The organism is Paractinoplanes ferrugineus (assembly GCF_016862195.1).
In the GTDB taxonomy this organism is placed as follows: Bacteria; Actinomycetota; Actinomycetes; order Mycobacteriales; family Micromonosporaceae; genus Actinoplanes; species Actinoplanes ferrugineus.
Map to the genome: position 1 here is coordinate 1 of NZ_BOMM01000055.1, position 55,477 is coordinate 55,477.

At 71.3% G+C, this 55,477-nt stretch carries 57 protein-coding genes and 2 pseudogenes (1 of these 59 cut by a window edge); 25 read left to right on the forward strand and 34 right to left on the reverse strand.

Features of this window, described 5'->3' with window-relative positions:
- The 5 genes and pseudogenes from Afe05nite_RS31005 to Afe05nite_RS31025 all read left to right on the forward strand — a co-directional run.
- Nucleotides 1-565, forward strand: a 565-nt coding sequence (locus Afe05nite_RS31005; RefSeq protein WP_203820805.1) for an HNH endonuclease signature motif containing protein, incomplete at its 5' end; no start/stop codon positions are given.
- A 162-nt stretch (nt 566-727) separates the two neighbouring features.
- A pseudogene (locus Afe05nite_RS31010) lies at nt 728-919 on the forward strand (MFS transporter); the annotation flags it as partial.
- A 55-nt stretch (nt 920-974) separates the two neighbouring features.
- Nucleotides 975-1,166 carry a hypothetical protein gene (locus Afe05nite_RS31015; protein ID WP_203820807.1) on the forward strand — a complete coding sequence of 64 codons (192 nt, stop codon included), beginning with the start codon at nt 975-977 and terminating at the stop codon, nt 1,164-1,166.
- Nucleotides 1,148-1,543, forward strand: coding sequence for a hypothetical protein (locus Afe05nite_RS31020; protein ID WP_203820808.1), 396 nt, complete (start codon nt 1,148-1,150; stop codon nt 1,541-1,543). The genes Afe05nite_RS31015 and Afe05nite_RS31020 overlap by 19 nt, the downstream gene beginning before the upstream one ends.
- A gap of 153 nt (nt 1,544-1,696) precedes the next feature.
- The gene (locus tag Afe05nite_RS31025) at nt 1,697-2,854 is read left to right on the forward strand and encodes a PP2C family protein-serine/threonine phosphatase (RefSeq protein ID WP_203820809.1); all 1,158 of its coding nucleotides are present in this window, start codon (nt 1,697-1,699) and stop codon (nt 2,852-2,854) included.
- Between the two features lie 31 nt (nt 2,855-2,885).
- Here Afe05nite_RS31025 and Afe05nite_RS31030 read toward each other — a convergent pair whose 3' ends face one another.
- The 4 genes from Afe05nite_RS31030 to Afe05nite_RS31045 form a co-directional block, all read right to left on the reverse strand.
- Complete coding sequence (locus Afe05nite_RS31030) at nt 2,886-3,863, reverse strand: sialidase family protein (protein ID WP_239118320.1); 978 nt, start codon at nt 3,861-3,863, stop codon at nt 2,886-2,888.
- 2 nt (nt 3,864-3,865) lie between these two features.
- On the reverse strand, nt 3,866-4,894 hold the full coding sequence (locus Afe05nite_RS31035) for a threonine aldolase family protein (protein WP_203820811.1): 1,029 nt from the start codon (nt 4,892-4,894) through the stop codon (nt 3,866-3,868).
- 10 nt (nt 4,895-4,904) lie between these two features.
- Nucleotides 4,905-6,311 (reverse strand): class II 3-deoxy-7-phosphoheptulonate synthase, encoded by a 1,407-nt coding sequence (locus Afe05nite_RS31040; RefSeq protein WP_203820812.1) that lies wholly within the window; start codon nt 6,309-6,311, stop codon nt 4,905-4,907.
- A gap of 97 nt (nt 6,312-6,408) precedes the next feature.
- Nucleotides 6,409-7,893, reverse strand: a complete 1,485-nt coding sequence (locus Afe05nite_RS31045; protein WP_203820813.1) for a glycosyl hydrolase family 18 protein — start codon at nt 7,891-7,893, stop codon at nt 6,409-6,411.
- A gap of 362 nt (nt 7,894-8,255) precedes the next feature.
- On the opposite strand from Afe05nite_RS31045, the gene Afe05nite_RS31050 reads away from it, so the two are divergent.
- On the forward strand, nt 8,256-8,933 hold the full coding sequence (locus tag Afe05nite_RS31050) for a DUF429 domain-containing protein (RefSeq protein ID WP_203820814.1): 678 nt from the start codon (nt 8,256-8,258) through the stop codon (nt 8,931-8,933).
- Between the two features lie 64 nt (nt 8,934-8,997).
- Here Afe05nite_RS31050 and proC read toward each other — a convergent pair whose 3' ends face one another.
- The 5 genes from proC to Afe05nite_RS31075 form a co-directional block, all read right to left on the reverse strand.
- Nucleotides 8,998-9,822 (reverse strand): pyrroline-5-carboxylate reductase, encoded by an 825-nt coding sequence (proC, locus tag Afe05nite_RS31055; RefSeq protein ID WP_203820815.1) that lies wholly within the window; start codon nt 9,820-9,822, stop codon nt 8,998-9,000.
- A 123-nt stretch (nt 9,823-9,945) separates the two neighbouring features.
- Complete coding sequence (locus tag Afe05nite_RS31060) at nt 9,946-10,974, reverse strand: 6-phosphofructokinase (RefSeq protein ID WP_203820816.1); 1,029 nt, start codon at nt 10,972-10,974, stop codon at nt 9,946-9,948.
- Nucleotides 10,975-11,119: 145 nt separating this feature from the next.
- The gene (locus Afe05nite_RS31065; RefSeq protein WP_203820817.1) at nt 11,120-11,632 is read right to left on the reverse strand and encodes a pyridoxamine 5'-phosphate oxidase family protein; all 513 of its coding nucleotides are present in this window, start codon (nt 11,630-11,632) and stop codon (nt 11,120-11,122) included.
- Between the two features lie 41 nt (nt 11,633-11,673).
- Nucleotides 11,674-12,162: a polyadenylate-specific 3'-exoribonuclease AS gene (locus Afe05nite_RS31070; RefSeq protein ID WP_203820879.1), complete on the reverse strand. Its 489-nt coding sequence runs from the start codon at nt 12,160-12,162 to the stop codon at nt 11,674-11,676.
- Nucleotides 12,163-12,258: 96 nt separating this feature from the next.
- Nucleotides 12,259-13,113 carry a phosphotransferase enzyme family protein gene (locus Afe05nite_RS31075; protein ID WP_203820818.1) on the reverse strand — a complete coding sequence of 285 codons (855 nt, stop codon included), beginning with the start codon at nt 13,111-13,113 and terminating at the stop codon, nt 12,259-12,261.
- Between the two features lie 254 nt (nt 13,114-13,367).
- Between Afe05nite_RS31075 and Afe05nite_RS31080 the strand changes: the two genes are divergently transcribed.
- The gene (locus Afe05nite_RS31080; RefSeq protein ID WP_203820819.1) at nt 13,368-14,060 is read left to right on the forward strand and encodes a Crp/Fnr family transcriptional regulator; all 693 of its coding nucleotides are present in this window, start codon (nt 13,368-13,370) and stop codon (nt 14,058-14,060) included.
- On the opposite strand, the gene Afe05nite_RS31085 is transcribed toward Afe05nite_RS31080, so the two are convergent.
- Complete coding sequence (locus tag Afe05nite_RS31085; RefSeq protein WP_203820820.1) at nt 14,011-14,790, reverse strand: lysophospholipid acyltransferase family protein; 780 nt, start codon at nt 14,788-14,790, stop codon at nt 14,011-14,013. The genes Afe05nite_RS31080 and Afe05nite_RS31085 overlap by 50 nt on opposite strands.
- Nucleotides 14,791-14,938: 148 nt before the next feature.
- Between Afe05nite_RS31085 and Afe05nite_RS31090 the strand changes: the two genes are divergently transcribed.
- Complete coding sequence (locus Afe05nite_RS31090) at nt 14,939-15,820, forward strand: DUF308 domain-containing protein (protein ID WP_203820821.1); 882 nt, start codon at nt 14,939-14,941, stop codon at nt 15,818-15,820.
- A 120-nt stretch (nt 15,821-15,940) separates the two neighbouring features.
- Nucleotides 15,941-17,380: an alpha,alpha-trehalose-phosphate synthase (UDP-forming) gene (locus Afe05nite_RS31095; RefSeq protein WP_203820822.1), complete on the forward strand. Its 1,440-nt coding sequence runs from the start codon at nt 15,941-15,943 to the stop codon at nt 17,378-17,380.
- Here Afe05nite_RS31095 and Afe05nite_RS31100 read toward each other — a convergent pair.
- The 6 genes from Afe05nite_RS31100 to Afe05nite_RS31125 are packed head-to-tail and all read right to left on the reverse strand — an operon-like array spanning nt 17,363 to nt 23,122.
- Nucleotides 17,363-18,124: an alpha/beta hydrolase gene (locus Afe05nite_RS31100; protein WP_203820823.1), complete on the reverse strand. Its 762-nt coding sequence runs from the start codon at nt 18,122-18,124 to the stop codon at nt 17,363-17,365. The two genes, Afe05nite_RS31095 and Afe05nite_RS31100, sit on opposite strands and share 18 nt — an antisense overlap.
- Entirely contained in the window at nt 18,121-19,470 is a 1,350-nt protein-coding gene (locus Afe05nite_RS31105) for a flavin-containing monooxygenase (RefSeq protein WP_203820824.1), read from the reverse strand. Before Afe05nite_RS31105 ends, Afe05nite_RS31100 begins: the two co-directional genes overlap by 4 nt.
- Nucleotides 19,471-19,495: 25 nt before the next feature.
- Complete coding sequence (locus Afe05nite_RS31110; RefSeq protein WP_203820825.1) at nt 19,496-20,167, reverse strand: endonuclease/exonuclease/phosphatase family protein; 672 nt, start codon at nt 20,165-20,167, stop codon at nt 19,496-19,498.
- Between the two features lie 3 nt (nt 20,168-20,170).
- A complete protein-coding gene (locus Afe05nite_RS31115; protein ID WP_203820826.1) occupies nt 20,171-21,118 on the reverse strand; it encodes an ROK family glucokinase in 948 nt (315 codons plus the stop codon).
- A gap of 14 nt (nt 21,119-21,132) precedes the next feature.
- Entirely contained in the window at nt 21,133-22,647 is a 1,515-nt protein-coding gene (locus tag Afe05nite_RS45160; protein ID WP_203820890.1) for a hypothetical protein, read from the reverse strand.
- Between the two features lie 22 nt (nt 22,648-22,669).
- Complete coding sequence (locus Afe05nite_RS31125; protein WP_203820827.1) at nt 22,670-23,122, reverse strand: SRPBCC family protein; 453 nt, start codon at nt 23,120-23,122, stop codon at nt 22,670-22,672.
- 81 nt (nt 23,123-23,203) lie between these two features.
- Here Afe05nite_RS31125 and Afe05nite_RS31130 point away from each other — a divergent pair, with 81 nt between their 5' ends.
- Nucleotides 23,204-24,901, forward strand: a complete 1,698-nt coding sequence (locus tag Afe05nite_RS31130) for a sensor histidine kinase (RefSeq protein WP_203820828.1) — start codon at nt 23,204-23,206, stop codon at nt 24,899-24,901.
- Nucleotides 24,902-24,908: 7 nt separating this feature from the next.
- Entirely contained in the window at nt 24,909-25,577 is a 669-nt protein-coding gene (locus tag Afe05nite_RS31135; RefSeq protein ID WP_020512124.1) for a response regulator transcription factor, read from the forward strand.
- On the opposite strand, the gene Afe05nite_RS31140 is transcribed toward Afe05nite_RS31135, so the two are convergent.
- Complete coding sequence (locus Afe05nite_RS31140) at nt 25,574-25,990, reverse strand: DUF4395 domain-containing protein (protein ID WP_203820829.1); 417 nt, start codon at nt 25,988-25,990, stop codon at nt 25,574-25,576. The genes Afe05nite_RS31135 and Afe05nite_RS31140 overlap by 4 nt on opposite strands.
- Nucleotides 25,991-26,044: 54 nt before the next feature.
- The gene (locus Afe05nite_RS31145) at nt 26,045-26,551 is read right to left on the reverse strand and encodes a MarR family winged helix-turn-helix transcriptional regulator (RefSeq protein ID WP_203820830.1); all 507 of its coding nucleotides are present in this window, start codon (nt 26,549-26,551) and stop codon (nt 26,045-26,047) included.
- 55 nt (nt 26,552-26,606) lie between these two features.
- Here Afe05nite_RS31145 and Afe05nite_RS31150 point away from each other — a divergent pair, with 55 nt between their 5' ends.
- On the forward strand, nt 26,607-27,839 hold the full coding sequence (locus Afe05nite_RS31150; RefSeq protein ID WP_203820831.1) for an MFS transporter: 1,233 nt from the start codon (nt 26,607-26,609) through the stop codon (nt 27,837-27,839).
- A gap of 23 nt (nt 27,840-27,862) precedes the next feature.
- Here Afe05nite_RS31150 and Afe05nite_RS44125 read toward each other — a convergent pair whose 3' ends face one another.
- From Afe05nite_RS44125 to Afe05nite_RS31175, 5 genes are all read right to left on the reverse strand, one after another.
- On the reverse strand, nt 27,863-28,876 hold the full coding sequence (locus Afe05nite_RS44125) for a thioredoxin family protein (protein ID WP_239118315.1): 1,014 nt from the start codon (nt 28,874-28,876) through the stop codon (nt 27,863-27,865).
- Nucleotides 28,877-29,132: 256 nt separating this feature from the next.
- On the reverse strand, nt 29,133-30,263 hold the full coding sequence (locus Afe05nite_RS31160; RefSeq protein ID WP_203820832.1) for a glycosyltransferase family 4 protein: 1,131 nt from the start codon (nt 30,261-30,263) through the stop codon (nt 29,133-29,135).
- Nucleotides 30,263-31,519, reverse strand: a complete 1,257-nt coding sequence (locus tag Afe05nite_RS31165; protein WP_203820833.1) for a M48 family metallopeptidase — start codon at nt 31,517-31,519, stop codon at nt 30,263-30,265. Before Afe05nite_RS31165 ends, Afe05nite_RS31160 begins: the two co-directional genes overlap by 1 nt.
- A 19-nt stretch (nt 31,520-31,538) precedes the next feature.
- Complete coding sequence (locus Afe05nite_RS31170; RefSeq protein WP_203820834.1) at nt 31,539-31,760, reverse strand: hypothetical protein; 222 nt, start codon at nt 31,758-31,760, stop codon at nt 31,539-31,541.
- 74 nt (nt 31,761-31,834) lie between these two features.
- Entirely contained in the window at nt 31,835-33,205 is a 1,371-nt protein-coding gene (locus Afe05nite_RS31175) for an NYN domain-containing protein (RefSeq protein ID WP_203820835.1), read from the reverse strand.
- 105 nt (nt 33,206-33,310) lie between these two features.
- On the opposite strand from Afe05nite_RS31175, the gene Afe05nite_RS31180 reads away from it, so the two are divergent.
- The 5 genes from Afe05nite_RS31180 (at nt 33,311) to Afe05nite_RS31200 (ending at nt 38,727) form a co-directional block, all read left to right on the forward strand.
- Nucleotides 33,311-35,095: a DEDD exonuclease domain-containing protein gene (locus Afe05nite_RS31180; protein WP_203820836.1), complete on the forward strand. Its 1,785-nt coding sequence runs from the start codon at nt 33,311-33,313 to the stop codon at nt 35,093-35,095.
- Nucleotides 35,096-35,203: 108 nt separating this feature from the next.
- A complete protein-coding gene (locus Afe05nite_RS31185; RefSeq protein ID WP_203820837.1) occupies nt 35,204-37,003 on the forward strand; it encodes a RelA/SpoT family protein in 1,800 nt (599 codons plus the stop codon).
- 94 nt (nt 37,004-37,097) lie between these two features.
- Nucleotides 37,098-37,541, forward strand: coding sequence for an NUDIX domain-containing protein (locus Afe05nite_RS31190; protein ID WP_203820881.1), 444 nt, complete (start codon nt 37,098-37,100; stop codon nt 37,539-37,541).
- Nucleotides 37,538-38,377, forward strand: a complete 840-nt coding sequence (locus Afe05nite_RS31195; RefSeq protein ID WP_203820838.1) for a nucleotidyltransferase family protein — start codon at nt 37,538-37,540, stop codon at nt 38,375-38,377. The genes Afe05nite_RS31190 and Afe05nite_RS31195 overlap by 4 nt, the downstream gene beginning before the upstream one ends.
- A gap of 62 nt (nt 38,378-38,439) precedes the next feature.
- The gene (locus Afe05nite_RS31200) at nt 38,440-38,727 is read left to right on the forward strand and encodes an Lrp/AsnC family transcriptional regulator (RefSeq protein ID WP_203820839.1); all 288 of its coding nucleotides are present in this window, start codon (nt 38,440-38,442) and stop codon (nt 38,725-38,727) included.
- A gap of 118 nt (nt 38,728-38,845) precedes the next feature.
- Here the strand turns inward: Afe05nite_RS31200 and Afe05nite_RS31205 are convergent, their stop codons facing one another.
- The 5 genes from Afe05nite_RS31205 to ctaE all read right to left on the reverse strand — a co-directional run bounded on the left by Afe05nite_RS31205 (nt 38,846) and on the right by ctaE (nt 43,889).
- Nucleotides 38,846-39,265, reverse strand: coding sequence for a hypothetical protein (locus Afe05nite_RS31205; RefSeq protein ID WP_203820840.1), 420 nt, complete (start codon nt 39,263-39,265; stop codon nt 38,846-38,848).
- Nucleotides 39,266-39,681: 416 nt separating this feature from the next.
- Nucleotides 39,682-41,292, reverse strand: coding sequence for a cytochrome bc1 complex cytochrome b subunit (gene qcrB / locus Afe05nite_RS31210; protein WP_203820841.1), 1,611 nt, complete (start codon nt 41,290-41,292; stop codon nt 39,682-39,684).
- Entirely contained in the window at nt 41,289-42,386 is a 1,098-nt protein-coding gene (gene qcrA / locus Afe05nite_RS31215) for a cytochrome bc1 complex Rieske iron-sulfur subunit (RefSeq protein WP_203820842.1), read from the reverse strand. Before qcrA ends, qcrB begins: the two co-directional genes overlap by 4 nt.
- The gene (qcrC, locus tag Afe05nite_RS31220; protein ID WP_203820843.1) at nt 42,383-43,240 is read right to left on the reverse strand and encodes a cytochrome bc1 complex diheme cytochrome c subunit; all 858 of its coding nucleotides are present in this window, start codon (nt 43,238-43,240) and stop codon (nt 42,383-42,385) included. The genes qcrA and qcrC overlap by 4 nt, the downstream gene beginning before the upstream one ends.
- A gap of 49 nt (nt 43,241-43,289) precedes the next feature.
- A complete protein-coding gene (gene ctaE, locus Afe05nite_RS31225; RefSeq protein WP_203820844.1) occupies nt 43,290-43,889 on the reverse strand; it encodes an aa3-type cytochrome oxidase subunit III in 600 nt (199 codons plus the stop codon).
- A gap of 110 nt (nt 43,890-43,999) precedes the next feature.
- Between ctaE and Afe05nite_RS31230 the strand changes: the two genes are divergently transcribed.
- From Afe05nite_RS31230 to Afe05nite_RS31245, 4 genes and pseudogenes are all read left to right on the forward strand, one after another.
- Nucleotides 44,000-44,971 carry a cytochrome c oxidase assembly protein gene (locus Afe05nite_RS31230; RefSeq protein WP_239118316.1) on the forward strand — a complete coding sequence of 324 codons (972 nt, stop codon included), beginning with the start codon at nt 44,000-44,002 and terminating at the stop codon, nt 44,969-44,971.
- A 116-nt stretch (nt 44,972-45,087) separates the two neighbouring features.
- On the forward strand, nt 45,088-45,513 hold the full coding sequence (locus Afe05nite_RS31235; RefSeq protein ID WP_203820845.1) for a hypothetical protein: 426 nt from the start codon (nt 45,088-45,090) through the stop codon (nt 45,511-45,513).
- Between the two features lie 38 nt (nt 45,514-45,551).
- Nucleotides 45,552-46,182, forward strand: a pseudogene (locus Afe05nite_RS31240) (hypothetical protein); the annotation flags it as partial.
- A gap of 161 nt (nt 46,183-46,343) precedes the next feature.
- Nucleotides 46,344-46,547, forward strand: a complete 204-nt coding sequence (locus tag Afe05nite_RS31245) for a hypothetical protein (RefSeq protein WP_203820846.1) — start codon at nt 46,344-46,346, stop codon at nt 46,545-46,547.
- A gap of 340 nt (nt 46,548-46,887) precedes the next feature.
- Here the strand turns inward: Afe05nite_RS31245 and Afe05nite_RS31250 are convergent, their stop codons facing one another.
- Complete coding sequence (locus Afe05nite_RS31250; RefSeq protein ID WP_203820847.1) at nt 46,888-47,313, reverse strand: cytochrome c oxidase subunit 4; 426 nt, start codon at nt 47,311-47,313, stop codon at nt 46,888-46,890.
- Between the two features lie 10 nt (nt 47,314-47,323).
- A complete protein-coding gene (ctaC, locus tag Afe05nite_RS31255; RefSeq protein WP_203820883.1) occupies nt 47,324-48,169 on the reverse strand; it encodes an aa3-type cytochrome oxidase subunit II in 846 nt (281 codons plus the stop codon).
- A gap of 261 nt (nt 48,170-48,430) precedes the next feature.
- On the opposite strand from ctaC, the gene Afe05nite_RS31260 reads away from it, so the two are divergent.
- Nucleotides 48,431-49,567, forward strand: coding sequence for a cysteine desulfurase family protein (locus Afe05nite_RS31260; RefSeq protein ID WP_203820884.1), 1,137 nt, complete (start codon nt 48,431-48,433; stop codon nt 49,565-49,567).
- A 37-nt stretch (nt 49,568-49,604) separates the two neighbouring features.
- A complete protein-coding gene (locus Afe05nite_RS31265; RefSeq protein WP_203820848.1) occupies nt 49,605-49,817 on the forward strand; it encodes a sulfurtransferase TusA family protein in 213 nt (70 codons plus the stop codon).
- On the opposite strand, the gene Afe05nite_RS31270 is transcribed toward Afe05nite_RS31265, so the two are convergent.
- The 4 genes from Afe05nite_RS31270 to Afe05nite_RS31285 all read right to left on the reverse strand — a co-directional run bounded on the left by Afe05nite_RS31270 (nt 49,810) and on the right by Afe05nite_RS31285 (nt 52,972).
- Nucleotides 49,810-50,307: a P-loop nucleotide/nucleoside kinase family protein gene (locus Afe05nite_RS31270; protein ID WP_203820849.1), complete on the reverse strand. Its 498-nt coding sequence runs from the start codon at nt 50,305-50,307 to the stop codon at nt 49,810-49,812. The genes Afe05nite_RS31265 and Afe05nite_RS31270 overlap by 8 nt on opposite strands.
- Nucleotides 50,308-50,309: 2 nt before the next feature.
- A complete protein-coding gene (locus Afe05nite_RS31275) occupies nt 50,310-51,284 on the reverse strand; it encodes a carbohydrate kinase family protein (RefSeq protein WP_203820850.1) in 975 nt (324 codons plus the stop codon).
- A gap of 115 nt (nt 51,285-51,399) precedes the next feature.
- On the reverse strand, nt 51,400-51,780 hold the full coding sequence (erpA, locus tag Afe05nite_RS31280) for an iron-sulfur cluster insertion protein ErpA (protein ID WP_203820851.1): 381 nt from the start codon (nt 51,778-51,780) through the stop codon (nt 51,400-51,402).
- 88 nt (nt 51,781-51,868) lie between these two features.
- Nucleotides 51,869-52,972, reverse strand: coding sequence for a glycerate kinase family protein (locus tag Afe05nite_RS31285; protein ID WP_203820852.1), 1,104 nt, complete (start codon nt 52,970-52,972; stop codon nt 51,869-51,871).
- A gap of 59 nt (nt 52,973-53,031) precedes the next feature.
- On the opposite strand from Afe05nite_RS31285, the gene nadA reads away from it, so the two are divergent.
- Both nadA and murA read left to right on the forward strand, forming a co-directional pair.
- Complete coding sequence (gene nadA / locus Afe05nite_RS31290) at nt 53,032-54,225, forward strand: quinolinate synthase NadA (RefSeq protein ID WP_203820853.1); 1,194 nt, start codon at nt 53,032-53,034, stop codon at nt 54,223-54,225.
- A gap of 209 nt (nt 54,226-54,434) precedes the next feature.
- Nucleotides 54,435-55,477 carry the 5' portion of a UDP-N-acetylglucosamine 1-carboxyvinyltransferase gene (gene murA, locus Afe05nite_RS31295; protein WP_203820854.1) on the forward strand. Its footprint extends 313 nt past the window's final position, so the window shows 1,043 of its 1,356 coding nt (coding positions 1-1,043); its start codon is at nt 54,435-54,437; its stop codon lies off the right edge, out of view.

Consider the following 55,477-nt stretch of genomic DNA (forward strand, 5'->3'; position numbering starts at 1 on the left):
CCCTGCCGACCCTGCCGACCGCGCCGACCCTGCCGACCGCGCCGACCCTGCTGGCCGTGCTGGCCGTGCTGGCCGTGCTGGCCGTGCCGACCCTGACGGACCCGTTGGCCTCGTCGGCGGCGAGCGGGGCCGGCTTTCGGGTGCCGGCCGGCTGGACACCGGCGCGCCGATCAGCGCCACCGAAGCACGGCTGCTCGCCTGCGACGCCCACGTCCTCCCCGCCGTTCTCGGCACCGACGGCCAGGTCCTCGACATCGGCCAGGCCCGCCGCCTGTTCACCGGTCCGCTCCGGCGCGCGATCATCCTGCGCGACGGTGGATGCTGCTTCCCCGGCTGCGACCGGCCGGCGGCCTGGTGCGACGGCCACCATCTGGTCCCGTGGGCCGAGGGCGGAGCGACCTCGCTGTCCAACGGGTGCCTGCTCTGCCGCCACCATCACGGCGTCATCCATCGCACCGGCTGGGAGGTGCGGCTGGCCGGCGACGGCCGCCCCGAGTTCCTCCCGCCGGCCTCGATCGACCCCCTGCGCCGGCCCCGGCGAAACACGTTCCACCGGCGCGAATAGGCCGGCCCGGCCGGCATCGACCTGACACCCAGCATGCAGTGCGTGCTGATCCACGCCATGGAGGAGGAACGCACCCAGATCCAGCTGGCCGCTCTGGCCGACCTAGACAAGCGCTGAACGGCCTCAACACCCGAGACGCGGGCCGCGTTCGTCCCGGAGCCGGCCGCCCAGGCCCGCGCGATGGGCGTCTACAGCTTCACCCAGGCCGGTGGCGCCGCCGCGGGCTTCGTCGCGGGCGGCATTCTGGTCGACGCGGTGGGCTGGCCCGCGATCTTCCTGATCAACGTGCCGATCGGCGCCGCCGCCCAGCTGGCCGGACGGCGCCCGCTGCCGCGCGAGGCGGCGCCGGCCTGACGGCCGGGCTGGACGTCGTGGGCACCCTGCTGATCATGGGGGTCTTTCCGCCGGGGTGTACGCGATCATCGACTCCGCCGTACTCATCGGGGTCCTCGCCGTTCTGTTGATCGCCGCATTCCTGCTGAGGCAGCGTCCCGCGCGCCGCCCGCTGATCGCCCTGCGAGTCCTGTCCCGTCCGTGGCGGCTGATCGCCAACCGCGCCGTGCTGCTCGTCTTCGCCACCGGGTGGGCTTCCAGTTCCTGAACGCCCTGTTCGTCCAGCCGGTCATGGGCTACGACGCCCTGGCCATCGGCTTGGCGTTCCTGCCCACCCCGCTGGTGATCGGCCCGGTGTCCCTGCTCCTGGCGCCGCGGCTGGTCGGCCGGTCCGGTCCGCGCCTGGTCCTGTTTGCCGGGCTGTCGCTGCTGCTGCGCTACCCACCTTCGGAGGACACGCAGCTCGACGGCGGGATGCACGACGACGAGCCCGGCGACCGCGAGCCCGGCGACCGCGAGCCCGGCGACCGCGAGCCAAGCGACCGCGAACCAAGCGAGAGCAAGCCACACGCAGGCGCGCCAGGCGAGGGCGACCCACGTAACGGCGGCGTCCCGGCGCGCGACCAGATCGACATCAATCGATGAAGATGATTTGTTCGGACACCGGCGGGCGGGACGGGCGACGGCAAGCGGCGAGGCTGGCGGCGAGGCTGGCGGCGAGGCTGGCGGTGACGTGGCCGGGAACACGTCACGGGTACAGCGGTGGCGGCTTGGTGTTCGGCGCTGAATGATGGGCCGATGGTCGCGATGGAGGCGGTACGGCGACTTCTGGCCCTGCGGCACCGTGGGCGCGCGGAAGATCTGCCGGCGGTGATGGCGCATGCCGCTCCGCTGCTCGACGCCGAGTCGGCGACCGTCCTGCTGATCGACTACGGCCAGTTGACGCTCTGCCCTCTGCAGGGAACGGTGCCCGGGGACGCCGCGCCGCAACCGGTGGACGGGACGGCGGCGGGGCGGTGTTTCACCACGGCGCGGGAGGCGTACGAGGAGGGGCACCTGTGGTTGCCGCTGCTGCACGGCGCGGAGCGGCTCGGCGTGCTGGGACTGGGGGTGAAGGAGCTCCCGCCGGAGGCCGCCCGGCACGACCTGGAGGTGATCTCGGCGCTGGTGGCGGAGCTGATCGCGAGCCGCCGATTCTACGGGGACGCGGTCGAGCACACCCGGCGGCGGTTGCCGATGCAGCTGGCCGCCGAGATCATCTGGAACCAGTTGCCGCCGCTGACGTGCGCGGTGGACGGCACGGTGGTGGCCGCGGTGCTGGAGCCGTGCTACGACGTGGGCGGGGACGCGTTCGACTACGCGGTCAACGGCGACGTGCTGCACGTCGGGTTGTTCGACACGGTCGGCCACGGCATCAGTGCGAGCGCGCTGACCACACTGACGCTGAACACGTACCGCAACGCGCGCCGGTCGGGTCTGTCGCTCACCGATACGTGCCGTTCGATCGACAAGTGGATCCGCGCGCAGTATCCGGGCAGTTTCGTGACCGCCCTGCTCGCCGAACTGGACACGACGACGGGCCGTTATCGCCGGATCAGCGCCGGTCACCCGGCCGAGTTGATGCTCCGGGACGGCGGGGAGCTGCCGGCGCTGCCGACTCCGACGGCGCTGCCGCTGGGTCTCGGGCACATGATCGAGCGCCCGCCGCGGGTCGTCGAGCAGCAGCTGGCGCCGGGCGACACGCTGGTGCTCTACACGGACGGCGTCACCGAGTCGCGGGATGCGGCGGGCAACCAGTTCGGCCCGGAACGTCTCGCGGACTTCATGCTGACGGCGCTGCACGCCGGCCTGACGCCGCCGGAGATCATGCGCCGGCTGATCCACACCATCGTCGCGTACGAGCAGGGCGAGCTCCGTGACGACGCCACCGCCGCGATGCTGCAGTGGCGCCACTAGACCCAGCGGCTGTCAGGACCAGCGGGGACGGCTAGAAGTCGGCCGCCGACGAGGTGAAGGCCACGACGGTACGGGCCGGGATGTCGAAGCCGAGGGTCAGGAACCGGCCCGGGGACAGTTCCACGCTCGACGGGTTGGCCTGGTCGTGGTGGCCCGAGTCGTACAGCTGGATGTCCCGGTAGCCGTCCCACGTCCCCAGCGGATCGCGGACGATGCGGCCGACCGTCTCGCGGTGTTCGGCGAACCGTTTCGACAGGTCACCGTAGGTGACCAGCACCTCGCCGCTGCTCAGGCGCAGTGCGTGGTGCGACGAGGCGGGCATGTCGGTGGGCACGGGGGCGGTCCAGGTGCGGCCGTCGTCGGTCGACCGCGAGAGGTACGCCGTTTCCGCGGTCGTCCGGATGAGCGACACGATCTGACCGTGGAGAACCGTCAGCGTGGGTTCCTGGAAGTGGAACGTGTCCCCCGCCGCCAGTGACACCTCGGACGCGGCCGGCCAGGTGTGCCCGCCGTCGGTGCTGCGGACGACGACGGCCCGGTGCCACCGTTCGCCGGGCGGCCGGTTGTAGACGGGCAGGAGCAGGTCACCGCCGGGCAACTCGACGGCCGCGCCGTGCGACGCCCACCAGCGGCTTCCGACCTGTACGGCCTCGCCCCAGCCGCGCCCGCCGTCGGTGCTGCGGCGCAGCTGGACGCCGTGGTTGCGGTGCTCCCGGTCGCTGGTCCACTCGAGCACGAAGTAGCTGAGCAGGATCGTCCCGTCGGAGAGCACCGCCAGTTTCGGGTCCCGGTCGTCGTACGGGCCGTCGACCACCACCCGCGGCGTGCTCCAGTTCCGGCCGTCGTCGTCGCTCGTCACGACCGCGATCCGGCCCTCGTGGCTGACGTGGCCGGCGCCTTCGCGGTACGCCACCACGAGCCGCCCGTCGGACAGCCGCACGATGTCGGGGAAGTGCGCCAGCAGGCCGTCCGCCGCGCGGGCCACCACTGTCGGCTGGGCTGGAAGCATGGTCACGCCTCCTCGGCGAGGATCCCCGTCAGCACCGCGATCGCCTGGTCGACGGCGTTGTCGTCGATGTCGAGGTGCACGACGACGCGGGCCAGGTGCGGCAGCATCGCGGCGATGTGCACGTCCTTGGCCGCGGCGCGGGCGACGAGACCGGCGGCGTCCAGTTTCGTGTCGCTCAGATCGAGCAGGATCAGGTTGGTTCGCACCTGGGCGGGGTCGACCACGCCGTACTTGGCCAGGGCGACCGCGACCCGCTGGGCGCGTTCGTGGTCCTCGGCGAGCCGGACGATGTTGTTGGTCAGCGCGTAGTCGGCGGCGGCGGCGAGGATGCCGACCTGGCGCATGCCACCGCCCATCCGCTTGCGGATGACCCGGGCCCGCGCGATGCGCTCGGCGCTGCCGATCACCAGCGAGCCGACCGGCGCGCCGAGGCCTTTGGAGAGACAGACCGAGAGCGTGTCGAAGAGACGGCCGTACGCGGCGAGCGGCACCCCGTCGGCGACGTGCGCGTGCCAGATGCGCGCGCCGTCGCAGTGCAGCGCGATGTCCGCCTCGTCGGCGACCGAGCGCAGGGCCTGCAGTGTCGGCAACGGGACCACGCTGCCGCCGCCCAGGTTGTGGGTCTGTTCGACCGCGACGGCCCGGGTCGCCACGGTGTAGCCGCCGGGCTTGCGGACCATCGAGGCGATCTGCGCCGGGTCGAGGTCGGCACCGACGGAGCCCCAGGTGCGCGACGAGATGCCGCCGATCACCGCGGCCGCGCCCATCTCGTACACCAGGACGTGGGCGTCGCCGCCGGCCAGCAGCTCGCCGCCGGGCGGGACGACGAGCTGGAGGGCGATCTGGTTGGCCATCGTGCCGGACGGCGCGAACAGTGCCGCCTCGTGCCCGAACATCTCGGCGACGCGGGCTTCGAGGGCGTTGACCGTGGGGTCGTCGCCGAAGACGTCGTCGCCGACGAGGGCGGCGGCCATGGCCTGCCGCATCGCGGTGGAGGGCCGGGTCACGGTGTCCGAACGGAGATCAACCACCGGTCCCACACTAGCCACGGAGCATCTCCGCGACCAGGAAGGCGAGTTCGAGGCTCTGCTGGGTGTTCAGCCGCGGGTCGCAGGCGGTCTCGTACCGGTCGGGCAGGTCGAGGTCCTCGATGCCCTGGGCGCCGCCGAGGCACTCGGTGACGTCCTCGCCGGTCAGCTCGATGTGGATGCCGCCCGGGTGGGTGCCGAGCGAGCGGTGCACCTCGAAGTAGCCGAGCACCTCGTCGACGATCCGGTCGAAGTGCCGGGTCTTGTAGCCGTTGGACGACTCGTGGGTGTTGCCGTGCATCGGGTCGCACTGCCAGACGACCTTGGCGCCGGTGGCGGTGACCTTCTCCACGATCGGCGGCAGCGCGTCGCGGACCTTGCCGTTGCCCATCCGGCTGATCAGGGTGAGCCGGCCCGGGATGTTGTCCGGGTTGAGCTTCTCGCACAGCTCGATCGCGGTCTCCGGGGAGGTGCCGGGGCCGAGTTTGACGCCGATCGGGTTGGCGATGCGGCTGATGAAGTCGATGTGCGCGTGGTCCAGCTGCCGGGTGCGTTCACCCACCCAGAGGAAGTGCCCGCTCAGGCCGTACGCCTTGCCGTCGCTGACCCGGGTGAGCGACCGGTCGTACTCCAGCGCGAGGGCCTCGTGCGAGCAGTACAGGCTGACGGTGCGCAGCGCCTCGCTTTCGGTCATGCCGCAGGCGCGGATGAAGTCGAGGGCACGGTCGATCTCGCGGGCGATCGCCTCGTAGCGTTCACCCGCGGGTGAGGCGCGCACGAAGTCCTTGTTCCAGTCGTGCAGGCCGTGCAGGTCGGCGAGCCCGCCGGAGAGGTAGGCGCGGAGCATGTTCATGGCGGCGGCCGAGTTGGCGTACGCCCGGATCATGCGTTGCGGGTCGGCGACCCGGGCGGCCTCGTCCGGTTCGAGCGAGTTGATCAGGTCACCGCGGTAGGCGGGCAGGCCGAGCGAGTCGGTCGGCGCCGAGCGGGGTTTCGTGTACTGCCCGGCGACCCGGGCGACCTTGACCACCGGCATCGACGCGCCGTAGGTGAGCACGACCGCCATCTGCAGCAGGGTGCGGGCGTTGGCGATCAGGTGGCTCTCGGTGTTGTGGTCGAACGTCTCGGCGCAGTCGCCGCCCTGGAGCAGGAACGCGCGGCCCTCGCACACCTCGGCGAGTTTGACCCGCAACTGGTCGACCTCGTAGGGCGCCACGATCGAGGGAACGGTGTCCAGCACCTTGCAGACCGAGGCGACCTCGTCCATGTCGGCCCACGGCGGCATCTGCACGCGGGGCAGGTCACGCCATCGGTCGAGGCCGAGGGCGGTGTCCTCGGCCGAGTCGGTGGACGGGCGGGAGGTCTGGACGGCCGGGTTACCGACCCCTGGGTAGCTCAGCTGGTGCCACTCTCGGCGCATGCCGCCAAGACTACGAAAGCGGGGCACCGGGCCTGCGCCCGGTGCCCCGCTTCTCACCTGAGGAGATGAGTTCTGTGGTGGTCGATCGAGGACGTACTCAGAGGTTGTTCTTGATGGCGCTGATCAGCTCGCCGTTGCTGGTGTCGCCGGAGAACTCCCAGAAGAACGCGCCGCCGAGACCCTGCTGCTTCACGTAGGTCATCTTTCCGGCGATGGTCGACGGGGTGTCGTAGCCCCACCAGTTGCTGCCGCACTTGGCGTACGCGGTGCCGCCGGCCGTGCCCGTCGCCGGGCAACTGTTCTTGAGCACCTTGTAGTCCTCGATGCCGGCCTCGTAGGTGCCGGGCGCCGCGCCGGTGGCCGAGCCGCCGGGTGCCGCCTGGGTGACGCCGGTCCAGCCGCGGCCGTAGAAGCCGATGCCGAGGAGCATCTTGCTGGCCGGGACGCCCTTGCTCTTCAGCTTCTGGATGGCGGCGTCCGACCAGAAGCCCTGGGTCGGGATGCCCGAGTAGGAGGTGAGCGGCGAGTGCGGGGCGGTCGGGCCCTGCGCGGCGAAGGCGCCGTAGTAGTCGTACGTCATCGGGAAGACCAGGTTCAGCTTCGAGATGCCGGACGCGTAGTCGGCGACGTCGAGCTTGCCGCCGTTCGAGCCGTCCGCCGAGATCGCCGAGGTGACCAGGAAGGACGAGCCGAACTTGGTGCGCAGCGCGGTGATGACGTTGTTGTAGGCGGCCGGACCGGACGCGTCACAGCTCAGGCCGCAGGCGTTCGGGTATTCCCAGTCGACGTCGATGCCGTCGAAGACGTCCGCCCAGCGGGAGTCCTTGACGAGGTTGTAGCAGCTGTTGGCGAAGCCGGTCGGGTTGGCCGCGGCCTGGGTGAAGCCGCCGGACCAGGTCCAGCCGCCGAACGACCAGATCACCTTGATGTTCGGGTACTGCTTCTTGAGCTTGCGCAGCTGGTTGAACGAGCCGCGCAGGGCGCCGGTGTCCCAGGTGTCGGCGACGCCGTCGACGCTCTCGGCCGCGGAGTAGGCGCGGTCGTAGTCGGCGTAGGAGTCACCGATGGAGCAGGTGCCGCCGGTGGTGTTGCCGAACGCGTACAGGATGTGCGTCAGCTTGGCCGCGGAGCCCGACGTCACCAGGTTCTTGACGTGGTAGTTGCGACCGTAGACGCCCCACTCGGCGAAGTAGCCGACGACGTTCTTCCCGCTGGTTCCGGGCGGCGCGGTGGTCGGTGCCGTGGTGGGAGCGGTGGTCGGCGGCGTGGTGGGCGACGTCGTCGGAGCCGTGGTGGGGGTGGTGGTCGGCGGCGTGGTGGGGGTGGTTCCGCCGCAGGTGCCGTTGTCGATCCAGACGTCCCACTGGCCGCTGTGCGTGGCCGGCGACTCGTTCTGAGTCCACCACTTGGCGGTGTAGTTGTGGCCGCTCTGGGAGGCGGTGTTGTCCTTGACGTAAACGGCGCCGGCGGACCATGCGGGGGCACAGGCCGCAGCGGCTGAGGCCTGGACGACGGGGATGGTGGCGGTCGTCGCCGCCACGACCACACCGGCCAGGAGAGCGCGGCGGAGGGATTTCTGCACTTCGTCTCCTCGTGTTGCTGCGTGAAGGAGGGGGATGACAAACAGTTAGGAAAGTTTCCGAAAAGTTTGTGAGGGAGACGGTAGTCACAGGCATTCACAATCGTCAAGACGCCGGACCTGGATTAATCATGGTCTTAACTTCCCGACGGCAAGATGTACGGGGTGCACACGAACGGGCACAGCGCGTAGTCTGCCGTCATGACCATCTTCGACGTCGACATCGACGCCCATGCGGGTGGCCCAGCGTCAAACCGGCAGGCGTCACACCCCCCGGCGTCCGACGGCCCGATGTCGAGCAGCCCGATGTCAAGCAGCCCGATGTCAAGCAGCCCGATGTCAAGCAGCCCGGCGTCGAGCGGCCGATGAGCATTCACGTCATCGGCGTCGACGCGTACGCGCTCGGATGGGTGGGCGTCGAGCTGCGCGACGGTGTCTTCGGCCGGGCCGTCCTCGCCGCCTCGCTCTACGAGATCGTCGCCAACAGCTCGGGCGCGGCCGTCATCGGCGTCGACATCCCCCTCGGCATGCTCCCCGACAAGTGGCGCTCGGCCGACACGCTCGCCGCCGACCAGCTCGGACCGCGCCGCGGCAGCATCTTCCGGGTGCCGCCCCGGCAGGTGTGGATGGAGGCCGACTTCACCGCGGCCAACCGGCTCTGCCGCGAGCTCACCGGGGCCGGCCTCAGCCGGCAGAGCTGGGCCTTGCGGCCCAAGCTCCTCGAGGCCAACGCGATCTGGGAACGGCATCCGGGGCTGCTCTTCGAGGCGCACCCGGAGGTCTCGTTCCGCACGATGGCCGGCGAGCCGCTGCCGCACGCCAAGAAGACGTGGGCCGGGCAGGCGCGCCGCCGCGATCTGCTCGCCCGCAACGGCATCGTGCTGCCCGACCAGATCGGACCGGCCGGCCAGGCCCCGCCGGACGACATCCTGGACGCGGCCGCGGTGGCCTGGTCGGCGCACCGGATGGCGACGGGCACGGCGCTGAGCCACCCGTCACCGCCGGAGGAGAACAACGGCTCCAAGATCGCCATCTGGTACTGAGACTGCCCAGCACCGGACCGCCCAACACTGGACCGCCCAGCACCGGCGCTTTCGGGTGCCGGGGCTATCTGGTGGGCGCGGCCATCTGCGTGGCGATCTCGGCGGCGCGGTTGCGGGCCGCTTCCAGGGCGTCGAGGAAAGCGGCGCGTACGCCGTGCTTCTCGAGCTCCCGGATGGCCGACGCGGTCGTGCCCGCCGGGGAGGTGACCGCCTCGCGCAGCTTCACCGGGTGCTCGCCGGAGTCGCGCAGCATCATCGCCGAGCCGACGACGGTCTGCACCATGAGATCCTGCGCGACGTGGCGCGGCAGGCCGAGCAGGATGCCGGCGTCGATCATGGCCTCGACCAGCAGGTAGAAGTAGGCCGGGCCGGAACCGGACAGCGCGGTCACGGCGTCCTGCTGCGATTCGGGTACGCGCATCGTGCGCCCGACCGGCCGGAAGATCTCCTCGGTGAGGGCGAGGTGTTCCTCGGTCGCGTACGGCCCCGGGGAGATCGCCGTCATCGCCTCGTCGACCAGCGCCGGGGTGTTCGTCATGACCCGGACCACCGGGATGCCGCCGGGCAGCCGCTCGGCGAAGAAGCTGGTCGGCAGGCCGGCGCAGAGCGACACGACCAGTTTGCCCGGGGGCACCTTCATCCCGAAGTCGTCGAGCAGCTTCGCCGCATCCTGCGGCTTGACCGCGATCAGCAGCACGTCGGCCTGGGTGACGGCGGTCAGGTTGAGCACGGGACGGATGCCGTAGCGCTCGGCCAGCTCGGCGGCACGCTCGGGGCGGCGCGTGGTGGCCAGCAGCCGGGCGGCCGGCCAGCCGGAGCGCAGCAGTCCGGACAGGACCACCTCACCGAGTTTGCCCGCGCCGATCACGGCGACACTGTGCTCTGTCATTTCGCCCTTTCCGGAGAACGATGCGCCGGTGCCAGGAGAGCTGCGCCGGGCCAAGAGAGCTGCGCCGGTGCCAAGAGAACAGGGAGCGGCCGTCGGCCGCTCCCTCGTCCCCAAAACGCCGGCTCAGCTACCGAAGAAGACCTCGGCCTCTTCGTAGCGGGAGAGCGGGACGGTCTTGAGCTCGCCGGTGCCTTCGATGAGCGGCACGCGGACGATGTCGGTGCCCCGCAGCGCCATCATCTTACCGAAGTCGCCCTCGTGGACGGCGTCAATCGCCTGCAGGCCGAACCGGGTCGCGAGGACGCGGTCGAAGGCGGTCGGGGTGCCACCGCGCTGGATGTGACCGAGGACGACCGTACGGGCCTCCTTGCCGGTCTTCTCCTCCAGCTGCTCGGCGAGCCACTGGCCGATGCCGCCGAGGCGCACGTGGCCGAACGAGTCGAGCTCCTGGTTGTGCAGCACCATCTGGCCCTCGAGCGGCTGGGCGCCCTCGGCGACCACGACGATCGGCGCGTACTCGACCTGGAAGCGCTTGGTCACGTAGGTGGCGACCTGCTCCACGTCGAAGTTGCGCTCGGGCAGCAGGATCACGTTGGCGCCACCGGCGAGGCCGGCGTGCAGCGCGATCCAGCCGGCGTGCCGGCCCATGACCTCGACGACGAGGGTGCGGTGGTGCGACTCGGCGGTGGTGTGCAGCCGGTCGATCGCCTCCATGGCGATGTTCACCGCGGTGTCGAAGCCGAAGGTGTAGTCGGTGGCGTTGAGGTCGTTGTCGATCGTCTTGGGTACGCCGACCACGTTGACGCCGAGGTCGTTGAGCTTGGTGGCGACGCCGAGGGTGTCCTCGCCGCCGATCGCCACGAGGGCGTCGACGCCCTGCTCGGCCAGGTTGGCCTTGATCCGGTCGACACCACCGTCGATCTTGAACGGGTTGGTGCGCGAGGAGCCCAGGATGGTGCCGCCGCGCGGCAGGATGCCACGCACCTCAGCGATGCCGAGCGGCTTCGTCAGACCCTCCAGGGGGCCCTTCCAGCCGTCGCGGAATCCGACGAACTCGTGACCGTACGCGGCGACGCCCTTGCGGACCACCGCCCGGATCACCGCGTTGAGACCGGGGCAGTCGCCGCCGCCGGTGAGCACGCCGATACGCATGATTTGCTCGTCCTCCCTGTTCAGGTACGAGAAGCAGATAGCCCGTCGAGCCCCAGGGAGCGAGTAGTCGGCAGCGTTGCCGGGCCCGGGGCGGGCCGCAAACCGAACTTTAGCGGCCCGGCTCGCAGCGCCCCGAAGCGCCCCGCTACAGCCGGACTGTTTCGTTCTCGCCCGCGTCCGGAGTCTTTCCGGTCACGGCCGCCTTGGCGTAGCCCAGCATCGTGACGACCTTGGAGCTGTGCGCCGCCGCCCAGTACTCGGCGGTGTCCGCCTCCACCTTGACCAGCGTAAGCCCCGGGGTCTCGAGCCCGTCCGGGAACCACGCTTTCAGCGGCGCGCTCCAGAGTTCCCGGGCCTTCGCCGGGTCGTCGGTGCGCACGGCCGCACCCGAGATGGAGATCCAGTTGTTCTGCTTCTGGTCGCTGAAGGCCACGTTCACCTGCGGGTTCAACCCGATCTCGGTGACCAGGTCGGCGTCGGCGTAGGTGAAGAACCACAGGTCGCCGTCGAACTCGACGTCCTGCAGGGCCATCGGGCGGCTCACGTGCTTGCCGTCGGCCGTCATCGTGGTGAGCATGCAGATGCGCGCGTCGGCGATCATCTGCTTGACCTTCTCGCGCCGGTCCTGCTCGGTGCTGTCCTGCCTGGTGTCAGTCATGACGTCGCTTTTCCCCGGGAGACGCAGCTCAACCCCCGGACCTAGGCACCCATGGCGTTCCAGCGGGCGAGGTTGTGCCGGGCGTCGACCAGGGCGTCGTGCCGGCCGGCCATGCTCGGCAGGTGCGGGCGGCCCTTGTCGTCCCACAGCTGGCGCAGGTCCTTGGTGAAACGCGGGATCTCCCGGGGCAGGGCCGGCATGGCCCCCCACAGCTGGGCGAGGGCGACATGGTCGTACGCGGCGAACCACGCCCACAGCTCCATCTGCTCGCCGCGGTCGCGGACCGGCTCCATCAGGAACTCGAAGAGGTCGTCGCGGATGCGCTCGCGGGAGCGCCACGCCTTGTCGGAGGGGGAGGGCAGCTTGTCGAGGACGTTGCGGCGCACCCACGGGATCGCCCGGGTGTCGTCGAACTCGGTGCTGACCGCGTAGAACTCGCGGCCGAACTCGTCGACGACGCCGATCGACACCAGGTCGACCAGGCGGCCGTCCTCGATGAACTCGCAGTCGTAGAAATAGCGGTAAACCATCGTGTCCATCCTCGCCCATGGTCATCCGGCCGCTGACTCCAGGGCCGGACCTGCTCGCCCAGGATCCTCCGGCATCACGGTCGGCCGGCATCACGGTCAGCCGGCCGCCGCTTCCAGAGCCTTCCGCGCGCAGCGGAGCATCTTGCGGTTGCCGCGGCGGGCGGCGCGGTCGGCGCAGACCGCCCACCTCAGGCGTACCAGCACGGGCAGGGCGGCGTCGAGTTCGTCCCGGCGCACCGGGCCGGCCGCGAGGTAACCGTCGATCAGGTCGGCGGCGTGGTCCGGTCCCCCGGCGTAGCCGACGGCGGCGGCCACGTCGTACACCAGCGGGCCGACGGCACTGGCTCCGCAGTTGAGCAGTCCGGCCCGGCCGGTGCTCGGGTCGACCACGAAACTGGCGGGTGCGGGGTCGCCGTGCAGCACCCCGTACGTCAATCGGTCGGTGACGGTGAGGCGGGTGGCCGCGCCGACCGCGCCGGCGACGGCGCCGCGGAGCCAGGGCTCCGCGGACAGATGTTCGGCGGCGGGGTCGAGCGGCTGCCACGGGCGCAGGCCGGGGTGGTGGAAATGCTGCAGCGCCTTGTGTACGACGCCGAGCCGGTCCCCCCACCACTGCTGGTCGATCGGGTCGCCGCCGTCCAGGGGCCGGCCCGGCACCCGGCGCAAAAGGGACAATGCCCCGGCGTCGGTCCGCGCGGTGAGGCCGCCGCCCAGGGTGCGCACCGGCTCGCCGGCCGCGATGTCCCGCAGGCGCAGGTGTTCGGCGGCGATCAGGCCGGCCTCCACCGGCTGGCGGTCGCCCGGTTCGGCGAGCCGGCAGACGTAGCGTTCCGGGCCGGCTGTCACCTCCCATCCGCGGGAGATCAGCTCGGTGGGCAACGCGCTGATCGCGCTGGGCAGCAGATGCCACTGATCGCGCAAAGTGGATAGAACAAGTTTGTCGTCCGGCACGGCGGGAGTATCCCGGCGATCGACCGCGATCAGACGGACAAGGAGGGCGACAATCACGCTTGGCTATAGGGAGGTTTACAGATAGCGACCGGCGCGACATGATCGTACGAGGCATTCACGGGTCGCCCGCACCTTTCCTGATCGGAGATGGCGCTCGAGGACTTGTTCGTGCTATTAGTGATCGTTCGCGTCGAGGGGCCGACGCCGGCCGGGGGGGCCTACGGCGCGGTCCCCACCGGGGGAGGGATAGCGCCGTGGACCATCGGTTGCCGGATTCCGGCGACGCGCTCGCCGGCGTGGAGATGTTCGCCGGCCTGGAGCCGGAAGTGCGGCAACGGGTGATCGCCACCGCCGTCCCGCGCACGTACCGCAAAGGACAGATCCTTTTCGTCGAACACGATCCCGGCGAGTCCCTGATCATCCTGAAGCGCGGCGCCGTCGCGATCTTCCGCACCGCCCCGACCGGGGAGCGCGCGGTCCTCACCGTGGTCCGCCCGCCCGACGTGCTCGGCGAGGTGTCCCTTCTGGACGCGTCGACCCGCAGCACCTCGGCCGAGGCGATCGAGGACTGTCAGGCGCTGACCATCTCGCGGGCGGCGTTCATGGACCTGGTGCATTCCAACCCGCGCATCCTGGACGCGGTGATGCGCTCGGTGGGCGCGTTGATAAGGCGTCTCACCGAGCAGAACACCGACCACGTGTTCCTCGACCTGCCCGGCCGGGTGGCCAAGACGCTGGTGCGGCTGGCCGGCGAGAGCCAGGCTCCGATGATCACGATCGAGCTCAACCAGAGTCAGCTGGCCGAGATGGCGGGCGGTTCCCGGCAGAGCGTCAACCAGGCGATCGGGTCGTTCGCGAGCCGCGGCTGGTTGCGCACCGAGGGCCGCCGCATCGTGGTCACCGACCTTCAGGCGTTGCGGCGTCGAGCGGGGATGACGGTGTCCTGACCGCGCCGACGGGAGCGGCGGGAGCGGGCGGAGTGGCCGGGGCCGGCCTCGGCGCCTCGATCGAGGTCTTCAGCTTGCCGGCGTAGACGTCCACGTACTCCCGGCCGGACAGCGCCATCAGCTCGTACATGATCTCGTCGGTGATCGCCCGTTCGACGAAGCGGTCACCGCGCGAGTCGGCGTACCGCGAGAAGTCGAGGGCGGGCCCGAACCTCATCCGGACCCGCCGGATCTTGGGGATGAGGGTGCCGGTCGGCTGGATCTCGTCGGTGTTGAGCAGCGCCACCGGCACCACCTTGGCCCCGCTCTCCAGGGCCAGCCGCGCCACCCCGGTCTTGCCGCGGTAGAGGCGGCCGTCGGGTGAGCGGGTGCCCTCCGGATAGATGCCGGCGACGCCGCCCGCACGCAGCACCCGCAGCAGCGTGTCCAGGGCCGCCTGGGCCGCCCTGCCCCCCGAACGGTCGACCGGGATGGTGCCGGTGGCGAGGAAGAACTGCCGCATCAGGCGGCCTTTGACGCCCCGGCCGGTGAAGTATTCGGCTTTCGCGACGAACGTCACCCGGCGGCCGACCATCAGGGGTGTGAAGATCGAGTCGGAGAAGGAAAGGTGATTGCAGGCCAGGATCACCGGTCCGGAATCGGGCACGTTCTCCCGGCCGCGCACGTCGGGGCGAAACAGGACGCGCAGGAGCGGCCCGAGAACCACGTACTTGAGCAGCCAGTAGAACACGGGTGTCCTTTACCGGATAGATCGGACATCTGAAACATCGGGTCGCAGAGGAAGCGTACGAAGCGGGACGGCGCGCCACAACGCACTCCCGCAACTGGTACTTCGCGTGTCACCATTCAAGGCACGGTCGGCGAGGGAGTGTGCAGGGGTGACAGCGGGTGGCGCCCGCCGAGGGCGGCGGGACAACGGGATCGACGCGGCCGACTTCGCTGTGGCCGGCGACGTCGACCCGCGCATTGGTGAGCATCTGCTCGACGTGCTCCAGGCCGTCGGCATCGGGGCATATCTGCAGCCCACCGCCGACCTCAATCCGATTCTGCGGGCCACCACGCTGCCCGCCCGGCCGACCGACCGGCTCTACGTCGACCGCGCCCACCTCGACGTCGCCCGCGAGCACCTGCACAAGGTGACCGGCGGGGCACCGCCCACCCCGCCGCCCGACCCGACCGCCGCGCCCGCGCGGGAGCCGGACATCGAGGCCGAGTGGGCCAAGATCGTGGCGGGCTTCCACGCGCCCGTCGACCCGACCGCGGCGCCGTGGCCCGCGTCCGAGGGGCTCCCGGCCGAGCCGGCGCCACCCCCGCCGCCCACCGGGACCGATCCGGTCAACCAGGGCCGCCGCCGCACCGACCCCGCCCCGGCCGACCCCAACCGGGCCGACCCCAACCGGGCCGACCTGACCCCGGCCGACCTGACCCCGGCCGGCCCGACCCCGGGCGAGCCGACGCTCATCGACGGCCTCGACACGTTCGGTGCCGACCTCGAGGACGACGACGAGGACGAGGACGAGCGGTACGTTCCGCCGCCTCCCCCGCCGCTGCCGCGCATCTCGAAGTACGCGGTGATGGGACTGCTCGGCGTGACGGTCGGGTTCGTGCTGTTCCTGTTCCCGACCCTGCTGCCGATCGCGCAGGACTACGCGACGGTGCTCGGGTTCGCCGCGATCGTCTCCGGGGCGGCCATGCTGGTCTGGCGGCTGCGGTCGGGTGACGACGAGGACGACGACTACGACGACGGCGCGGTCGTCTGATTCGGCCCGGCCAGTGATTCGGCCCGGCCAGTGATTCGGCCCGGCCAGTGATTCGGCCCGGCCAGTTGAATTGACCACTGTCTGTATAGCTCAGCGCTGAGGCTCTAGTAACCTTCGGTGATGCGCCAGAGCTCGTTGGTCGTGGTCGCCAACCGTCTCCCGCTCGACGACAACGTCGCCCCCGACGGGGCGTGTGAATGGCGCCGCAGCCCGGGCGGGCTGGCCAGCGCGCTGCACGCGATCCTGGAGGGAACCACCGCGACCTGGGTGGGCTGGGGTGGCGGGATCGGCGCGGCACCGCCCCTGCCCGACATCGGCACGCTGCGGCTGCGCCCGGTCGCGCTCTCCGAGGACGAGTTGCGGGGCTACTACGAGGGCTTCGCCAACACGACACTGTGGCCGCTCTACCACGACGCCGTCGAGCAGCCGGTGTTCGACCGCGGCTGGTGGGAGACCTACCGCACGGTCAACCGCCGCTTCGCCGAGGCCGCCGCCGAGGTCGCCGAGCCCGGGGCCGCGGTGTGGGTGCAGGACTACCACCTCCAGCTGGTCCCGCAGATGATCCGCGAGCTGCGCCCGGACGTACTGATCGGCTTCTTCATGCACGTGCCGTTCCCGCCGCCGGAGCTGTTCATGCAGCTGCCGCGGCGCCTCGAACTGCTCGGCGGGATGCTCGGCGCCGACCTGGTCGGCTTCCAGCGGGAGCAGGCGGCGCACAACGTGGCCCAGCTCGCCGGCAAGATGCTCGGCGCGCGGGGCGCCGACGACGCGATCATCTACGACGGGCGGGTGGTGCGCACCGGTGCGTTCCCGGTGTCGATCGACGTCACCGAGATGGAGGCGCTGTCCGCCCGGCCGTACGTGCTGAACCAGGCCCGGCAGCTCAAACACGACCTGGGCCAGCACAAGAAGGTGCTGCTCAGCGTCGACCGGCTCGACTACACCAAGGGCATCGAGCACCGGCTGACCGCCTACAGCGAGTTGCTGCGCGACGGGCGGATCAAGGTGCGCGACACCGTGATGGTGCAGGTGGCGGTGCCGAGCCGGGAACGGGTGGAGAGCTACCGCGGGCTCAAGGACCGCATCGAGCGCGAGGTGGGTCGGATCAACGGCGAGTACGGGCGGGTCGGCGAGCCGGCCATCCACTACCTGAACCAGCCGTTCGACCGGGCCGACCTGGCCGCGCTGTACCGGACCGCGGACGTCATGGTGGTGACCCCGCTGCGCGACGGCATGAACCTGGTGGCGAAGGAATACGTGGCGGCCCGCGCCGACGACACCGGCGCGCTGGTGCTCAGCGAGTTCGCCGGCGCGGCCGCCGAGCTGCAGGACGCGTTCCAGGTCAACCCGCACGACCTGGACGGGTTGAAGAAGACGCTGCTGGACGCGCTCGACGCCACCCCGGCCGACCTGCGCCGGCGGATGCAAGCCATGCGCGCGCACATCACCGAGAACGACATCCACGCGTGGGCCCGCGCCTACCTCTCGGCGCTGGACCACACCGGTCAGCTGGCCCGGCGCCTGCCGCGGCAGCGGGCGGTCCTAGCCGACCGCGCTTAGCTGTTTGGTCAGCCAGTCCAGAACCGCGTCGATCGGTTCGGCCCAGCCGGTGTCGAGCATCAGGGCGTGCGCCATGCCGGGGAACAGCAGCGGGGCGCCGGCGTAGTGCGTGGCCACCCGGTCGAGGGATTTGCGCGGCACCACCCGGTCGTCGGGCGAACCGACGACCAGGACCGGCGGGCTTGCGACCGGGCGCGGCACCGGTCCGCGGGCGGCCAGGCGGCGCGGGAAGGTCATCCGCGACAGGTACGCGTCCGCGTCGGTCCCGGCGCTGAACAACTGCTTGTGGTTGAGCCGGGGGCGGCGGCGGAGCGTACCCAGCGGATTGGCCTTGACGGCCGCGCCGAGCGTCGCCCACCGGTCGGTCACCGAGGCGGCCAGCACCGGGGCGGCCAGCACGGCGGCGCGGGCCGGATAGCGGCCGAGGGCCCGCGACACGACGAGCGCGCCGGTGCCGTGCCCGATCAGCACCGCCTGCCGGGGCAGTGCCGCCGCCACCTGCACCACGTCGTGCACGTGGGCGCGCAGGTCGCCGTTCTCGCGCGGGGTCAGCGCGTACGCCGGGAAGCCGCGGCCCGCCGCGTGCGTGAGCCAATGCTCGGCGAACACCCACGCACCCATCCCGGGGCCGGGCACGAACAACAGCGGCGGCTGCAGGTCCTCCCCCTCGACCAGGCGGGACAGGACCTCGCGCTCGACCGGCGGGACCGGCGACGTCCAGTCGTCGAATCGCAGGAGCGTCATGCCCTCGGCTCCATCTCGTGCAGCAACTCCTCGACCGCCTTCAGGTAGGCGATGTGGTCGACCTCGAACCAGTGCCGCCGCGACGGCACGACCTGCCGGCGCGACCAGCTCTGCAGCGGGCGCGCCGACTCCTTCTGCTGCACCGCCGCGGCCCGCGCCGGGTCCTGTCGGCGCAGCCGCAGCCAGCGGGCGACGGCGACGGCCTGCCAGTGGGCGAGCGGGAGCACCCCCGAGTCGGGTTGCAGCAACCCCACCACGGCGAGCGTCGGATGTTTCCGGGCGAACGCGTGCAGGTGCAGGTCGGGGCGGCCGTCGTCGCCGGCGTCGATCAGCTCCGGGGCCAGGAAGTCGAAACGCGGCGTGTAACCGGTCGCGGTGATGACCAGGTCGGCGTCGACCCGGCGCCCGTCGGCCAGTTCCACCTGCCCGCCGACGAACCGGGTCACGTCCGGAACGGGCTTGATCCGGCCGTGGCCCAGGTAGTACGCCAGCTGACTGTTGACGATCGGGTGGCTCTCGTACGGGCGGTGGTCGGGCGCGGGCAGGCCGTACCGGGTGAGGTCGCCGGTGGTCAGGGCCAGGGTGCGGCGGTAGAGCCACTGGCGCAGTCGCAGCGGCAGCCGCCACTTCAGCAGGCGGTCGTTGACCTGGTCGGCGGGGCGGCCCAGCACGTATTTCGGGGCGTACCAGTAGCCGCGCCGGGTCGAGTGCCAGACGGTGGTGGCCTGCTGGGCGGCCTCGACCGCGATGTCGCAGCCGGTGTTGCCGGCGCCGATCACCAGGACCTTGCGGTTGCGCAGCTGCGCCGGGTCCTTGTACTGCGCCGAGTGGATCACCTGGCCGCGGAAGTCCTCGGCCCCGTCGATCTCCGGTTTCGCCGGCGCCCAGTTGTGGCCGTTCGCGACGACCACGGCGGCGTAGCGCTGCACCCGCGACGAGCCGCCACCGGTGGACCGGGTCGTCACGTCCCAGCGCCCGTCCCCGACCGGCTCCGCCGACACCACCTCGGTGCCGAACCAGATGTGCTCGCCCAGCCCGAAGTGCTTCGCGTAACGCTCCAGGTAGGACAGGACCTGACTGTGGTGCGGGAAGTCGGGCCAGCTGTCCGGCATCGGGAAGTCGGGGAACTCGGTGAGCGGCCGCGACGAGATCAGGTGGGTGTTCGCGTAGACCGGACTGCGGTCGTGCCGCCAGTTCCACGCGCCGCCCACCGACGTCTCACGCTCGTAGCAGTCGACCGCGAATCCGTGCTCGCGGAGGTTCTTGACGGTCGTGAGTCCGCTGGCCCCGGCCCCGATGACGCAGACCGCGTCCCGGCGGTCGGCGATGTCCGGAGTGTCTTGCACGCGGCGATCCTGCCAGATGTCCGCCCTACGAGGAAGGGAGCATCAGGTCCGCCAGGACGGGAAGGTGATCACTGGCTTTGCGGGCCAGGTCGGACTCCACCACCTCGTACCGTTCGATGGTGATGTCGGGGGTGACGAACAGTCCGTCGATGAGCCGCGCCGGCAGCGTCGCCGGGTAGGTGAACGTGCCCGCCGCCGACGACACCAGCCCGTCCTCGACGGTCCGCCACGCCCCGCCGCCCGGCCCCTCGTTCAGGTCGGCGGCGGCGATCACCGGGCCTTCGACCCGGTCCAGCGCTTGTTTCCACAGGGCCGCCTGCACCGGCCGTTCCGCCGGGTCGGTGGCCAGATGCGACCCGGACACGGTGAATTCGGCACCGCGCACCGAGCCGCGCAGGAACGCCGCCCCGCGCAGGTGCCGCCCCGGGGTCAGCGGATAGCGCATGCACCACGACTCGTGCACCCGGACCCGCAGGCTGACCAGCAGCAGGTTGCCGAGTGCCGGCAGGCCGCCGGCCCCGACCACCATGCCGGCGTCGTCGGCCAGCGCCGCGCACTTGTTGCGCCACAGGAAGCGGCGCGGTGCCTCCTGCACGACGAGCACGTCCGGCGCCAGGTCCCGGATCAGCGAGATCAGGGCGCCCCGGTCGTCCTTGAGGCCGTGCACGTTGTAGCTGAGGACCCTCAGGCCCGGCATCGGCTAGATGCTCCGCGCCAGGTCGGCGGCGCCGACCACCCCGGCGGTGTTGCCGGTCTCGGCCGCCACCACCTCGGCCACCGGGAACCGCCCACGCTGCTCGAGCTGGTCCCGGTAGGTGTTCCGGGTCGGGGTCATGAGCAGCTCACCGGCGTCGACCACGCCCCCGCCGACCACCAGGATCTGCGGGTCGAGGCTCTGCGCCAGGTCGGCCATCGCCACCCCGAGCCAGTAGCCGATCTGCGCGAACGCGTCCCGGGCCACCCCGTCGCCGGCCCGCGCCGCCTCGGTGATCTGCCGGCCGCTGATCGCCAGCGGATCGCCGCCGGCCAGTTCCAGCAGCACCGCGGCCCGTTCCGGTTCCTGCCGCGCCCCCGCGCGGGCGAACCGCACCAGGGCGTTGCCGCTCGCGTACTGCTCCAGGCAGCCGAGCCGCCCGCACCCGCACGGATGTCCGTCCGGCACCGACTGGATGTGGCCGAGTTCCCCGGCGATCCCGTTCGCGCCCCGCCACAGCCGCCCGCCGAGCACGATGCCGCCGCCGATCCCGGTCCCCACCGTGATCATCACCATCGAGTCGGCGTGCTGGGCGACCCCGAACCGGAACTCCGCCCAGGCCGCCACGTTGGCGTCGTTCTCCAGCACGGTGGGCAGCCCGACCGCCTTGGTCACGTAGTCCCGCAACGGCTCGTCCCGCCACGCCAGGTTCGGCGCGAACAGCACGGTCGAGGCCGCCGCGTCGATCCAGGCGGCCGCCCCGATCCCGACAGCGGTCGCCTCCGGGTACTGCGCGGCCAGCTCGGCGGCCACCTCGACGATCGTGTCCCGGGTGCCGGCCGGGTCCTCGGCCGGTGTCTCGCGGCGGTTCGACGTCAGCACCGTGCCGTGCTCGTCGACCACACCACCGGCCACCTTCGTGCCGCCGACGTCGACTCCGATGGTCAGCGTCACGCTGTCTCCTTCTGCTACCCGCTTGGCTGAGCGCCGTCACCGGGGGCTTCGTCGCCCGCCTCGGCTCCCGCAACATCATGATCCACCGACCCGGCTCCCGCCACGTCGGCAACACCCGCATCAGCGGTGGCCGCAGCCCACACATCAAACCTTTGCGGTGTACGCCCCGTGCCCCGCACCCCACCCCGCGCGCCCCCGGCCTGCCCCGCCGCACCGCCGGCAGCGCCGCCGGCCTCCCCAGCCGCGCCGCCATGAGTCCCAGCCACGCCGCCGGCCTCCCCAGCAGCACCGCCGGCCGTCCCAGCGGTGCCCCCGGCAGTCCCAGCGGTGCCGCCGGCAGTCCCAGCGGTGCCGCCGGCAGTCCCAGCGGTGCCGCCGGCCTCGCCGGCCGCGCCCCCGGTCCGTGCCGCCGTCTCAGTCTTCGCGGCCTCAGTCTTCGCGGCCTCAGTCTTCGCGGCCTCAGTCCTTGCCGCCTCCGCCTTCGCCGCGTCGGCCAGTGCGGCTGCTTCCGCCACCCGCCGGGCCGCCTCGGCTGCCGCCTCCCGGGCCGCCTCGGCCGCCTCGCGCCGCGCCGCGTCGGCCTTCTCGCGGGCGCGCAGCCGCTCCGCCTCCGCTTCCGCCGCGCTCGCCGCCGAGGCCGCGGCCCACGGATCACCGGCGAACCGGGGATCCCCCGGACCGCCCGTGGAGGCGGACCCGCCGGCGGCCGTACTTCCCGCCGGCCCGGCGTCGTCCCCGGTCGCGGAAGCCTTCCCCGGCACTTCGCCGGCGGTGCCCGCGACTCCCGGTGAGGCGGCGGGGGCCGCCCTGCGGGTGGCCGCCGACCACGTCTCGGCGGGGTCCGGCGCGGGCGCCGGCCGGGCCGCACGCGACGGCGGCGGCTTCGCCCGGTCGCCGGCCAGCGACGACAGCCCGCGCATCAGGCCGGCCACGCCGGTGGCCAGGTCGCCGGCGCCGATCGCGATCTTCGCGGCCGCCTCCGGGCTGGGGTCACGCATCGCGGCGATGACCCGGCAGACCGGGCAGACACAGCATTCCGCGCTGCCGGTGGCCCATCCGGTGTGACCCGCGGCAGGCTTCGGCTCGCCCCACCGCCCGGCCGGTCCGCCGGCCGCCCAGCCCGGCACACGCCCGGCCGCCGCCGCACCACCCGAGCCGGCCGACACCGAGCCGTGCGAGCCCGAGGAGTCCGGGGAGCCGGGTGAGCCCGAGGAGTCCGGGGAGCCGAAGGAATCCGGAGAGCCGGGAGCGGCCGGCGAGGCCGAGGAGCCAGGAGAGACCGAGGAGCCGGAAGAACTCGAGGAGCCGGAAGAGGCCGGCTCGGCGTGGGGCTCCTGGACGGCGGCGGCCAGGCGGCCGACGAGGCCGGTCACCGAGTCGGCCAGGGCGCTCAGGCCGGCGGCGAGGGTGTCGCGGGTGCCGGGCGGGCCGTCCGGGTCGGGTGCGGCGGCGCTGCGGCTGCCGTCGGTGGCCATCGCGATGACTGTCGCGACGAGCCGTTCGGCCTCCTCGCGTGCCGACGCCGTCATAACGTGCCTCCCGAAACGTTGCTCAGCTCGCCGGCAGGCTCTCGACGCGACGTTTGAGCTGCTTCAACGCCGTATCCATGATCATCTTCTCGGCTTTGCGGCGGAACATGCCGAGCATGCCGATGGAGAGCTCCACCTCGAGTGTGTAAGTCACGGTAGTCGTACCGTCGCCGTTGTCGGTCAGGTCGTAGGACCCGTCTTGCGTCTTCTGCGTCTTGGACGGCTCGACCAGCTGCCACTCGACCCGGGTCAGGTCGTCGGCGTAGGCGTACTCGAGGGTGTATTCGTCGGCCATCACCCCGGCGTCGATCACCCAGTGGACCCGGGCGGCGTACCCGTCCTCGTACTCCTCCAGGACGTCAATCTGCTTCAACGCGTCGACCCACTCGGGGTAGCGCGGGAAGTCGCAGATCACCGCGGCCACGCGGTCGACGGGCGCATGGACCTGGATCGACTGCGTCGAGGTGTCCGCCATGCACGGAGGCTACCGCGTCGGTACGACAATCCTGATGACCGGGCCGAGCCACCGGGGAGCATTGCGGCTACCATCCGTCAGGTGCCGGTGCTCGCCAGTGTCTCCGCGCGCGTCCAGCCGCTCGCGGTGGCCGCACGCATCATCATGCTCGCGCTGGTCGCGGCCCTGACGCTGATCGCCACGAAGGAGCCGGCGCAGCTGCGCTGGATCGCCCTTCTGGTCGTCGCCGCGCTGCCCGCGTTCCTCGCTCCCGACCACCGCGTCCTGGGGCCGCTGGGCCGGTTCTCCGAGGTCGTGATCACCGGGCTCGCGGCCGGCTCGATCGCCGCCGCCGCCGACCTGACCGGCACTGTGGACGTCGGATTCGGCGCCGAGGCGGTCCTGCCCTATCTCGCCGTCCCGCTGCTCACCGCCGCGCTGCGGCGGCGGCCCACCGAGGGTGCGGCGCTGCTCGGCGTCGCCGCGGTCGCGCTGGTCGCGGGCGGCACGCTGATCGGCCGCGCCGGCACCGACAGCCCGATCACCCAGCCCGGCTTCCTCGCCGCCGGCGGGCAGTGGCTCGTGCTCGGCGCCATCATCACGTTCGCCGCCGATACGATGCGTCAACTGATGCAGCCCGCCGAACCCACACCCCAGCCGTACGCGGAGGCGACCCGCCTCCTGACTCAGCTGCGCAGTGTGGCCCGCTCGCTGCCGGGCGCCACCCTGGATCCGGGTGGCATCTCCGAGCACCTGCTCGAGGAGTTGCGCCTGGTCGCCCCGGGTGACCGGGCGGCGGTGCTGTCGACCAGCGGCGGCGGCCGGCTGGTGGTGCTCGCCCAGACCGGCGCGGAGCGGGTCGACTGGGAGACGACGCTCGACTCCGACTCGGCCATCGCCGAGGCGTGGGCGACCCAGCAGCCGCAGGTGGCGAGCCGTTCGCAGGCCCGGTCGCACCGCCGCGGCGAGGTCTCGGCACTGGTCGTGCCCCTGGTCGCGGGGGTCCGTACGATCGGGTTGGTCATCCTCGAGGCGGACGTCTCCAGCGCGTACCCGTCATCGGTGGTTTTCGATGTGACAGGGGTGACCGAACCGGCCGCGATCCGGCTCGAGGCCGCCCTGCTCTTCGACGACGTGCGCTCGCTCGCCACCAATGAGGAGCGTCAGCGGCTCGCCCGCGAGATCCACGACGGGGTCGCGCAGGAGCTCGTCATGGTCGGCTACGGCATCGACAACGCCCTGGCCACCCTGCCGGAGGACAGCGAGGAGACCGCCGAGGAGCTGCGCACCCTGCGCAACGAGGTCACCCGGGTCATCACCGAGCTGCGGCTGAGCCTGTTCGAGCTGCGTTCCGAGGTGGACCGCAACGGCGGCCTGGCGGCCGCGATCGCCGAGTACGCGCGCACCCTCGGCACCTCGGCCGGCCTGCGGGTGCACTTCACGTTCGACGAATCGACGGCCCGGCTGCCCGCCGCGACCGAAGCCGAGCTGTTGCGGATCGCCCAGGAGGCGATCACGAACGCGCGGAAACACGCAGGAGCCTCTAATCTGTGGGTTACCTGTACGGTGGACCCGCCGTACGCGGAGATCGAAGTCTCCGACGACGGCAAGGGGTTTGCCGACGACCGCCCGGACGGTCGTTACGGCCTGACCATCATGGCCGAGCGGGCGGAACGGATCCGGGGCCGTTTGAAGATCACGCCGCGACACCCCAGCGGGACAACCGTAGCCGTAGTGCTCGGATCGCCAGGGCGGCGCGATAGCGTGCGGGATAGCGTTTCCGCTCCAGAAGGGGAGTAACCCGAGCATGTCGACCAGTCCTGCGCCTACCACGCGCACCAAGGTCCTCCTTGTCGACGATCACGACCTGATTCGTAAGGGGCTGCGACACGCATTCGAGCGCGACCGGCAGTTCGAGGTCGTCGGGGAAGCGGCCACCGCGGCCGAGGCCGTCCGCCAGGCGGGCGCGCTCCAGCCGGACGTCGTGATCATGGACCTTCGCCTGCCGGACGGCAGCGGGCTCGAGGCCACCAAGGCGCTGCGGAAGAACAACGCCAACATGGGCATCGTGGTGCTGACCATGTACGCGGGCGACGACCAGCTGTTCGGTGCGCTCGAGGCGGGCGCCAGCGCGTTCGTGCCGAAGACCGCCCCCGCCGACGAGGTCGTGGCGGCCGCCCGGCACGCCGCCTCGGCGCCGAGCGCGTTCACCGCCGCCGATCTGGCCGAGGCCATGAAGCGCCGCCTCGCCCCGTCCGGCCCGCAGCTGTCCCCGCGCGAGGGCCAGGTGTTGCGCCTGCTCGCCGACGGCATGAGCGTGGCCGGCATCGCCAAGCAGCTGTTCGTCTCGGAGTCGACGGCCAAGACCCACATCTCGAAGCTCTACGAGAAGCTGGGCGCGGCCAACCGGGCCCAGGCCCTGATGACCGCGCTGCGGCTGGGCCTGCTCGAGGCTCCCGACGCGCCGAAGTTCTAAGCCCGGCCGGCCGCCGACAGGCGCCGGAAGGCCAGATAGGCCTCGCAGCCGAGGCACAGCCCGAAGGCCGCGTTCAGGAATGCCGCGAGCAGGCCGAACGCGGCCGCCACCACGCCCAGCGCGGTCAGCCCGGTGAGATAGCCGAGTGCGCTCACCGTCAGGAACACCAGGCCCACGGTCTGCGCGAAACGCACGGGGGCGGCCGGCTCACGCTCGGCCGGCGGGCCGAGGCGAGGCAGGATCAAGGTCCGATAGAGGTACGCGTACGGGCCTTTGCGCGGGTCGAGGGCCGTGACCGCGAAGACGACGGCCTGGGCCAGCGCGAGCCGGCCCGAACCGGTCGCCAGCACCGCGATGATGACCGCGCTGGTGATTACCGCGGCGAGGCGTTGTCCGCGGGGGTCGAGTTCCATGACTCGAAGCCTCGCTGTTTTCGCTGGTGAGCGCCTCGTGAGCCTGATCACTACCTACTCGATGGATTTAGTTACCTTTCGCAGCAGCGCGTTGAGCCGCACCAGTTCCGCCCTCGACAGGGCGCCGAGCATCTTCTGATCGCGGGCCATCCCCTCGAAGATGTGCGTGTTCCACGCCGCGCGCCCGGCCGCCGTCGGGCGGATCAGCACCCGGCGCCGGTCGGTCGGATCGACCTCGCGGGTCACCAGGCCGGCCCCGGCGAGCCGGTCGAGGCGACTGGTCATCGCGGCCCGGGTGACGTGGGTGGCGTCGGCCAGGTGCGCCGGGGTGGCCTCCATCGGATGCGGCTGCACCATCAGCGCGTGCAGCGTCTTGTAGTCCTCCATCGTGAAGTCCTCGTTGCCCGCGAACGCGGCCGCGTCGGCCCGCCGCGCCCACTTCGCGATGTCGTTCATCCGCACCACGGCGCCCTCGATCTCGGGATCGAACCGGGGATCGTCCTTCCAGAACGCCGCCCAGCGCGCCACGTGCTGATCCACGCCGTCCATCTCGTCCGCCATCCCCGCAGTGTAATTCGATTGCGAATAGTTTGACGTCGAACTAATGTCTTGATCCATGCTCTCCGACTTCCGCCTGCTCGCCACCGGCCAGACACTCTCCTGGATCGGCAACGGCTTCCAGACCGTCGCCCTGGCCGTCGCCGTCGTCCGGGCCGGCGGTGGTGCCGGCGACCTGGGCCTGGTCATGGCCTGCTCGGTCACGGCCATCCTGGCCTGCTCCCTGTTCGGCGGCGTCTGGGCCGACCGGCTGCAGCCCCAGCGCGTGATGGTGGCCTCCGACCTGGTCCGGCTGGCGGCCGCCGCGCTCATGGCCGCGCTGTTCTTCGGGGACGCGTACCATTTGCCGCTTCTATGCCTCTTGGCGGCGGTCTCGTCGGGCGCCGGCAGCTTCTTCAACCCGGCGATGACCGCGCTGCGCCCGCTGATCATCCCGGTCGGCCGGCGCCAGCAGGCCAACGCGACGCTGAGCATGCTGCAGACCGGCAGCTCGGTGATCGGCCCCGCGCTGGGCGGCGTCACCGTGGCGGCGTTCGGCGCACCGGCCGGCTTCACCGTCAACGCCGCCAGCTTCCTCGCCTCGATGGCCGCCTGCCTGCTCCTGCGGGCCCGGGCGACGCGCGGCCCGCGCTCGTCGATGCTCAGCGAACTGGGCGCCGGCTGGCGCGAGGTGAGCAGCCGTGACTGGCTGCTCGGCGGCATGGCCGGCGCGACGCTCTACCACGTGGCCAACGGCGTGATCCTCGTCCTGGTCCAGGTGATCGCCATCGAACGCCTCGGCGGCGCGTCCTCGGCCGGCTTCATCGCCGCCGCCGAGGGCCTGGGCGGCACGATCGGCGCGGCGGCCGCGTTGCGCTTCAAACCGCGGCACCTGCTCCGGGCGGGTTGGCTCACGCTCCTGCTCATGCCGCTCTGGGCGCTTGCGTACGTATGGCCCGCCGAGCTGCTGGCCGTGCTCCTGGGCGCGGTCGTCGGCTACGCCGGCCTGATCTTCTTCGACGTGGCCTGGGAGACGGCCCTGCAGGACCAGATCCCCCAGTCGTCGCTGGGCCGGGTCTCGTCGTGGGATCAACTGACGTCCTACCTGGCCATGCCGCTCGGGAACGCCCTGGCCGGCCCGCTGTCCGCCCGCTACGGCACCAGCCCCGTCCTGACCGCCGCCGCCGCCGTCCTGTTCGTGGCCGCCCTGTCCCAGCTGCTGATCCCGGGATCGCGCAGGCTCACCCGAGCCACCTCCACCACCGCGGCCCCCACACCCCCTCCGGAACTCGTCGAGGCCACCGGGAACTAGGTCCGCCCGCTCCCCGCCGCAGATCAGGCGTCGGGGAGCAACCCGGCCACCGCGGCGATCAGCTGCGGCTTGCTCGGCACGCCGGTCGCCCGCTTCACGACGGTGCCGGCGGCGTCGACGATCAGCAGGGTCGGCGTACGCCAGATGTCGAGCGCCCGCACCTCGTCCAGGTGGCTCTCGGCGTCCACCTCCACATGCTGAACCCCCGGCAGCAGCGCCGCCACCTCCCCGCTCACCCGGCGCACCGCCCGGCAGGGCGCGCAGAACGCCGACGAGAACTGCAACAACGTCACCGGGGCCGGCCCCACCCCGAGCCGCTCGAGCAGCCCCCGCTCAAGCCGCTCCCCCGCCCCACCGGCGCCTTCGACAACTCCGGGCTCTTCCCGCACATCCGGCACCACATTCGCTCCCGAGCTCGTCCCATCCCGCGATTCCACGCCCAGCCCAGCGCTCGTGCCAGCGGCCACCCCAGCGGTCGGCCGCTTGACCGGCTCAGCGGTCGGCTCGGCCGGGGGCGCCGTGGTCGGCCCCGCTGTCGGCTCGGCGATCGGGCCGGCCGCCGGCTCGGTCACCGGTTCCGCATCCGGGTCGGCGGAGGCCGGCCCGGCGGACAGCGCGAGCCGCGGCGGTGGCGGCTGTTCCGGCGCCCCGCTCATCCGAGGCCCGCTTCGCGACGACGCTGCGGGGTCGGCGGGCAGCTGCGGCCGGCCCGGGGCGGCCGGTACCGACGCCGCGGTGCCGTCCGCGAGTCTGGGGTGCGCCGGCGGGTGGGCGGTGCCGCCGGGTGGCTTCGGGGTGCTGTGAACGGCGGCCGCGGCGGCTGCCTTGGCGGCAGTGGCGGCGTTCTCGGTCTTGGACCTCGGCGAACGGTCCGGCAGCTCGACGACCTCGATGCCGGCGGCGGCCAGGAGGTCGGCCCGATGCTTCTTGTCCGCGGTCTCGTCGCGGATCATGCCGTCGGTGCGGCGGTGCCACAGCCCGATAGCCGTGGCCACCGCCAACACCGCGACGACGACGCCGATCCCCAGCCCGTCCATGCGGCAACTGTGCCACGCCCCGGTTGCCGTGCAGCTGCGATGCGGGTCACCCACCCCCGGCCGCCCACCCCGGCGCCACGCGCGCCCGGAAGCGGCCCACCGCACCCACCCGCCCCACCAGCCGGGCAGCAGGCAGCCGGGCAACCAGGCCGCCGGGCGACGTAGCCCTCGCTGCCGTAGAGCGCCGAGGCCGAGGGCGCCGAACCGCACCCCGCCGTCCGAGGTCGCGGCAGACGCCGGACCGGCGGGCGGGCGGTCAGTCGGTGGAGTCGAGCAAGTGGGTCAGGCGGGCGGCCTGGGTTTCCCAGCGCCACTCCCGTTCGACCCAGGCGCGGCCGGCCGCGCCCATCGCCTTGGCCTTGGCCGGGTCGGACAGCAGGTCGATCAGGCGGGACTCGAGGGCGGGCAGGTCGCGGCCGCCCACCACGTGGCCGGTCTCGCCCTCGCGGACGGCGTCGGGGGCGCCACCCGAATCGCCGCCGATCACCGGCAGGCCGGTGGCGGAGGCTTCCAGGTAGACGATGCCCAGGCCTTCGACGTCTAGGCCGGCGGCGCGGGTGCGGCACGGCATCGCGTAGACGTCGCCGGCCGCGTAGTGCTCGGGCAACTCCGGCCACGGGACCGAGCCGGTGAACACCACGTCGGACTCGACGCCCTGGTCGCGGGCCAGGCGCTCGAGCTTGGCCCGGTAGGGGCCGCCGCTGACCAGCAGCAGCGCGGCGCCGGGGACCCGGCGGCGGACCTCGGGCAGGGCGCGGATCAGCATGTCCTGGCCCTTGCGGGGGACCAGACGGGAGACGCAGACGATCACCGGACGATCGGACAGGTGGTGGCGCGCGCGGACCGCCGAGCCGTCGACGCCGGGGTGGAACGTGTCGACGTCGACGCCGGGGGCCAGCCGTTCCAGGTCGGTCAGGCCGTGCAGGGCGCGGTCGAGGCGCACCCGCTGGTAGTCGGTCAGATAGGTGACCACGTCGTTGCCGCGGGCGATGCGGCGCAGCAACCGGCGGGCGCCGGGCAGGGCCGCCCAGCCGATCTCGTGGCCGTGGGTGATGGCGACCGCCCGCTGGATGCCGGCGTTGCGGGTCAGGCCGTCGGCGAGCAGGCCGAGCGGGGCGGCGGCACCGAACCAGACGCGGTCGCAGCCGTGCGAGCGGGCCAGTTCGGCGGCCCGGCGGGCGACCGCGGGGGTGGGCAGGAGCACGCCGGTCTTCTCGCGCACCACTTCGAACGGCTGCTCGGCGTCGAACTTCTCGGCGCCCTTCCACGTCGAGGCGTAGACGACCACGTCGCCGGCGGGCTGGCGGACCGCGAGGTTGTGCACGAACTGCTGGATGCCGCCGGGGCGGGGCGGGAAGTCGTTGGTGACGAGCAGGGTGCGGGCCATCAGCGGTCCCCCCGGGCGTACGCGCGGGCGGCGGCCATCCGTTCCACCGTGGACGGGTGGGAGGCCGAGTAGAGGTATTCCCAAGTGGGCGGGTCGGGGTCGGACAGGTTGACGGTGCCGAGGCGGCGCTGCATGGCCTCGAACGTGGCCGGGTCACCGGTCAGGCCGAGGGCGTGCTCGTCGGCCCGGGCCTCGATGCGCCGGGACACGAACGACTGGGCCGGGCCGGCCACGATGCCGACCAGGGAGACGACCGCGAGCATGAGGGCGAGGGCCCGGGGTTCGCCGATCGAGTCGACGCCGGCCCGCCGCAGCAGGCCCGCCCACGAGCCCAGCAGGTAGAGGGCGATGACCGCGGCGGCGGTGCCGAGCGCGCCGAGGACGGTGCCGGTCAGCACGTCGTCGTCCTTGGCGTGGCCCAGCTCGTGGGCCACCACCGAGACGACCTCGCCCGGGGTGGCCTCGGTGAGCATGGTGTCGTAGACGACGATTCGCCTCGTCGGGCCGATGCCCGACACATAGGCGTTCACCGCTTTCGTACGGCGGGAGGCGTCGGCCACCAGCACGTCGCGCACCGGGACACCGTCGCGGTCGGCCAACTCCAGGAGCGAGGTCCGCAACGGGCCGTCGGGCATCGGGGTGAACTTGTTGAACACCGGCTCGACGAGCACCGGGAGGATGAACGACAGCAGCACGACCAGGCCGGCCGCGCCGAACCCGCCGAACGCCCACCACCAGCGCGGCGCGAAGTGGGTGATCGTGTAGAAGCCGAGCAGCGCCACCGCCCCGATCACCGCGCCGACCGCCCAGGACTTGAGCAGGTCGGCCGTCCAGGCGGCCCAGCTCTGGGTGGAGATGTCGTAGCGGACCACGACGACGTGCCGCCAGGCGGCGAACGGCAGGGTGACGACCTCGCCGGCGAGCGTGACGAGCAGCCCGCCGAGCAGGGCCTGGGCGACCCAGTTGCCACCGAACGGCCGGCCGGCCTGGGTGACCAGCCAGGCGCCGAGCGGGGTCAGGCCGAGCACCAGCGTCACGAGCAGGCCGACCGCCAGCGCGCCGTAGGAGCCGGGCCGCAGTGCCGAGTGGAACTCGCGGGCCCGGCTCACCTGCTCGCGCGGCAGTTGACCGAGCGCGGCCAGCTGGTCGGCACGCGGCGCGGGTGGCCGGTGCCAGGGGATGGTCACGGCGGCGTAGACGGCGAGCAGCACGAGCAGCACAACGAGTGTGCCCGCCGCCCAGGCCCGGGGAGTCATCGCGCCATCTTAGGATCGATCACGCAACGTCGCGGTGCCGAGGGAACATGGGCACCACCACCGGGGGCTCGGGGGTCTCCAGCAGCTCCACCTCGAAGCCTGCCGCCTCGAACATCTCGATCGCGCGCAGCTCGGCGGGCATCAGGTCGGCAATGCCGTCGGGGGTGTCGATCAGCGCGCTGACCAGGCAACCCCGGCACGCGCCGGGCTGCCCGGCGCAGCGACCGCAGTCGATGATCATCACTCCTCCTCACCCGGGTGGCGGAACCACCACCATCGGTGACCGTCACGCTAGGCGAGGGGTACGACAAGAATTCACGAGCGGGCGAGCCGGCGCAGGAGCGAGTCGGCGCCCATCGGGTAGGCACCGTGCCGGCGGACCCCGTCGGCGACCTCCCGGTCGGAGGAGATGACCACGATCGGCCGGCCCGCCGGCTCGGCCCGCACCAGCTGGCGGATCAGCTCGTCGGCGGTGTCGCCCTTGCGCGAGAACAGCACCCGGACGCCACGCGGCGCGGGCGGCAGGCCGTGCACCCGCTCGGCGCCGTCGAAGACCACCGTGACCTCGTCGCCGGTCTGCGCCGCGATGCCGCCCAGCCCGGTGATGAGGCGTTTGCGCTGCTGCTCCAGGGACATCTCGGCGAAGCCGCGCTTGGTCACGTTGTAGCCGTCGACGATCAGGTGCGCCCGGGGCAGGGCGAGCAGCTGGTCGAGGCGGCCGGGGTCGTCGGTGTCCTGGGCCCGGGCGCGGGACCGCTCGGGCGTGCCGGGCCGCTCGGCGGCGGTGTCGGCGACGTAGTCGGCGGGCATCTTCTCAGCCGGGCCGAGGGCCAGCTCCCGGCGCAGACCGGAGGCGGCCTGCCCGATCGTCTCGATGAGCAGCCAGAGCCGGGCGTCGTCGGCGGCCCGGGCCTCCTTGGCGGCCTGCTTGCCGCTCGCGGCCAGGGTCTCCGCCTCGGCCAGGCGGGTCTTCAGACGGCGTACCTCGGCATCGTGATCGGCCGTGATGCGCGACGCGCGCCCCTTCTCCGTGGCCAGCAGGTCGCTCGCGCGTTTCTGGGCGGCCTGCGCCTCGCGCAGGGCCTTGGCCGTCGACCGGGCCTCCTCGCGCAGCTGGCCCAGCTCCTCACGCACCCGGGCAAGCTCGTCCCGGAGCTTGTCGGCCTCCACCTTGGCGACCGCGCGGTCGTGCTCGGCGCGGGCGGCCCGGTGCTCGGCGTCGCGGATCTGGCCGACCACGGCGGCGCTGTCGGCCTCGGCCCGCACCGCGTCGCCGGCGCCCTCGACCAGGTCGCGCCAGCCCTCGGGGCGCACCAGGTAGGCCAGGGCGGCGACCTCGATCGGGTCGGCGGCGGCCGGGGCCAGGCCGGCCGCGACGGCGGCGCCCAGGTCACCGGCGTCGGTGACGACCCGGCCGCTGATGCGCTGCCGGAAGAGCGGGTCGGAGGTCAGCTGGGCGGCGATCTCGCGGCCGCCGAGCCGGGCCCGGCGGTTCGGGGCGAACCGAGCGACCCGCCGCAACGCGACCGGGATCTCCTCACCCGGCAGGCCGGGCAGCGCGGCCGCGGCCAGCGTGGTGATCCGCTGGCGGACCGGCTCGGGGAGCACCGGTTCCGGGACGAACTCCGCGTCCTGGACGGCCGCCTCCTCCACGGGGCGGTCGTCAGGACGCGAAGGCTCGGACATCTCCCTATTCTCCCACCGTGGGCAGCCGAAAAGCTTGTCGAAGCAAGTGATCTTTTCAGCCCACCCGGTCCGTTTCTGTCGTACCCCCTCTCTAATCTCCCCGGCGTGGCCCAACCCGCATACGTCCAGGGCACTCTGGACACGCTCATGTCCGATCCGGCGGCGCACTCGCTGGCCGACACCACATTCGTGGTCCTCGACCTGGAGACCACCGGCGGAGCGGCCGACGGCGGCGGCGTCACCGAGATCGGCGCGGTCAAGGTGCGCGGCGGCGAGGAGCTCGGCATCTTCGCGACGCTGGTCAACCCGGGTGAGCGGATCCCGGCGTTCATCACCGTGCTGACCGGCATCACCGACGCGATGCTGGCCCCGGCCCCGCCGATCGAGTCGGTGCTGCCCAGCCTGCTCGAGTTCCTGCGCGGGGCGGTGCTGGTCGCCCACAACGCGCCCTACGACGTGGGCTTCCTCAAGGCGGCGTGTGCCAGGCACGGCTATCAGTGGCCCAACCCCAAGGTGCTCGACACCGCCGCGGTGGCCCGCCGGGCGCTGACCCGCGACGAGGTGCCCAACCGCAAGTTGTCCACGCTCGCTCAGTTCTTCCGCTCGCCGGTCACGCCCAACCACCGGGCCCTCGACGACGCGCGGGCCACGGTCGACGTGCTGCACGGCCTGTTCGAGCGGCTGGGCAGTTTCAAGATCCACACGCTCGGCGACGCCATCGAGTTCGCCAAGGCGGTCACCCCCACCCAGCGCCGGCAGCGCCACCTCGCCGACGGGTTGCCGCACGTGCCCGGGGTCTACGTGTTCCGAAGTGCCGACGACCGCGCGCTCTACGTCGGCACTTCGAAGGACATCGCCACCCGGGTACGCAGTTATTTCACCGCCAGCGAGAAGCGGGCCCGCATCTCCGAGATGCTCGGTGCCGCCACCCGGGTCGAGGCCGTCGAGTGCGCCCACCCGCTCGAGGCCGAGGTGCGCGAGCTGCGGCTGATCGCGGCCCACTCCCCGCCGTACAACCGCCGGTCGAAACATCCGGATCGGGTGGTCTGGCTCAAACTGACCACCGAGGCCTGGCCGCGGCTGTCGGTGGTGCGCAAGCTGGCCGACGACGGCGCGGCCTACCTCGGCCCGTTCTCCTCGCGGCGCACCGCCGAGCTGGCCGCCGCCGGGGTCTACGACGCGCTGCCGCTGCGCCAGTGCGCCCACACCCTGAGCGTGCGCACCCCGATGCCCGCCTGCGCCCTGGCCGAGCTGGGCCGCTGCCCGGCCCCGTGCGAGCACCGCATCTCGGTGGAGGACTACGCCGCCACCGCCGCCCTGCCGTTCCGCACCGCCATCCACGGTGATCCCGAGATCGTGGTGGCGTCGCTGATGGGCCGCATCGAGGCCATGTCGCAGGGCCGGCGCTACGAGGAGGCCGCCGTCCTGCGGTCCCGGCTCGTCGCGTTGCTGCGGGCCACCGTCCGCATGCAGCGGTTGGCCGCGATCACCCGGCTGGCCGAGGTGGTCGCCGCCCGCCGGGACGGCGTCGGCGGCTGGGAGATCGTCGTGGTGCGGCACGGCCGGCTCGCCGCCGCGGCCACCTCGCCGCCCCGGGAACATCCTCGCCCGACCCTCGACGCGGCCCGGCTGACCGCCGAGACGGTCCTACCCGGACCGGGACCGGTGCCGGCCGCCACCGCCGAGGAGACCGAACGGATCCTCGCGTGGCTGGAACGGCCCGACACCCGCTTGGTGGAAACCTCCGGCGACTGGGTGTCACCGGTTCGTGGCGCGGCGCGCTTCTCGACCCTCCTCAACCGGGCAGAAGCCGCAGCATCGGGCAAAGACTCGGCCGTTCGCTCATCGGTAACTGACCGTTCGGATGACGCTCGCTCGCTTAGGCTGTAAGGCAAGTGGAATCACCCGTCGCGGTTAAGGTGGCTTCACGACGATTTGCCAGGCGATCGTCCGGCGCACTACTGGTTGCCGGGCGGCCGAGCGGTGAGGGGGTGTCCAGTGGACGTCGACGCCGGCCACGGCGCCGCCCTTGGACGTGCCCTCCCCACACAAGCGCCCGCCTCCAAAGACGTCAGCCTCTCCCAGCGACTGCGCTCGTTCCTGAGCTTCCCCGGTGGAGACGACGACCCGGTCGCCAAGCTGACCAAGACGCATCGCACCATCCACCCGTCGGCCGACGCCGGGGTGCTGCGCCGCAGCTACGCGATCGCGGAGAACATGCACCGGGGTCAGATGCGCAAGTCCGGCGACCCCTACATCACCCATCCGCTCGCGGTCGCGCAGATCTGCGCCGAGCTCGGCATGGACACCACCACCCTGGTCGCGGCGCTGCTGCACGACACGGTGGAGGACACGAGCTACACCCTGGAGGCGCTGCACAGCGACTTCGGACCCGAGGTGACCCACCTGGTCGACGGGGTGACCAAGTTCGACAAGGCGTTCTACGGCAAGGCGGCCGAGGCCGAGACCATCCGCAAGATGATCGTCGCGGCCGGCAAGGACGTCCGGGTGCTGGTCATCAAGCTGGCCGACCGGCTGCACAACATGCGTACGCTCGACGCCCGCTCGCCCGCGAGCCGCGCCCGCATCGCCACCGCGACCCTCGACGTGCTGGTGCCGCTCTGCGACCGCCTCGGCATCCAGGCACTCAAGCGCGACCTCGACGACGTGGTGCTCTACCACTTGGAGCCGGACTCCTACGCGCGCATCGAAGACCACGTCAAGAACCGCCCCGGCTGGACGGAATACCTCGCCGAGGTCAGCCTGAAGGCCCGGTCGGCGCTGCGCCGCCAGCGGGTGACGGCCGAGGTCAAAGCCCGCCCGCGGCACTACTACTCGATCTGGAAGGACACCGTCGCCGGGGGCCACCCGGTGCCGTTCGACCTGCCCCGCATCGCGGTCATCGTCGACGGCCCGGCCACCGACTGCTATGCCGCGCTCGGTGCGATCCACGGCCAGTGGCGCCCGGTCGCCGGTCGGTTCAAGGACTTCATCGCCTCGCCGAAGAACAACCTCTACCGGTCCCTGCACACGACCGTGACCGGCCCCGACGGCCGGCTGGTCGAGGTGCTGATCCGCACCGAGGAAATGCACAGATTCTCCGAGTACGGGGTGGCGACGACCTACCGCTACCCCAAGGACGTCGACGTCAGCGACCCGTCCGGGGCCGACCAGCTGTCCTGGCTCAAGCGGGTGCTCGACTGGCAGCAGGACACCACCGACGCCGCCCAGTTCCTCGCCTCGCTGCGCTGCGACCTCGCCGAGGGCCAGATCACCCTGTTCGCCCACGGCCGGGCGTTCGAGCTGCCCAGCGGCTCCACCCCGGTCGACCTGGCCTACGAGCTGAGCCCCGACACCGGCGACCAGTGCCTGGCCGCGACGATCAACGGCCGGCTCGCCCCGCTCAGCTCGCCGCTGCGGGACGGCGACGTCATCGAGATCTTCTCCGAGCCCGAGGGCCTCGTCGAGACCGAGCCCAACGTCCCGCGCGGCCCCCGCAAGGAATGGCTCGGCTTCGTCAAGTCCAGCCAGGCCCAGATGCAGATCAACCGCTACTTCGACGACAAGAACGAACCCGGCATGAGCATCGCCGACAAGGTGAAGCTGGGCCGGGCCACGATCGGTCTCACCCTGCGCAAGCACGACCGGGGCCTGGCCAGCGAGGTGCCACTGCGCCGGCTGGCCGAGGAGCTCGGCTACCCCGACCTGGAAACCCTGCTGGTCGCGGTGTGCGAGCGCAACCTCGAGCCGGACACGGTCGTCGAGCAGCTGATCGCCCTCGTCGACCACCCCGATTGAGTTCTCAGGCAGCCCGGCTAGCCTTGCTGACGTGAGTCTTCCTCGGCGAGTGCGCGGCTTGGCGTACCAGACCTTCTACCGCCTGCCGGGACCGATGCGCCGGCGCGTGGCCCGGATGGTCGCGCCCAAGTTCCTCGTCGGCGCCGTCACGGTGCTGCGCGACTCCGAGACCAACAGCCGGCTGCTGCTGCTCCGCCAGCCGAGCCACCACGGCTGGGGGCTGCCGGCCGGCCTGCTGAAGAAGAACGAGCAGCCGGCCGCCGGCGCCGCCCGCGAGCTCTTCGAGGAGACCGGCGTCCGGGTCCACCCCGACGACATGACCGCCCGCGACCCGTGCGCGATCGTGCACGTCGTCGGCGTGGTCGACACGATCTTCTTCGCCGAGGTCCCGGAGGCCCGGACGACCCTCGCCGTCGACGGTGCCGAAGTCCTCGAGGCGGCCTGGTTCCCGATGGACGATCTGCCCCACCTGACGGTCAACACCGCCCTGCTGCTCGGCCGTTTCGGCATCGGCCCGCGCGCCACCACTCCCCGGTGACGACCGATCCGCTGGTCTGCGGGCTGATCCTGGCCGCCGGTGAGGGCCGGCGCCTGCGCCCCCTGACCGAACACGTGACCAAGGCGCTGTGCCCGGTCGGCAACGTCCCGCTGCTCGACCGGGCGCTGACCCGGCTGGCCGGCCTGGGACTGTCCGGCCCCGGCCGGGTCGCGGTCAACGCCGCCTACCTCGCCCAGCAGGTAGTCGACCACGTCCAGGACCGGGCGCACGTCTCGGTCGAGCACGACGGCCCCCTCGGCACGTCCGGCGGGGTGGCCCGGCTGCGGTCCTGGATCGACGGCCGCGGCCTGCTCGTCGGCAACGCGGACGGCTACCTCGCCGACCCCGCGCGCGACCCCGGCAAGGACATCGCGGCCATGGTGGACGGCTGGTCCGGCGACACCGTCCGCATGCTGACCAAGCCGTGCCGGCCGGGCGAGACCGGCGGCTTCTCCGGGCGCCGCTTCGCCGGCTTCTCCCTCATCCCGTGGAGGTATGTCCGCGACCTCCCCGAGGGGGACGGCAGCCTGGTCCGGCTGGTCTGGCGGCCGGCCGAAGCCGACGGCGCGCTCGAACTCGTCGGCTACGAAGGCGTCTACATCGACACCGGCACCCCCGCCGACTACCTCAGGGCAAATCTCCATGCCGCGTACGGTGGGAGCCTCATCCACCCCACCGCCGAGATCAACGCGCCCGTCCACGACTCCGTGATCGGCCCGCACGCCCGCATCAACGGTCCCGTCACCCGGTGCGTGGTGTGGCCGGGCGGCGAGACGGCAGCCGGCGAGGCGCTCACCGACGTGATCCGTACCCCCGCCGTCACCGTGCCCGGCTGACCGCGCCCGGCCGATATCATGGTCATGAACCCGTTCCGCTCTCATCGCCGAGGAGCCTCCAGGTGAACACCGCGATCGTGCACATCGACTGCGCCACCGACTCGATCCCCGAGGTCGCCGAGGCCCTGGCCGCTCTGGACGGCGTCAGCGAGGTCTACTCGGTGGCCGGCAACGTCGACCTGATCGCCATCGTCCGCGTCCCGAAGTTCGACGACATCGCCGACGTCATCGCCGGCAAGATCTCCAAGACCCCGGGCGTGCTCAACACCGAGTCGCACATCGCCTTCCGCGCCTACTCGAAACACGACCTCGAGGACGCCTTCGCCATCGGACTCCCCGACGTCGACTGATCCCAGCCGCGCCCCGGGCCAGTCGTCACAAGACCCGCGTTTCGGCTGAGCAACCCCGAGCGTCTGCGCCGGGAGGCCCTGCGCACCTCGGCCGCGGCTTTGTCGTGCAGCCCTGAGGTCACTCGCGACCGGCGAGTGCCAAGGCCACGTCCAGCTCGTGCAGTTTGACCGGGGACAGGCGGCCGATCCGCGCCACCAGGGACTCCGCGCTGACGGTCGTGTCCCAGGTGCAGAAGATCCTGCCGTCCTGGGGCAGCGCCAGCCGGACCGCGCCGCGGTGCGCCAAGCCCTCCTCGGCGCCGAAGAACACCTCGATGCCGACGGCCCGCGTATCCGGTCCGGCCGTCGCGAGGATGCGGCGACGTTCCTCGACGTCGACTGCCTGCTCGCCGGACAGCAGGACGAACCCGAGCTTCTGCGCCGGCGTGGCCGGTTCGACGATCTGTACAGCCGCGAACTCCGGCCCCGCACCGCCCGAGAGCAGCACGACGGGCCGGTTCTCGTCGATCCGGGCCCACCAGACCTCGCCCCGCTCCACGTGCCCTCCTGACTGCTTCACATCGCGGGAACACTACGACCAAGGCAGCAACGTGGAGTCAGGAAAGCAAGCTGCACCACCGGCTCCACAGCGGGAGAACAACGAAGGTCCATCACGGGGTTCGCGCCAGAGCCCCGAACTCGGTTCCAGGACCCGCAGGTGGTCATGAGTTGGTCGGCATCCTCAGCGTTCATGGCGGGAAGAACATCACGCCCTGCCGAGCAAGCATGCGCGGCAGGCGGGACGAGATCGGGGCGGGGGCGCCCGAGGGGGTGAGGGACGGGCCCTCCCGTGGGGGCGCGCGGAGGGTGAGGGGCGCGGAGCGGGGCTGAGGAGGCGGGGCCGGCCTTGTCGCGTACGCGAGGAAAAGCGGAAGGGGCCCGCCGAAGCGGACCCCTTCCTGTGGTTCTGCGGGCTCAGTTGCCCGTGGTGATCTCTTCGCGTTCCGGCTTGCCGGCGAGCGGCGGGACGGCGGGCGAGACCGGGGCCTCGGCCGGCAGTTCGACCGGGAAGAAGAAGCCCTTGATCGCCGGGGCCAGGGCGCCGACGCGGTTCATCTTCTTGGGGACCACCCAGCCGCCGTATTCGAGCGGGATCGGGTGGCCGTGGTCGTCGACCGGGCCGAGCGGCTGGTGGACCTCGATGAACTGGCCGTTCGGGAGGCGGCGGATGATGCCGGTTTCCACGCCGTGGGCCAGGACCTCGCGGTCGTGCTGCTGCAGGCCCAGGCAGATGCGCACCGAGACGTAGTAGGCCAGCGGCGGCAGGATCAGCAGACCGATACGACCCGCCCAGGTCATCGCGTTCAGGCTGATGTGGAACTTGTCGGCGATCACGTCGTTACCGCCGGACAGGGTCGCCACCAGGAAGAACGTGAACGCCATGGCACCGATGCCGACGCGCTCCGGGTTGTCGCGGGGGCGCTGCAGCAGGTTGTGGATCCGCTTGTCCTTGAGGCGCCGGGCCTCGATCCACGGGTAGAACATCGGGACCGTGGTCAGCGCGCCGAGCCCGACCACCGCGGGCCAGAACAGCGGCGGGATGCTGTAGTCACCGATGTAGATCTGCCAGTTCGGCATGAGCCGGACCAGGCCGTCCATGAACATGACGTACCAGTCGGGCTGCGACGCCGAGGAGACCTCGGAGGCGCGGTACGGGCCGAACAGCCAGATCGGGTTGATCTGGAACAGACCGGCCATCAGCGCGACCGTGCCGAAGACGGCCATGAAGAAGCCGCCCTGCTTGAGCGCGTAACGCGGGAACATGCGCTCGCCGACCACGTTGGTGTTGGTGCGCATCGGGCCGGGCCACTGGGTGTGCTTCTGCGCGAAGACCAGGCCCAGGTGCACGCTGATCAGCGCGAGCAGGCCACCCGGGATGAGCAGCACGTGGGCGATGTAGAACCGGCCGATGATCAGGTGGCCGGGGAACTCGCCGCCGAAGATCGACGCCGAGATCCAGGTGCCCGCGACCGGGATGGACAGCATGATCGCCGAGGCGATGCGCAGGCCGGTGCCGGAGAGGCCGTCGTCGGGGAGCGAGTAACCGGTGAAGCCGGCCAGGAAGCCCAGCAGGAACAGCACCACGCCGATCGCCCAGTTGGCCTCACGCGGCTTGCGGAATGCCCCGGTGAAGAAAATACGCGCCATGTGCACGACGATCGACGCCATGAACAGCAGCGCCGCCCAGTGGTGCATCTGCCGCATGAACAGACCACCGCGCACCTCGAACGAGATGTGCAGTGACGACGCGTAGGCCTGGGACATCTCCGTGCCGCGCAGCGCCGGATAGGCGCCCTGGTAGGCCGTCTCCTGCATCGACGGGTCGAAGAAGAGTGTGAGGAAGACACCGGTCAGCAGCAGGATGACGAACGAGAAGAGCGCGATCTCACCGAGCAGGAATGACCAGTGGTCAGGGAAAACCTTGTTGAGCAGGCCCCGCAGCGGGGTGGCTGCCTTGTAGCGCTCGTCCACCCCCCTGGCGAAGGTGACCGGCGCTTGTGCGAGATCGACTTTCCGGCGCTTCACGGCCGCTCCCAGAAGTCGGGTCCGACGGTGTCCTTGTAGTCGGACTTTGCCACGAAGAAGCCCTCCTCGTCCACGCCCAGCGGCAGCATCGGCAGCCGCCGGGTCGCCGGACCGAAGATCGGCTGCGCGTTCTTGGTGATCATGAACTGCGACTGGTGGCACGGGCAGAGCAGACGGTTCGTCTGCTGCTCGTACAGGCTCGCCGGGCAACCGGCGTGCGTACAGATCTTCGAGTAGGCGACGTAGTCACCCCACATCGAGTCCTTGTTGCGTCTGTCGGCGTCCGCATTTTGCCTGGTCACCTCGGCGTCGTCGGGACGCAGGTGGATCAGCAGGGTGGGCGAGTCGGCCCACTCGTTGGTCGCACCGCCCGGGATGCCGGGGAAGACCGTCATCTGGCCACCGGTGCTGACGTCCTCGGGACGGATCGGACTGCCGTCGTCCCGAGTCAGCCGGACCGGCTTGCCATCGTTGAACTTCTGGTTGAAGCCGGTGCTGAACATCATCGGCGGGTCGGCCTTGTGCGGGTTCTCGATCAACCCACCGATCAGCGGGGCCGCCGCGGCCAGGCCGATCGGCGCGAGCCCGACGGCGATGGCGCCCTTGAGCAGCGGCCGGCGCTGGATGCCCTGGCCGAGTTCCTCGGCCACGAAGGCCATCGTCTGGCCGGTGATCAGCTGCTCGTCGCCGGGTGACGGGTCGTTGTGCCGCTGCTGGATCGACACCTCGTGCGGCAGCAGCTTCTTGGCCCAGGCGAGGATCCCGAAGCCGACGCCGAACAGCGCGACGGCGAGCGAGATGCCGAGGAGCGGCGTGTAGTAGTCGCTCATCGCGGTGCCGAGCTCGAAGCGCCACGGCCACCAGATGTAGAAGCCGAGGAACGCGAAGCCGCCGGCGCCCGCGATCAGGAACAGCAGGGCGATGTTGCGCGCCACGCGCTTCTCGGCCTTGCTGTTGTGACCGTGGAACTGCGACTCGTAGGTGACGATCTCGATCTCGTCCCGGCGGGCGCCCTCTTTGACGATCTCGAACCGGCTCAGGCGCGGGTCGTTGACGTCCACCGGAGAATCTGGCTCGTCGTGCACGGTCGTCATGACTTCCCCGCAATCCACAGCGACGTGAAGACCAGGATCGTGATGCCGACCCCGAAGATCGCCAGACCCTCGGTCACCGGACCGTAGCGTCCGAGGTTGAACAGGCCACCCGGGTCCTTGTCCTGCTGGAGCTGGACCGACACGTACGTGATGATCTCGCGCTTCTGCTCGGGGGTGAGCTGGTTGTCCCCGAAGACCGGCATGTTCTGCGGGCCGGTGAGCATCGCCGCGTAGATCGTCTCGGCCGAGGCGTCGTGCAACGCCGGCGCGTACTTGCCGGAGGACAGCGCACCGCCGCCGCCGCCGAAGCCGTGGCAGGAGGTGCAGTTGACCCGGAACAGCTCGCCACCGCGGGCGAGGGCCTCCGGGTTGTCCTTCAGGTCCTCGGTGAACTTGCCGTCCGAGGGAAGCTGCGGGCCGCCACCGAGCTCCTGGATGTACTGCCCCAGCTGCTTGGTCTGGTTCTTGTCGAACTGCGGCTTCTTCTGCTCGGCCTGGGCCTCCTGGCGGGTCATCGGCATGCGGCCGGTGCCCACCTGGAACTCGACCGAGGCCGACCCGACGCCGATCAGGCTGGGACCGCGGCCGGTGACCCCCTGCGCGTCCCGGCCGTGGCAGGTGATGCAGCTGTTGTCGTACAGCTGCTTGCCCTCCTGCGCGGTGGCGGAAAGCTGGGTGTTGTCCTCGGCGAACGCGCCGGGCGCGAACGCGGTGTATACGCCGCCGGCTAGCGCCAGCGCGGCGAGCATGCGCACCGCCGCACCGAGACGCCGGCGCGCCCGGCTCGGCGCGGTGCGGCGCCGGGCGAGAACGCCCCGGAAACGCCACCGGCCGGCGGGGGATCCTGAAGTCATCAGCTGTGTCCCTCTGGTTTTTGACCTGAAATTCATGGACGTGCTGGCGTCACTGAAGCCAATAGATCATGGCGAACAGCGCGATCCACACGATGTCCACGAAGTGCCAGTAGTACGACACGACGATCGCCGACGTCGCCTGTGCCGGGGTGAACCGGCCCATGGTCGTTCGGATCATGTAGATGATGAAGGCGATCAGACCGCCGGTCACGTGCAGGCCGTGGAACCCGGTGGTCAGGTAGAACATCGAGCCGTAGCCGTCGGCGTTGAGCTTGATGCCCTCGTGGACCAGGTTGCGGTACTCGTTGGCCTGGCCCAGCACGAAGATCAGACCCATCACGAAGGTGATGGTGAACCAGCGCCGCAGAGCGTGGACGTCGCCCTTCTCCGCCGCGAAGACGCCGAGCTGGCAGGTGACCGAGGAGAGCACCAGGATCACCGTGAAGGTGGTCGCGTACGGGAGCTTGAGCTCCGGGGTGTGCTCTCGCCACATGTCGTAGTCCGCCGCGCGGATCGAGAAGTACATGGCGAACAACGCCGCGAAGAACATGAGTTCGCTGGAAAGCCACACGATCGTCCCGACGCTGACCATGTTGGGCCGGGTCAGGGAGTGGATCCTGCTCTTGTCGATGGCTGGGGCCGCTGTCACGAGGCTCATTATTGCCCCGCGATCAGTCCAACGTGCCGTGGGGGGTGGAATCCGGCACGTGTCGCGGCCCGGAATAACATGCGCCGACCGGATAGGCCTAGCCTCAAAGGGTGCTGCAAGCCGAAACGCCCACGTGGTTGGCCTCGGGCGGGGATACTGTGCTTCCGCCGTTCACCCCGGCGGCGATCTTCACCCAGATCCATCTGACCAGCCTGATCGCCTTGTTCCTGCTGATCGCGGCGGCTCTCTACGGGTACGGCGTCCATCAGCTCCGGGCCCGAGGTGATCACTGGCCGGCCGGCCGGACGGTGGCGTTCGTCGTCGGTGGACTGGGTTCGATCGCGGCGGTCACGATCAGCGGCATCGAGGCGTACGACACGACGTTGATCTCCGTGCACATGGTCCAGCACATGACGCTGTCGATGGTAGGGCCGATCTTCCTGGCCCTCGGTGCCCCGGTGACCCTGGCGCTGCGCACGATGCACGGCCCATCTCGCAGGACACTGCTCGCGGTGATCCACAGCCGGTACGTCAAGGTTCTGACGTTTCCGCTGGTCGCGTTCGGGATCTTCGTGGCCAACCCGTTCGTCCTGTACTTCACCGGGCTCTACCGCGCGACCCTCGAGCACGCCTGGCTGCACGAGTTCGTGCACGTGCACTTCATCGTCACCGGCTGCCTGTTCTTCTGGCCGCTGCTGGGCCTCGACCCGCTCCCCGGCAAGTGGCCCTACCCCGGCCGCGCCCTGCTGATGGTGCTGTCGGTGCCGTTCCACACCGTGCTCGGGCTGACCATCATGCAGTCGAAGACCCTGCTGGGCGGCGACTTCTATCCCAACCTGCACCTGAGCTGGTCGAACCCGTGGGAGGACCAGGTCACGGCGGGCGGCATCCTGTGGGCCGGCGGCGAGATCGTCAGCGTCACGATGCTCGGCATCCTGATCATGCAGTGGATCAAGCAGTCCGAACGCGAGGCCCGCCGGATCGACCGGGCCCTGGACCGCGCCGAGGCGGAAGCCGCCCGGGAGGCAGCGAAGATCACATCCGGGACCCCCGCGGTCGGACCACGGCCGGACGCCGAATAACGCTGTTCGGTACGATCAGCGAGCACCCAGGCGACGCGCACGGGGGTGCGTCCAAGCTGCCCCACCACCCTTGAGCCGCCCCACCACCTCCCTTGACCGGACTGAAGGCAAATCTGATGAGCGACACGTACACGGTCCTGCTCTACAGCGACGACGTCGCGGTCCGCGACCGGATCCGGCTGGCCATCGGCACCCGCCCGGCGCTCGATCTGTCGGTCGAGTTCGTCGACGCCGCCACCTGGGAGGAGTGCCGCATCCTCCTCGACAAGTACGAGATCGACCTGATGGTCCTCGACGGTGAGGCCTCGCCCGCCGGCGGCCTCGGCATCGCCCGGCAGACCAAGGACGAGTACGCGACTCCCCCGCCCGTCTGCGTCGTGCTGGCCCGGGCCGCCGACCGCTGGCTGGCGGCCTACGCACAGGTCGACGCGACCCTGATCTACCCGCTCGACCCGGTCACCACCGGCCAGACGATCGCCGGCATGCTGCGGGCCCGCCGCGACGGGGCGGTGCCGCTGGGCACCATGGGCCAGCTCGGCTAGTTCCCGACCACCCCGGACCCCCGACGGAGGGCCCCGCCCTGGGCGCACGCACCTGGCCGCATGCGACCAGCGCCCTGGTGCGCGGCGAGGAACTCGCCGGCGAGGACACCGCCTGGGCCATGGGCGAGATCATGGCGGGCAACGCCTCACCGGTGCAGATCGCCGGGTTCGCCATCGCGCTGCGAGCCAAGGGTGAGACGCCTGCCGGGCTGACCGGCCTGGTCGAGGCGATGCCGGCCGACGCGACTCCGGTCGAGCTGGCGGAGAAGACCCGCACCGACGCGGTGGACGTGGTCGGCACCGGCGGCGACCGGGCCACCACGGTGAACATCTCCACGATGGCCGCGATCGTCACGGCGGCCGCGACCCGGGTCTGGGAGGCGAGCAACGGCGCCGTCGAGGAGCTGGTGCTCGACTCGGTCGAACTGGGCCTGCCCCGCAGCCGGCCGGCCGACCTGCGCGGCGACGACGTGGCGTTCAACGCCCCGGGCGGCGCACCGCACGTTCGCCGGCGACAAGGGCCCGGTGCGCGACGCCGTGGTTCTCAACGCGGCGGCGGCGCACGCGGGCTTCCCGGGCGACCTGAGAGACACGCTGCGGGCCGTAACGGCCCGTGCCCGGGACACTTATCGCCTCCGGTGCCGCGACGGCGCAACGTCCCGCTGGGTGGCCGCGCGCAGACGGCGGAGGCGGCCGAGTAACCGCGCGGCGGCGGAAGTTGTCAAATACACAGCTGACACGCCGCCGTCAATACCCCCAAATGCCGGATTTACATGGCAGCGTCTGAATCACATTCGGGTATCCCACCTTCCGACGAAGAGGAGCCACCCGTGTCCGAACGCGAACTGCGCTGCGCCATCTGCGACGGCGACATGCTGTTCGAGGTGCCCCCGTGCCCCGACGGCCACGACGAGTGCCCCGAGCTGGTCTGCACCCGCTGCGGCGCCGCGGAGGTGGTCGCGCCCATAGTGGTCCACCTGTGGTGGACCACTCCGCGCCCGCAGCTGGTCCCCCACCAGCGCCGAGCCGCCTAGCCCTGCACCGGGCGCCCGGCCGGCCCTCGCCGCTCCCCAGCCCCTGTCTCCACGGCGGTCGCACCCCGCCCGAGCCACCGATGGCCGACCTCACCACAGCCCGTTCCCTCATGGCCCTTCCCCGACGGCCGCGCTCGCGATGGCCGCGCTCGTACCCCACTGTTTCTCCACGAGGGCGTACTCAGTGAACTGCCCGCGCGGTCGCCGTCAATGAGTTGGGCCCGGTCTCGTCACCGCGCCTTTTGCGATGTCGAAACCGGGCCCAACTCATTGACTTGTAAGGCGACCGCGCCCGCCGAGCGAAGCGAGGCCAGCAAGCTCAGCAACCAGGATCAGAAACCTAGTGCTCCGCGGTGTGCCTGGTCCCCGAGTAGTACTCGAACTGCATGGCGCTGCCGGCCACGATCACCAGCAGCAGGCCGACGGCGATCAGCCACCACATCCAGAACACCAGCCCGAGCGCGGCCACCGAGGCGGCCAGGGCGATGCCGAACGGCCAGTACGAGCCGGGCGAGAAGAAGCCGATCTCGCCGGCGCCCTCGGCGATCTCGCCGTCCTCGCGGTCCTCGGGGCGCAGCTCGATGCGCCGGGCGACGAACCAGAAGAAGCCGCCGCACATGGAGCAGAGCAGGCCCGACATGATCAGCGCGACCACGCCGATCCACTCGACGTGGTCGGTCTCGCCGTGGGTCCAGAAGCCGTACAGCGTGGCGGCGGCGAACAGGAAGCCCGCCACCCCGGCGAAGATCTTGTATTCGGTCTTCACAGCGAGACCCCTACTTCCCGGCCGCGACGGTGTTGGACTGGTTCCAGCTGCTGGACTGCCGGCGCGTGTTGAGCGGCTCGGTGGTGACCGCGTACGGCTCCTTGCCGATCTTGGTCATCGCTTCCTGCGTGGTGGCGCCCTGTTTCTTGGCGTCGAGGAACTGGGTGAACTGGTCCTTCGAGACGGCGACCAGCTCGAACTGCATGAAGGCGTGGTAGGTGCCGCACAGTTCGGCGCACCGGCCGACGTAGCGGCCCTCCTTGTCGAGGGTCACCTCGAAGGTGTTGCGGGCGCTGCCCGGGAACACGTCCCGCTTGAACAGCAGCTCGGGGACCCAGAAGGAGTGGATGACGTCCTTGCTGGTCTCCTCGAAGCGGATCTTCTCGCCGACCGGCAGGACGAGCAGCGGGATGACATCGGCGGAGCCGACGGTCGAGGTGACCGTGTTGGCTTCCTTGCCCATGCCGTCGCGGTAGTTGAACTGCCACTGCCACTTGAACGCGACGACCTCGACCACCTGGTCGGGATTCTTCGAGAGCTTGTCCACATCGGTCTGCACGATGGCGGTGTAGTAGAAGAGCACCGCCACGATCAGGATCGGGGTGACCGTGTAGAGAACCTCCATCGGCATGTTGAACCGGGTCTGCACGGGCAGCTCGTCGCCGCGCTTGCGGTACCGGATCACACACCAGAAGATCAGGCCCCACACGAAGATGCCGACGACCAGGGCCGCCACCACCGAGGCGATCCACAGGTCGTACATCTTGTGGGCCTGGAGGCTCACGCCGGGGCCCGGCCAGCCGAAGTGGCCGAACTTGCTCCCGAAGCTTTCGATCGAACAGCCCGAGAGCAGCATCAGCAGCCCCGCGGCACCGAGACCGAGCCCGGCGATCCGGGTCGCTGCTCGCGGCCGTGTGGCCTGACGTTTTGCGCCCACCTGCTTATGCCTCCTCTAGCAGCGCCGCCGCCCCGCCCGAATCGGACACCGAACGGCAAGGCGTACCGACGGTCGCAGATTACTCGACCAGGGCCTGCCGACCCGTTGCGGGGGTGCGATCTTCCGCCGCCGCGCGGGTACACCTCAAGAACGGACGATACCGTTCGCGGGGTGGAATACATGGGCGTTCCCGCCGGAGCGGCGGCTTATCTGGACGCGGCCAGCGCGGTTCCACTGCATCCGGTGGCGGCGGAGGCGCTGGTGGCGGCACTCGCCGACGGCTGGGCCGACCCGGCTCGCCTCTATTCCGCGAGCCGCCGGGCCCAGCAGCTGAGGGAGGCGGCGCAGGCCGTGTTCGCCGAGGCGCTGGGGGTACGGGTGGACGAGGTGTCACTGTGGCCCTCGGGTACGGCCGCCGCGCAGGCCGCCGTGCTCGGTGGACTCGCGGGGCGGGCGCGGCGGGGCGACACCCTCGTGCATTCCGCGATCGAGCATTCGGCCGTCCTGCATGCCGCCGCCCGTGCTGACGCGGTGAGTGTCGGGGTGGACCGGGCCGGGCGGCTCGACCTGGCCGAGTGGGATCGCGCCGTGTCGGCGCCGGGGGTCGCCCTGGCCGGCCTGATCAGCGCGAGTCACGAGGTGGGGACGGTGCAGCCGGTGGCCGCCGCGGCGGCGCACTGCGCGGCCGCCGGGGTGCCGTTGTTCGTGGACGCGGCCCAGTCGGTCGGCCGGGTGCCGGTGCCGCCGGGCTGGTCGATGCTGAGCGCCAGCGCGCACAAGTGGGGCGGCCCGCCGGGCGTGGGGGTGCTGGTGGTGCGCAAGGGTCTGCGATGGATCTCGCCGTACCCGCAGGATGATCTTTATCGCCCCGGCGTGCCGGGCGCCGTCGACCTCCCGGCGGTGGTCGCCGCCGCGGCCGCCCTGCGAGCCGTTCTGGGGACGGCGCAAGCCGAGGCGGTACGGCTGTCGGCGCTGGTGGACCGCATCCGGGACCGGGTGGCGGCGACCGTGCCGGACGTCGAGGTGGTGGGCGACCCGGTCGAGCGGCTGCCCCATCTCGTCACTTTCTCGTGCCTCTATGTGGACGGGGAGGCGCTGCTGCACGCGCTGGACCGGCAGGGCTTCGCGGTGTCGTCGGGTTCGTCGTGCACGGCGTCGACGCTGCGCCCGAGTCACGTGCTGGAGGCGATGGGCGTGCTCAGCCACGGCAACGTACGGGTCTCGCTGCATCACGGCACCACGGCCGAGGAGGTCGAGCGCTTCCTCACGGTGCTGCCGGGGATGGTCGAGAACCTGCGACGAGAGGCGGGCATGTGACGGTCCCGGCCCGCCCGGCCCCGCCCGAGGCCGCACCATGATCGAGCTGGACTGCCTCGGTCAGAGATGTCCGCTTCCGGTGATCGCGCTGGCCCGCCGGATCCGCGACGTCGCGATCGGCGAGGTCGTTCGGGTCCTCGCCGACGACCCGGCCGCCGCCAACGACATCCCGGCCTGGTGCCGGATGAAACAGCAGGAATACCTCGGGTCGCCGGAGGCGGACGCCTTCGAGGTGCGCCGGCTCAGCTGAGGTACGCCACCACCGGCTCGACCGGCTCGCGCGCCAGGAACGTGTCCACCACCAGGCGGGGGCCCGGATAGGGCTCGTACTCCGGCTGCCGTTCCAGGACGCGGACCCAGTCGGGGATGCCGTCGTGGTCGCGGCCGGCGTAGCGGGCCTCGACCCGGCGCCGGTGCTCGGCGTCGTCGCCGCAGACCACCTCGACCACCCGCAACGGCACGCCGGCCCGCTCGGCCACCTCGACCCAGAGCTGCCGGGCCGCCTTGACCGGGCTGACCGCGTCGATGATCACGTGGCGGCCGATCTTCAGGTTGACCTCGGCCAGCGCGGCCACGACCCCGTACGCGGCATAGCCGGGACGGGGCTCGTGGACCTCGTAGCGCTGCAACGTGAAATCGACGGTGTCGACGGCGAGCACGGTCGCGGGCAGCGCCTCCGCCACCCGCGCGGCGAGCGTGCTCTTCCCGGCACCGGGGAGCCCGGCGAAGACGGCCAACATACTTACGGAAGGTACGGCTTGATCTCGGCCGCGGCGCCCTCGCCGTACGAATCGGCGAAACGCTTGACGAAGTCGTCGGCCCGGATGTCGTATTCCTGCGGGCCGACCGACTCCAGGACCAGCGCCGCGACGAGCGAACCGACCTGGGCCGCCCGTTCGAGGCCGAGACCCCAGGAGACGGCGGCGAAGAAGCCGGCCCGGAAGCCGTCGCCGACCCCGGTCGGGTCGTCCGGGGCGACGTCACGCACGACCGGCACGTGGATGCGCTCGAGGTCGCGGCCGGTGATCTCGACGCCGTCCTTGCCGAGCGTGGTGACCCGGATCTTGACGTGCTCGAGGACCTGGTCGGCGGTGAGGCCGGCCTTGGTCTCCAGCAGGGACCGCTCGTAGTCGTTGGTCAGCAGGTAGTCGGCGCCGGAGATGAGGGTCAGCACGTCGCCGCCGTCCATCCGGGCGAGCTGCTGCGACGGGTCGGCGGCGAACTTAAGGCCGCGGGCCCGGCACTCCTGCGAGTGGCGGATCATCGCGGCCGGGTCGTTCGCGCTGATCAGCACCAGGTCGAGGCCGCCCGCGCGCTCCTCGACCGGGGCGAGCTCGATGTTGCGGGCCTCGGCCATCGCGCCGGCGTAGAACGAGGCGATCTGGTTGAGGTCGTCATCGGTGGTGCAGACGAAACGCGCCGTGTGCGCCACCTCGGAGACGTGCACCGAATCGCAGTCGACGCCGTGCCGCTCGAGCCAGGACCGGTAGTCGGCGAAGTCGGCGCCGACCGCGCCCACCAGGATCGGGTGCAGACCGAGCTTGCCCATGCCGAACGAGATGTTGCTGGCGACGCCGCCGCGCCGGACCACCAGGTCGTCGACGAGGAAGGACAGCGAGACCTTGTGCAGCTGGTCGGCGATGAGGGACTCGGCGAACCGGCCCGGGAAGTGCATCAGATGGTCGGTGGCGATCGAGCCGGTGACGGCGATCTTCATGTCGGCCCTCGAGGATTGGGGAACAGGGGCGTTACGTACGAAGCCTACCGGCACGTGACGCACAGCAGGCCGCCCCGTTGACGGGACGGCCTGCTGGACGAACTTCAGAAGTGGGTCAGTGGAACGAGTCGCCACAGGCGCAGGAGTTCTGCGCGTTCGGGTTGTCGATCGTGAAGCCCTGAGCGTCGATCCGGTCGGCGAAGTCGATCGTCGCGCCGGCCAGGTAGGGCGCCGACATCCGGTCGACGACGACTCCGACACCGTCGAAGTCGTTCACCACGTCACCGTCGAGCGAACGCTCGTCGAAGAACAGCTGGTAGCGCAGGCCCGAGCAGCCACCGGGCTGGACGGCGATGCGCAGCCGCAGGTCGTCGCGGCCTTCCTGCTCGATCAGGGTCTTGACCTTCACCGCGGCGACATCGGTAAGGATGACGCCGGTCGGGGCGGCGGCCTCGGTCGACTGGGTGTGCGCTTCGGTGTGCGCTTCAGTGGTCACTGCTGTATCTCCCTGCAGGGTGCGGACATCTGCCGTACTGCCCAACGCTAACCCCGATCGGGATGATTCCCAATCCCGGTGGCCCAGGTCACCTGCTCCAGTGCCGCGAGAGTTCCCCCGCGATCTCGGTCAGACCGCGGGCCGGCTCGGCCAGCGCGGTCCGCTCCGAGCCGAAGTGGTCGGTCAGCGAGACGGTCTCGGTGACCCCGGCACTGGCCGCCTCGCGGAAGCCGGTCTCGTTCCGCCCGCACACCACGATGCAGGGCAGACCGCGGTCCCGGGCACCGTTGGCGATGCCGGCCACCACCTTGCCGCGCAACGACTGGTGGTCGAACGAGCCCTCGCCGGTGATCACCAGGTCGGCCGCGTCCAGTTCCCGCGCCAGGCCGATCAGGGTGGCGACCAGGCCGATGCCGGAGGTGATCCGGCCGCCCATGGCGATCAGCGCGGCCCCGATGCCGCCGGCGGCGCCCCCGCCCGGGGCCACCGCCAGGTCGGTCACGCCGAAGGCCTGCTCGAGCACACCGGAGAACTGTTCGAGGGCGGCGTCGAGGCGGTAGATGTCCTCCTCGGCGGCGCCCTTCTGGGGACCGTAGACCTTGCTGGCACCGTGCAGGCCGGTCAGCGGGTTGTCGACGTCGGTCGCCGCGACCAGCCGCACCTGCCGCAGCCGGGGCGCGCCGGCCAGGGCGGCGGCGGCGTTGAGATAGGCACCGCCGTACGGCAGGGCGTAGCCGGCCGCGTCGACCGGGCCCGCCCCGAGCGCGGCCAGCATGCCCGCCCCGGCGTCGTTGACCGCCGAGCCGCCCAGCCCGATGACGACCTCGGCCGCTCCCGCCTCGACCGCCGCCATCAGGAGCAGGCCCAGGCCGTACGACGTCGCGGCGTTCGGATTTCGCTCTTCGCGAGCAAGAAGGTGCAGGCCGCAGGCCTGTGCGCTCTCGATGTAGGCGGTGTTGCCGGCCAGCAGGATCTCACCGCGGGCGGGCCGGCCGAGCGGGTCGACCGTGGCCACCTCGAGCCGGCGCCCGCCGAGGGCGGCCGCGAGCACCTCGACGAACCCGGGTCCGCCGTCCGACAGCGGCCTTCGCACGACGTCGTCGGCGGCGGACCAGCCGGCCGCGACCGCGTCGGCGACGGCGGAGGCGGAAAGGGTTCCGGCGAACTTGTCCGGACAGATCAGTACGCGCACGCACTGAGTGTGGCAGGCCACTGTTCGGGACGGAGATCACCGTCTCCGGCTGTGCGACGATGGCGGACGTGACCTCGACTGCACTGCTCTTGCTTGGCCGCGGCACGGATCCCGCCTCGGAGCGTGGCGTGGACTGCCCCGGCGATCTTCCCGCGCCCAGCGACCCCGACCTCGTCGCCCGGGCCACCGCCGCCAAGGCCGCCCTCGGTGACCGCGTCTTCGTGCTGGGCCATCACTACCAGCGGGACGAGGTCATCCAGTTCGCCGACGTGACCGGCGACTCGTTCCGGCTCGCCCAGCAGGCCGCGGCCCGGCCCGACGCCGAGTTCATCGTGTTCTGCGGCGTGCACTTCATGGCCGAGAGCGCCGACATCCTGACCACGCCCGACCAGAAGGTCATCCTGCCCGACCTCGCGGCCGGCTGCTCGATGGCCGACATGGCGGTGCTCGGGCAGGTCGAGACGGCGTGGGAGCGGTTCGAGGACCTCGGCATCATCGCGCCGACCCGCGGCGGAAAACCCCAGAACGAAAGCATCGGGAACGACGTCGTCCCGGTGACCTACATGAACTCGTCCGCCGACATCAAGGGTTTCGTCGGCCGCAACAACGGCGTCGTCTGCACGTCGTCCAACGCCAAACGCGCCCTGACCTGGTCGTTCGAGCGCGGTTCGAAGGTGTTCTTCCTGCCCGATCAGCACCTGGGGCGCAACACCGCCGTACTCGAGATGGGTTTCGACCTCGATGACTGTGTTCTTTACGACCCGCACAAGCCCGGCGGTGGGCTGACCGATCAGCAGCTGCGGGACGCCCGGATGATCCTGTGGCGCGGGCACTGCTCGGTGCACGGCCGTTTCACCCTCGACAGCGTGCGGGAGGTGCGCGAGCGCGTTCCCGGCGTGAACGTGCTGGTCCACCCCGAGTGCCGGCACGAGGTGGTGAACGCCGCCGACCAGGTCGGCTCGACCGAATACATCATCAAGGCGCTGGACGCGGCGCCGGCGGGCTCGGCCTGGGCGATCGGCACGGAGCTCAACCTGGTCCGCCGGTTGGCGCTCGCCCACCCGGACAAGCAGGTCATGTTCCTCGACCGGACGGTCTGCTACTGCTCGACGATGAACCGGATCGACCTCCCGCACCTGGTCTGGGCGCTCGAGGAACTGGTCGCCGGCCGGGTTCCGAACCAGATCACGGTCGACGAGGACACCGCCCGTAACGCCCGCGTCGCGCTCGATCAGATGCTCGCACTGCCGTAACCCTGAGTAACCGTTAAGGCGCCGTCCGAGAGGACGGCGCCGTTATGTTGTGGGCACCATCAGCAATTCTTGCCACCCGGGTGTTATGCCCGCTTCCCAATTTGTCACTCAGCGCTATGCTTCCCCGGTTGCAGAAGCGGGTACCCCCACCCGCGTCTTGCCCTCGACAACACCGGGCGGCCCCGATCGCCCGCCGGCTGGAGGTTACGTTGACCGACGACGTCTTGGTCGTGCACGGCGGTACGCCGCTGCAAGGTCAGATCCGGGTCCGTGGCGCCAAGAATCTCGTCTCCAAGGCGATGGTCGCGGCCCTGCTGGGCGAGACCCCGAGCCGCCTCTACGACGTGCCGCGCATCCGCGACGTCGAGGTCGTTCGGGGCCTTCTCGAACTGCACGGTGTCAAGGTCTCCGACGGGGCCGACGACGGTGAGATCGTCATGGACCCGACGAACGTCGAGTCCGCCAGCACCGACGAGATCAACGTGCACGCCGGCTCGAGCCGGATCCCGATCCTGCTGTGCGGCCCGCTGCTGCACCGCCTCGGTCGCGCGTTCATTCCCGACCTCGGCGGCTGCCACATCGGCCCGCGCCCGATCGACTTCCACATCCAGGCGCTGCGCGAGTTCGGCGCGGTCGTCGACAAGGCGCCCGAGGGCATGCACCTGAGCGCGCCCAACGGCCTCAAGGGCGCCAAGCTGGAACTGCCCTACCCGAGCGTCGGCGCCACCGAGCAGGTGCTGCTCACCGCCGTACGCGCGGAGGGCGTCACCGAACTGCGCAACGCCGCCATCGAGCCGGAGATCATCGACCTGATCTGCGTGCTGCAGAAGATGGGCGGCATCATCACGGTGCACACCGACCGGGTCATCGAGATCCAGGGTGTGCCCAAGCTGCACGGCTACGCGCACCGGCCGATCCCCGACCGGATCGAGGCCGCCAGCTGGGCCGCCGCCGCGCTCGCCACCAAGGGCGAGATCGAGGTGCTCGGCGCCCGGCAGGCCGACATGATGACGTTCCTCAACGTGTTCCGCTCCATCGGCGGCGAGTTCGAGGTCACCGACGACCGGGTGGGCCGGCCCGGGGTCACCGGCGCCGAGGGCGGCATCAAGTTCTGGCACCCGGGCGGCGACCTCAAACCGGTCGCGCTCGAGACCGACGTACACCCCGGTTTCATGACCGACTGGCAGCAACCGCTGGTGGTCGCACTGACCCAGGCCCGCGGTCTTTCGATCATGCACGAGACGGTGTACGA

Bases quoted from the DNA above. Each gene is read 5' to 3' on its own strand.
- Afe05nite_RS31025 (WP_203820809.1), top strand. From the start codon at position 1,697: ATGGTCGCGATGGAGGCGGTACGGCGACTTCTGGCCCTGCGGCACCGT.
- Afe05nite_RS31030 (WP_239118320.1), bottom strand. From the start codon at position 3,863: ATGCTTCCAGCCCAGCCGACAGTGGTGGCCCGCGCGGCGGACGGCCTG.
- Afe05nite_RS31040 (WP_203820812.1), bottom strand. From the start codon at position 6,311: ATGCGCCGAGAGTGGCACCAGCTGAGCTACCCAGGGGTCGGTAACCCG.
- Afe05nite_RS31050 (WP_203820814.1), top strand. From the start codon at position 8,256: ATGAGCATTCACGTCATCGGCGTCGACGCGTACGCGCTCGGATGGGTG.
- proC (WP_203820815.1), bottom strand. From the start codon at position 9,822: ATGACAGAGCACAGTGTCGCCGTGATCGGCGCGGGCAAACTCGGTGAG.
- Afe05nite_RS31060 (WP_203820816.1), bottom strand. From the start codon at position 10,974: ATGCGTATCGGCGTGCTCACCGGCGGCGGCGACTGCCCCGGTCTCAAC.
- Afe05nite_RS31065 (WP_203820817.1), bottom strand. From the start codon at position 11,632: ATGACTGACACCAGGCAGGACAGCACCGAGCAGGACCGGCGCGAGAAG.
- Afe05nite_RS31070 (WP_203820879.1), bottom strand. From the start codon at position 12,162: ATGGTTTACCGCTATTTCTACGACTGCGAGTTCATCGAGGACGGCCGC.
- Afe05nite_RS31095 (WP_203820822.1), top strand. From the start codon at position 15,941: ATGCGCCAGAGCTCGTTGGTCGTGGTCGCCAACCGTCTCCCGCTCGAC.
- Afe05nite_RS31100 (WP_203820823.1), bottom strand. From the start codon at position 18,124: ATGACGCTCCTGCGATTCGACGACTGGACGTCGCCGGTCCCGCCGGTC.
- Afe05nite_RS31110 (WP_203820825.1), bottom strand. From the start codon at position 20,167: ATGCCGGGCCTGAGGGTCCTCAGCTACAACGTGCACGGCCTCAAGGAC.
- Afe05nite_RS45160 (WP_203820890.1), bottom strand. From the start codon at position 22,647: ATGACGGCGTCGGCACGCGAGGAGGCCGAACGGCTCGTCGCGACAGTC.
- Afe05nite_RS31125 (WP_203820827.1), bottom strand. From the start codon at position 23,122: ATGGCGGACACCTCGACGCAGTCGATCCAGGTCCATGCGCCCGTCGAC.
- Afe05nite_RS31135 (WP_020512124.1), top strand. From the start codon at position 24,909: ATGTCGACCAGTCCTGCGCCTACCACGCGCACCAAGGTCCTCCTTGTC.
- Afe05nite_RS31140 (WP_203820829.1), bottom strand. From the start codon at position 25,990: ATGGAACTCGACCCCCGCGGACAACGCCTCGCCGCGGTAATCACCAGC.
- Afe05nite_RS31145 (WP_203820830.1), bottom strand. From the start codon at position 26,551: ATGGCGGACGAGATGGACGGCGTGGATCAGCACGTGGCGCGCTGGGCG.
- Afe05nite_RS31150 (WP_203820831.1), top strand. From the start codon at position 26,607: ATGCTCTCCGACTTCCGCCTGCTCGCCACCGGCCAGACACTCTCCTGG.
- Afe05nite_RS44125 (WP_239118315.1), bottom strand. From the start codon at position 28,876: ATGGACGGGCTGGGGATCGGCGTCGTCGTCGCGGTGTTGGCGGTGGCC.
- Afe05nite_RS31160 (WP_203820832.1), bottom strand. From the start codon at position 30,263: ATGGCCCGCACCCTGCTCGTCACCAACGACTTCCCGCCCCGCCCCGGC.
- Afe05nite_RS31165 (WP_203820833.1), bottom strand. From the start codon at position 31,519: ATGACTCCCCGGGCCTGGGCGGCGGGCACACTCGTTGTGCTGCTCGTG.
- Afe05nite_RS31170 (WP_203820834.1), bottom strand. From the start codon at position 31,760: ATGATCATCGACTGCGGTCGCTGCGCCGGGCAGCCCGGCGCGTGCCGG.
- Afe05nite_RS31175 (WP_203820835.1), bottom strand. From the start codon at position 33,205: ATGTCCGAGCCTTCGCGTCCTGACGACCGCCCCGTGGAGGAGGCGGCC.
- Afe05nite_RS31190 (WP_203820881.1), top strand. From the start codon at position 37,098: ATGCGCCGGCGCGTGGCCCGGATGGTCGCGCCCAAGTTCCTCGTCGGC.
- qcrA (WP_203820842.1), bottom strand. From the start codon at position 42,386: ATGACGACCGTGCACGACGAGCCAGATTCTCCGGTGGACGTCAACGAC.
- qcrC (WP_203820843.1), bottom strand. From the start codon at position 43,240: ATGACTTCAGGATCCCCCGCCGGCCGGTGGCGTTTCCGGGGCGTTCTC.
- Afe05nite_RS31235 (WP_203820845.1), top strand. From the start codon at position 45,088: ATGAGCGACACGTACACGGTCCTGCTCTACAGCGACGACGTCGCGGTC.
- ctaC (WP_203820883.1), bottom strand. From the start codon at position 48,169: ATGCTGCTCTCGGGCTGTTCGATCGAAAGCTTCGGGAGCAAGTTCGGC.
- Afe05nite_RS31260 (WP_203820884.1), top strand. From the start codon at position 48,431: ATGGGCGTTCCCGCCGGAGCGGCGGCTTATCTGGACGCGGCCAGCGCG.
- Afe05nite_RS31265 (WP_203820848.1), top strand. From the start codon at position 49,605: ATGATCGAGCTGGACTGCCTCGGTCAGAGATGTCCGCTTCCGGTGATC.
- Afe05nite_RS31270 (WP_203820849.1), bottom strand. From the start codon at position 50,307: ATGTTGGCCGTCTTCGCCGGGCTCCCCGGTGCCGGGAAGAGCACGCTC.
- Afe05nite_RS31275 (WP_203820850.1), bottom strand. From the start codon at position 51,284: ATGAAGATCGCCGTCACCGGCTCGATCGCCACCGACCATCTGATGCAC.
- nadA (WP_203820853.1), top strand. From the start codon at position 53,032: ATGGCGGACGTGACCTCGACTGCACTGCTCTTGCTTGGCCGCGGCACG.